The organism is Streptomyces sp. NPDC019890, assembly GCF_044903445.1.
Taxonomy (GTDB): domain Bacteria; phylum Actinomycetota; class Actinomycetes; order Streptomycetales; family Streptomycetaceae; genus Streptomyces.
This window is the reverse complement of the sequence record NZ_JBJDQK010000003.1, coordinates 217865-258810: the sequence shown is the minus strand read 5'-3', so window position 1 is coordinate 258810 and position 40946 is coordinate 217865. Positions and strand designations below refer to the sequence as shown.

Below are 40946 nucleotides of genomic sequence, written 5' to 3'. Positions count from 1 at the left end.
GGGGGTGTGGTCGCGCTGCGGGGGGGGGCGCGGGGGGTGGGGGGGGTTGTAGTGTGGCGCTGATGGGGGGCGGGGGGCGCTTATCGGTGGTGCGGCCGGCCCAACCCCCGTCCGCACCACGTTTTTTCACAGTGTGAAGTCAGAGTCTTGACGTGCCCATGGGATGGCCTTAGTTTCCTGAGCCACCGCAGAGTTCACTCTCACGCCCAACGTTCATGTGGATGAACGCGGTTGGTCACCCCCCCCACCCGGAAGGCAACCCCCCATGCGTACCGGATCGCGCGCCCTGCGCAGACCGAAGGTGCTGCTGTCGGCCCTCGCCGCCGTCCTGGCAGGAGCGCTGGCCGCCGTTCTGGCGGCCCCGGCCTCGGCCGTGAAAGACCCCGCTCAACAGGCCGCGAAGGCGCAACAGGCCGCCGCACCCGGGAACTTCACCCACCCGGGGGTGCTCGTCAGCCGCCCCCAGCTCGACTTCGTCAAGGCCAAGGTCAAGGCCGCTGCCCAGCCCTGGAAGTCCGCCTACGACCAGATGCTCGGCAGCGAGTACGCCTCGCTCTCGCGCACTGCCAAGCCTCGCGCCGTCGTCGAGTGCGGCTCGTACTCCAACCCCAACCACGGCTGCACGGACGAGCGCGAGGACGCGATAGCCGCGTACACCCTTGCCCTCGCCTGGTACATCGGCGGCGACAGCCGCTACGCCAAGAAGGCGATCGAGATCATGGACGCCTGGTCCGCCGTGATCAAGGACCACACCAACAGCAATGCCCCGCTGCAGACCGGCTGGGCGGGCTCCTCCTGGCCGCGGGCCGCCGAGATCGTCAAGTACACCTACAGCTCCTGGCCCAATTCGGGCCGCTTCGGCACCATGCTGCGCAATGTCTACCTGCCCGAGGTCGTGGGCGGCTCGCAGTCCAACGGCAACTGGGAGCTGAGCATGACGGAGGCGGCGATCGGCATCGCCGTCTTCCTGGAGGACCGCGGCGCGTACGACAAGGCCGTCGCCAAGTTCCGCGGGCGCGTCCCCGCGTACATCTATCTGACCTCCGACGGCTCCCTGCCCAAGACGGCGCCCGGCTCCGGCCTGGACACCCGTGAGAAGATCATCAAGTACTGGCAGGGCCAGTCGACCTTCATGAACGGGCTCAGCCAGGAGACCTGCCGCGATCTCACCCACACCGGATACGGCTTCTCGGCCATCTCGCACATCGCCGAGACCAGCCGCATCCAGGGACAGGACCTCTACCCGGAGATCGCCGACCGGCTCCGGTACGCACTGGGTTTGCACGCCAAGTACCAGCTCGGCGAGCCGGTGCCGGGCAACCTCTGCAACGGCAGCCTCAAGGACAGGCTCGGCCCGGTCACCGAGGTCGGCTTCAACGCCCTGCACACCCGGCTGGGCATCGCCATGAGCAACACCCAGCGCCTCACCGAGCAGCAGCGGCCCGCGGGCTCCAACAACCTGTTCGTCGCCTGGGAGACGCTGACCCACGCGAACAACCCGAGCTAGGCCCTGGCCTGTGGGACACCCCCGGTTTCGGGAAGGGGCGGGGTGGGGGACAGTGCCGTCCTCGCCCCGGACGCCCGCAGGAGCGTCAACGACACAAGACCCGCAACGGACATCAAAACCCCCGCCCCCACCGCCGCCACACCCATCCCGTGGGTGAACGCCTCCCGCGCCGCCGCCTGCAGCGCCTCTCCCCGACCCGCTGCCAGCGCTCCGCCCAGCGTCTCCCGCACGGCCTCCGGTGCGCCCTTCCAGGACGCCATGTCGTGGCCGTACACCGCCGCGCCGACAGAGCCCAGGATCGCCATTCCCAGCGCCCCGCCCAGCTCCTGCCCGGACTCCATGACGGCCGCCGCCGCGCCCGCGTGCTCCGGCGGGGCCGCCCCCAGTGCCAGTTCGTTCGCCAGCGTCATCGCGGTGACCAGCCCCGCCGCATAGACCGCGCTCGCGGCCAGGACGGTCCAGAACGCCGAGTCCACCCGCACCTGAGTCAGCCAAGCGAAGCCCGCCGCCGAGACGAAGAAGCCACCGCCCATCACATACGCCCGGTCGATCCGCCGCGCCAGCACGGCTCCCGTCGGCGCGGCGAGCAGCACTCCCGCCGACGGCACCAGGCTCCAGAGCGCCGCCTCGAAGGGGGACTTGCCGAGCACCGACTGCAGATACTGCGTGATGAAGACGGCGAAGCCCACCGTCGCCGCCATGGCGAGGAGGTTCACCAGCACCGAACCGCCGTACGCCCGCCGGCGGACCAGAGCCAGATCCATCATCGGGTGTTCCAGTCGCGCCTGGCGGCGGACGAACACCGCACCGATGACGAGGCCCGCGGTGATGCCGAGCGCGGGCACCGGTGCGTAGCCGTGCTTGGCGAGCTCCTTGATTCCGTGAATCACGGGGAGCAGCGCCGCCAGCGAGAGGACCGCGCTGAGCACGTCGAACTTCCCGCGCGCCGCCGTCCTGAACTCCGGCAGCAGCAGCGGCGCGAGGACCAGGAGCAGCCCCATCGCCGGGAGGTTGATCAAAAAGACGGCGCCCCACCAGAAGTGTTCGAGGAGGGCCCCGCTGACGATCGGGCCGAAGGAGATGCCGGTGGCCATCACGGTCGTCCAGAGGGTGACCGCCGTGGCCCGCTGCCTGTCGTCGCGGAAGAGATTGCGGATCAGCGCGAGCGTGGACGGCATCAGGCACGCGCCCCCGACGCCGAGCAGCGCACGGGCGGCGATCAGGGTGCCGGGGCTGTGTGCGTACGCCGCGCACACGGAGGCGGCCCCGAAGAGCACCGCGCCCGCGAGAAGAACCCTGCGCCGGCCGATCCGGTCGCCCAACGCGCCCATGGTGATGAGGAGTCCGGCGAGCACGAAGCCGTACATGTCGAGGATCCACAGCTGTTCGGTGGAGCCGGGACGCAGGTCCTCGCTGATGGCGGGGATCGCGAAGTAGAGGATGGACACGTCCATCGAGACGAGCAGAAGGGGCAGCATCAGGACGCCGAGTGCGGTCCATTCCCGGCGGCCCGCGGTGTGTATGTCGGGTGTCATGCGGGGAGCGAAGCAGCCGTCTGCGTACACCGCAAACAACAGGGCAGTGCACTCTAGTGCACCGCCGCTGGAGGGCGTCAAAATCCGCAGCTCACAAGGGCGTACGACGTCCTGTCCGCACTAGTACACTCACCTGCCGTGCCGAACCAGCCGCCCTACCTCCGCATCGCCGCCGAACTGCGCCACCGCATCGCCTCGGGCGCACTGCGCCCCGGCGACCGCGTCCCCTCGACCCGCGCCATCACCAAGGAGTGGGGTGTGGCCATGGCGACCGCGACCAAGGCTCTGGCCGCCCTGCGTCAGGACGGGCTCGTACAGGCTGTGCCCGGCGTCGGTACCGTCGTCACACCATCCGTCGCCCACGCGTCGAGCCCGGCCGCACCCGTCGAGCCCGGGCTGACCCGTGCCCGGATCGTGCGCACCGCTGTCGCGCTGGCCGATGCCGAGGGTCTGCCCGCACTCTCCATGCGGCGGATCGCCACCTCGCTGGGTACCTCCACGATGGCCCTGTACCGCCATGTCCCGGGCAAGGGCGAGCTGCTTCGGCTCATGACGGACGAGGTCTGCGGCGAGACGCCCATGGGGCCGGTTCCGGCCGACTGGCGCCAGGGCCTGGAACGGGCCGCGCGCTGGCTGTACGCCGCCTACACCCGCCACCGCTGGATGGCCCAGGCGATGGCCTCGTTCACCCGGCCGGTCGCCTCACCGAACGCGATGAGGTACACCGAGTGGGTGCTGCGCGCCCTGCACGGAACCGGGCTGACGCCGCTTCAGATGATCCACGTCCATCTCGCGCTCTTCGCGTATGTCCAAGGCGTCGCCATGGCCGCCGAGTTGGAGGCCCGGGCGGAGCAGGACACGGGCATCTCCGACGACGAGTGGATGGCACGGAACGAGCCACAGTTCGAAATGATCGCCGCGACCGGCAACTACCCTCTGCTCAACACCCTGTTCACACAGGATGAGTTCGATCTGGACCTCGAAACACTCTTCGAGTTCGGGCTCCGTCGAACCCTTGACGGCATCGCGATGATGATCGGCGAAACGTCCGCTTAACGAACATGACCATTCGTGCACCGGACGATTTCCGGCCAACTTGTTGACGCGCTCCTGACAGATGGCAGTGATTGCTGTCACTCTTCCCCCGATCCACGCTCCACATGCTCCGCATGCTCTGCCCGGCCGACCTACCCAGTCGCCCGGTACCCCCCTCGCAGAAGGAGTTCGCGTGAGACCCACGCCTCGCCGCCGCGCCACCGCGACCGGAGCTCTCATAGCCACCGCCGCCCTCCTGGCGGTCGGATTCCAGACCGGCACCTCCGCTGCCGAACCGGCGTCAACCGCCGCACCGGCAGCGGCGAAAGCAGGCAAGGCCAACCCCGGCGCCCTGCCGTTGAACCTCAGCCCGGCCCAGCGGGCCGAGCTGATCCGCAAGGCGAGCGCCACCACGGCGGCCACCGCCAAGGAACTGGGCCTCACCGCCCAGGAGAAGCTCGTCGTACGGGACGTCACCCAGGACCGCGACGGCACCACCCACACCCGCTACGAGCGCACCTACGCCGGCCTCCCCGTGCTCGGTGGCGACCTGGTGGTCGCGGAGACGAAGGCCGGTGCGACCGAGTCGGTCACCAAGGCGTCGGCCGCGGTCCTCAAGAACGTCGACACCAGCGCCGATGTCGCCCCGGCCACCGCCGAGAAGCAGGCGCTGGGCGCGGCCAGGGCGGAGGGCTCGGCGAAGGCCAAGGCCGACCGCGCGCCCCGCAAGGTGGTCTGGATGGCGCAGGGCAAGCCGACACTCGCGTACGAGACCGTCGTCGGCGGCCTCCAGCACGACGGCACCCCGAACGAGCTGCACGTCGTCACCGACGCGACCACCGGCAAGAAGCTCTTCGAGTGGCAGGGCGTCGAGAACGGCACCGGCAACACGCAGTACAGCGGCTCGGTGACGGTCGGCAGCGTGCAGTCCGGCTCCACGTACAACCTCACCGACACCGGGCGCGGCAGCCACAAGACGTACAACCTGAACCACGGCAGCAGCGGAACCGGCACCCTGTTCTCGGGTTCCGACGACGTCTGGGGCAACGGCCAGGCCTCCGAGCCCGAGACCGCGGGCGCGGATGCGGCCTACGGCGCCGGGCTCACCTGGGACTACTACAAGAACGTGTACGGCCGTTCCGGCATCCGCGGTGACGGCGTCGGCGCGTACTCCCGGGTGCATTACGGCAACGCCTACGTCAACGCGTTCTGGCAGGACAGCTGCTTCTGCATGACGTACGGCGACGGCTCGGGCAACGCCAAGCCGCTCACGTCGATCGACGTCGCGGGGCACGAGATGACCCACGGTGTCACCGCCGCCACCGCCAAGCTCGTGTACAGCGGCGAGTCCGGCGGCCTCAACGAGGCGACCAGCGACATCTTCGCCTCGGCTGTCGAGTTCTACGCCAACAACGCCACGGACAAGGGCGACTACCTCATCGGCGAGAAGATCGACATCAACGGCGACGGCACCCCGCTGCGCTACCAGGACAAGCCGAGCAAGGACGGCGCGTCCAAGGACGCCTGGTACTCGGGCATCGGCAACATCGACGTCCACTACTCCTCGGGCCCGGCGAACCACTGGTTCTACCTGGCATCCGAGGGCAGCGGCCCCAAGACCATCAACGGCGTCAACTACGACTCGCCGACCTCCGACGGACTGCCGGTGACCGGCATCGGCCGGGACAAGGCCGCGCTGATCTGGTACAAGGCGCTCACCACGAAGTTCAACTCCACGACCAACTACGCGGCGGCGCGCACCGGCACCATCGCGGTCGCGACGGAGCTGTACGGAGCCACCAGCGCCGAGGTCAAGTCCGTGACCGACGCATGGGCCGGCATCAACGTCGGCTCCCGTCCCGGCGGCGGCGACCCCGACCCCGGCACGGTCTTCGAGAACACCGCCGACGTCTCCATCCCGGACAACGGCGCCGCGGTCACCTCGTCGGTCACCGTCACCGGCCGCACGGGCAACGCCCCGAGCACGCTCAAGGTCGGCGTGGACATCATCCACACCTGGCGCGGTGACCTGGTCGTGGACCTGGTCGCCCCGGACGGCACGGTGTACAACCTGAAGCCGTTCAGCTCCTCCGACTCGGCGGACAACGTCCAGGAGACCTACACGGTCAACGCCTCCTCCGAGGTCGCCAACGGCACCTGGAAGCTGCGGGTCCAGGACAAGGCGGCATGGGACACCGGCTACATCAACAGCTTCAAGCTCACCTTCTGAGGCTGCTGAGCCTGTCGTACGAGGCTGCCCGGGGGCATCTGCCCCCGGGCAGCCTCCGCCGTTGGCGCGCGACGTGCCCGACGTGGCTCACCCCACCAGACTGTCGCGCCACGCCCGGTGCAGACCCGCGAACCGGCCGTTCCCGCCGATCAGTTGGTCCGGTGCGCCGTCCTCCACGATCCGCCCGTTCTCCATCACAAGCACCCGGTCCGCGATCTCGACCGTCGACAGCCGGTGGGCGATCACGACGGCCGTCCGCCCGTGCAGCACCGTGTCCATCGCGCGCTGCACCGCTCGTTCGCCCGGGATGTCCAGCGAACTCGTCGCCTCGTCGAGAATCAGTACGGCCGGGTCGGCGAGCAACGCGCGGGCGAAGCTCACCAGTTGTCGCTGACCGGCGGAGATCCGGCCGCCCCGTTTGCGTACGTCGGTGTCGTACCCGTCCGGCAGTCCGCTGATGAAGTCGTGCGCGCCGATCGCCTTCGCGGCCCGCTCGATCTCCTCGCGGGAGGCGTCCGGCCGCCCGATCGCGATGTTCTCGGCGACCGTCCCGGAGAACAGGAAGGCCTCCTGGGTCACCATCACCACGCCGCGCCGCAGTTCGGGAGTGGACAGCGCACGCAGGTCGACGCCGTCGATCAGTACCCGCCCCTCGCTCGGGTCGTAGAAACGGGCCAGCAGCTTGGCGAGGGTGGACTTGCCGGCGCCGGTCGAGCCGACCACAGCGACGGTCTGGCCGGCCGGGATCGTCAGATCGAAGCGGGGCAGCACCTCGCCGCCGGTGCGGTAGGCGAAGCGGACGCCCTCGAAGACGACCTCGCGACCGGGGTGTTCGCCGTCGAGCGCGGGCAGCTCACTCGGTTCCCGCGCCTCGGGCACGGACGGGGTCTGGGCCAGCAGCCCGGCGATCTTCTCCAGCGAAGCCGCCGCTGACTGGTAGGAGTTCAGGAACATCCCGAGCCGGTCGATCGGGTCGTACAGACGCCGCAGATAGAGCACGGCGGCGGCCAGCACACCCAGCGCGAGCGTCCCGCCGGCGACTCGGTACGCGCCCCAGAGCACGATCCCCGCGACCGCGGTGTTGGCGACGACCCGGGAGCCGACGACATAGCGCGCCATCTCCAGCAGGCTGTCGCCGTTGCTGCGCTCATGGCGGTGGTTGAGTACCCGGAAGTCCGCGTCGTTGGCGCGCTCGCGCCGGAAGGCCCGCACGGGCCGGATGCCGTTCATCGTCTCCGCGAACTTCACGATGACCGCGGCGATCGCGGTGGAGCGGACGCTGAAGACGATGCCGACACGGCGCTGGTAGCGGCGTACGAGCAGATACAGCGGTACGAAGGAGAGCACCGCGAGCGCGCCGAGGCCGAGGTCGAGCCAGAGCAGCATCGACGAGATGTAGACGAAGGCGAGGACGACCGTGATCAGCTCCTGGAGCCCTTCGCCGAGCAGCTCACGCAGGGACTCCACGTCTGCGGTCGAACGGGAGATCAGCCGTCCCGAGGTGTAGCGCTCGTGGAAGTCGACGCTCAGGGCCTGGGCATGGCGGAAGATCCGGCCGCGCAGGTCGAGAAGGACGTCCTGGTTGACACGGGCGGCGGCGGTGATGAAGGCGTACTGGAGCAGCCCGGCGCCGAGCGCGCACACGGCGTACCCGACGGCGACGGCGATCAGCGGTCCGTAGTCGTGTGCCCGGAAGGCGGGCACGCCGCGGTCGATGGCGTACGCGACGAGAAGGGGCCCGGCCTGGACGGTGGCCTGCTGGAGCAGCAGGAGCAGCCCGGCGAGTGCGACGCGCGCGCGGCGGCGCGCGAGGAGGGACCGAAGCAGGGCGCCGGTCGCGCCCCTGGGCGTGGGCAGGGCGTCCCGGTCGAAGGGATCGTCCCCAACGGGCGCGGGCGTCCGCTGCTGTGGCTGCCCCGGCTCCTCAGGCTGCTCGACGGGCGGCGCGGCGGTCGTCGACGACGTCATCGGACACCTTCCTCGGCGCCTGCTTCCACGCCGGACATGAGCCAGGCGTACTCGGCATTCGTACGCAGCAGTTCCTGATGTGTGCCCACCGCCGCGATGCGGCCCTGCGACAGCAGCGCCACGCGGTCCGCCAGCATCACTGTCGACGGGCGGTGCGCCACCACCAGAGCCGTCGTGTCCTCGAGCACCCTGCGCAGGGCCGCTTCCACCAGTGCCTCCGTATGCACGTCGAGTGCCGAAAGGGGGTCGTCGAGCACCAGGAAGCGCGGTCGGCCCACCACCGCCCGGGCCAGCGCGAGGCGTTGGCGCTGGCCGCCGGAGAGGCTGAGGCCCTGTTCGCCGACCTGGGTGTCGAAGCCCTGCGGCAACGAGCCGACGAAGCCGGCCTGGGCGATGTCGAGCGCCCGCTCCAACTCCGGCTCGCCCGCGGCCTCCCCGGCGCCCATCAGGACGTTCTCACCGACGCTCGCCGAGAACAGCGTCGGCTCCTCGAAGGCGACGGACACCAGCTCGCGCAGTCGCTCCCGCGGCATCGCGGCGATGTCCTCGCCGTCGAGCGTGATCCGGCCCTCGGTCACCTCGTGCAGCCGCGGTACGAGCGCGGTGAGGGTGGTCTTTCCGGAGCCGGTGCCGCCGACGAGGGCCAAGGTCTCGCCCGGCCGCACGCGCAGGTCGATGCGGGCGAGCACGGGCGCGGAGTCCGCGGGAGCGTCGGGATAGCGGAAGATGACGCCTTCGAACGCCAGGCCCGCTTCCGCCGACGGCCCCACCTCGGCGGGCGCCAGGGGCGCTTCCTCGGACAGCAGGGCTTCCGCGAACGCGTCCGACTCCTCCTTCGCGTCCATCACCTCGAAGTACCGCTCCGTCGCCGTCGCCGCCTCCTGGCTCAGCGCCAGCAGAAAGCCGATCGAGTCCACCGGCCACCGCAGCGCCAGCGCCGTCGACAGAAAGGCCACCAGCGTGCCCGCGGACAGTTCGCCGTCCGCGACCTGGACCGTGCCCAGCACCAGCGCCGCGCCGATGGCCAGCTCGGGGATCGCCGTGATCAGCGCCCAGATGCCGGCCAGCAGCCTGGCCTTGCCCAGCTCGGTGCCGCGCAGCCGCTGCGAGAGCTCGCGGAAGGCGCGGGCCTGGCTGCGGTGGCGGCCGAAGCCCTTGATGATGCGGATGCCGAGCACGCTCTCCTCGACGACCGTCGTCAGATCGCCGACCTGGTCCTGTGCCCGTCGTGCGACGATCGAGTACCGCGACTCGAAGAGCCAGCAGAGAAACACCATCGGCACGATCGGCGTGAGCAGCACCAGCCCGAGCGACCACTGCTGGGCCAGCAGAATGACGATCCCGACGAGGATCGTCGTCGCATTGACCAGCAGGAAGGTCAGCGGGAACGCCAGGAACATGCGCAGCAGCATCAGGTCGCTCGTGGCGCGCGAGAGCAGCTGGCCCGAGGGCCACCGGTCGTGGAAGGCCACCGGCAGCCGCTGCAGATGCCGGTAGAGGTCGGCCCGCATCGCCGCCTCTACCCCCGCGAGCGGCCGTGCCACCAGCCATCGCCTGAACCCGAAGAGCACCGCCTCGGCGATCCCCAGTAACAGCAGCGCCAGCGCCCCGAGCCAGACCCCGCCGGGGTCACGGCCCGCGACCGGTCCGTCCACCATCCACTTCAGTACGAGCGGAATGACCAGGCCCAGACAGGAGGCCACGACGGCGACGAATGCCGCGCTGAACAGGCGAGTTCGGATGGGGCGTACATACGGCCACAGCCGCAGCAGCGTACGCACGGTGGACCGTTCCTTGGCAGTTGCGTGTGTTCTGGGCATCAGTTGCGAGCCTACGGTTCACCACTGACAGCGCTCATGTGGTTTTTTCGGGGGCATGCAGGGCCGGCGCCGAACACCTCCTACGTTCTGACCTTCAGCAGCAGCACCGACCGGGCCGGCACCGTCACCGTCTCCCCGCCCCCGTGCACCGTCCCCGGCGGCGCCTGCTGGTCCTCCTGGGAGGTGTCGACCACCACCTCGTACGCCTGCGCCCAGGGCGGCCCGGGGAGCTGGAAGCTCGTCGGGCGGTCCGCTGCGTGCAGGATCGTCAGGAAGCTGTCGTCCGTCACCTCCGCTCCACGCGCGTCACGTCCCGGGATGTCGCGGCCCGACAGATAGAGCGCCAGGGTCGACGCCGGTGCGTACCAGTCCTGTTCCGTCATCTCTCTGCCGTGCGGCGTGAACCAGGCAAGGTCCCGCAGGCCGTCCGCCGCATGGGCGCGGCCCGAGAAGAAGGCGCGCCGGCGCAGCACCGGGTGAGTGTGGCGCACGGCCAGCAGCCGGGTGGTCAGCTCCAGCACGCCGCGCGGTCCGGGGCGCTCCAGCAGGGACCAGTCCAGCCAGCTCACCTCGTTGTCCTGGCAGTAAGCGTTGTTGCTGCCGCCCTGCGTACGGCCCATCTCGTCGCCCGCGACCAGCATCGGCACGCCCGTCGACACGAGCAGAGTGGTCAGCAGGTTGCGCACCTGGCGCCGCCGCAGCGCGTTGATGTGCGGATCGTCGGTCTCGCCCTCCGCGCCGCAGTTCCAGGACCGGTTGTCGTTCGTGCCGTCGCGGTTGCCCTCTCCGTTGGCCTCATTGTGCTTCTGCTCGTAACTGACCAGGTCGCGCAGGGTGAACCCGTCGTGCGCGGTGACGAAGTTGATGGAGGCGTACGGCCGCCGCCCGCCCCAGGCGTACAGATCGCTGGACCCCGAGAGCCGGTATCCCAGGTCGCGTACGTCGGGCAGCGCGCCGCGCCAGAAGTCCCGTACGGCGTCCCGGTACCGGTCGTTCCACTCGGTCCACAGCGGGGGGAACGCACCCACCTGGTAGCCGCCGTTGCCCACGTCCCACGGCTCGGCGATCAGCTTGACGCGCCGCAGCACCGGGTCCTGGGCGATGACCGCAAGAAAGGGGGAGAGCATGTCGACGTCGTGCATGGAGCGGGCCAGCGCCGCAGCCAGGTCGAAGCGGAAGCCGTCCACACCCATCTCGGTCACCCAGTAGCGCAGCGAATCGGTGATCAGCCGCAGCACATGTGGCTTCACCACATGCAGGGTGTTGCCGCAGCCGGTGTAGTCCGCGTACGCCCGGGCGTCCGACTGAAGCCGGTAGTAGCCGCGGTTGTCGATGCCGCGCAGGGACAGCGTCGGCCCCAGCTGACCCGCCTCCGCAGTGTGGTTGTAGACCACATCGAGGATCACCTCGATCCCGGCGGCGTGCAGCGCGCGCACCATCCGTTTGAACTCGCCGACCTGCTCACCGCGGGTCCCGCTCGCCGAGTACGCGGCATGGGGCGCGAAGTAGCCGATGGAGTTGTAGCCCCAGTAGTTGCGCAGCCCGCGCTTGAGCAGATGGTCCTCGTGGGCGTACTGGTGCACGGGGAGCAGTTCGACCGCGGTGACTCCGAGCCGTACGAGATGACCGATCGCCGCCGGATGCGCCAGGCCGGCGTAGGTGCCCCGCAGCTCCTGTGGAATCCCGGGATGGAGCTTGGTGAAGCCGCGCACATGCAGTTCGTAGATGACCGAGTCCGCCCACGGGGTCTTGGGCCTGCGGTCGTCCGACCAGTCGTCGTCATCGTGTACGACGACGCCCTTGGGCACGAAGGGGGCCGAGTCCCGGTCGTCGCGCACGGTGTCGGCGACATGCTGCTGCGGCCAGTCGCGCACATGCCCGTACACCTCGGCGGGCAGCTCGCAGTAGTCGTTCCCCCGGCCCGCGTCCACCGCGCGTGCATAGGGATCGAGCAGCAGCTTCGCCGGATTCCAGCGGGCGCCCGTCCACGGGTCCCAGCGCCCGTGCACCCGGTAGCCGTACCGCTGTCCCGGCCGGATCCCGGGCACGAAGCCGTGCCAGATCTCATGCGTCAGCTCGGTCAGCGGCAGCCGCGTCTCCACCCCCGTGTCGTCGAAGAGGCACAGCTCGGCCGCCTCCGCCCCGCCCGCCCAGAGCGCGAAGTTGGTCCCCGCGACCCCGTCGGGGCCGACCCGGAAACGGGCCCCGAGCGGCGTCGGTGCGCCCGGCCACACCGACGGCCTGCGGGTGTCCGGCTCCCGATGGCGGCCGTTGACGACGGCCGTGGTCCCGGCCGGGTCCCCGGCCGTCAGGAGTGGGCCGGGAAGGTCGCCCGGCACCTCCTCCTGCACTGTCTCCTGCTCCGCTGCGCTCGACACCTGCCGGCCTCCCGCGGCTCGTCGGGCCCCGCTGACGTGAAGGGGCTCACGGCGTCCCGGCCGCAGCGTCCCACGCGTGGTCCTCCCACCTGTTCTGCCCGCGCTGCTCTTGTCCCAACATGGCCCTGCGCTCACGTTTCCCCTGGAGGGGCGTGGTCGTTGGGCGGTATGTGAAACACGTACTGAAGCGGGCAGGGCAGGGCATGACCTTCGCCCTGGCATGGGCAGGACTGATGGCCGGGCTCACCGGCTGCACCGGCGGGGACCTGGACATCGGCAACAAGCCGCGGTCGGCCGAGGAGGTCATCCGAGTGACCCCCGAGGACGGCGCGAAGGGAGTCGGCCCCCAGGGCCCTCTCGAGGTGCGACTGCCCAGCGGGCGTCTCGAGCGGGTCAAGGTGGTGCAGATCGAGGACGCTCAGCCCACCGAGATCCACGGCCTGATCTCCGAGGACGGTCTGCGCTGGACGCTGGACAGGGGCACCCGGCTGGACCTCGCCGCCAAGTACAGCGTCGACGTGGTCGCCCTGGACGCGCACGGCCGTCGCTCGGCCCGCCACACCACGTTCACCACCCGGGTCCCCGAGCGCCGGTTCATCGGCTACTTCAAGCCGGAGAACCGCGCGACCGTGGGCACCGGAATGATCGTCTCCTTCGACTTCAACCGGGAGATCGAGGACCGTGCGGCCGTCCAGCGCGCCATCCGCGTCAGCTCGGAGCCGCCGGTCGAGATCGTCGGCCACTGGTTCGGCAAGGAGCGCCTGGACTTCCGCCCGCGCGAGTACTGGAAGCCGGGCACCAGGGTCACGGTCGACCTGCGGCTGCGCGACGTCGAGGCGGCGCCCGGGGTCTACGGCATCCAGCAGCGGACCGTCGCCTTCACCGTGGGCCGCTCGCAGGTCTCACGGGTCGATGCGGCGGCGCACACCATGGAGGTCCGGCGCGACGGGGGGATCCTGGCGAAGGTGCCGATCACGGCCGGGGCGCCCAAGTCGACCACGTACAACGGAAAGATGGTGGTCACGGAGATGTTCGACGTGACCCGGATGAACGGTGCGACGGTCGGCTTCAAGAAGCGGAACGGAAAGGGCGAGTACGACATCAAGGACGTCCCGCATGCCATGCGGCTGACCGACTCGGGCACCTTCATCCACGGCAACTACTGGGCGGCCTCCGACACCTTCGGCTCGGTGAACGTCTCGCACGGCTGTGTCGGCCTGCGCGATGTGAAGGGTGGCAGTGAGGACACCCCGGCCGGCTGGTTCTTCGACCGGACCCTGATCGGCGATGTGGTCGAGGTCGTCAACTCGAAGGACAAAAAGGTCGATCCCGGCAACGGCCTCAGCGGCTGGAACCTGGGCTGGCCGGAGTGGAAGGCCGGTTCCGCGCTGAACTGACCCTCGCCATGACCTCGCTGACCTGCTGGACCCGCACCGCTTCAGATGAGCTCCCCGGACAAGTTGGGACTGAACGGTGACATTCGTGGGGACGATCCACTACCCACGGTGTGATTATCTATCGCCGTGCGTGCGTGAGGCGCGCGGGGGTGCGGGCCGTGGCGGGGCCAGGCCGTGCGAGGGGAGAGACCATTTTGAACGGGCAGCCGATATCGGGGGCGTCGGCCAGGGGCTTCGGCGGACGCAGGCGTGGGGGCGCCGCTGTGCCGGCTCTGGTGCTGGGGGCGCTGCTGGTGCTTGTCACGGCGTGCGGGGGCGGCGACGACAAGGGCAGCGACGGCAAGGGCGGTAAGGACGGCGGGCAGGTCGGGAACGCGGCCTCCCAGGCGGTGGTGACCATCGCGCCCAAGGACGGCGCCTCCTCGGTCGCCACCAGCGGTGTACTCAAGGTCACCGCGGCCAAGGGCAAGCTGATCACGGTCACGGTCCAGGACGACAAGGGCGCCGCGGTCGAGGGCAAGGTCGCCGCGGACGGTGCCAGTTGGCAGCCGCTGCAGCATCTGGCGGGCTCCACCAAGTACAAGGTGCACGCGGTCGCCAAGGACGCGGACGGCCGGGAGTCGGCGAAGGACACCACCTTCACCACGCTCGTTCCGAAGAACACCTTCATCGGGCAGTACACGCCCGAGGACGGTGCGACGGTCGGCGTCGGCATGCCGGTCTCGATCAACTTCACCCGCGGCATCACCAACCCGGAGGCCGTCGAGAAGGCCATCAAGGTGACCGCGGTGCCGGCGGTGCCGGTCGAGGGCCACTGGTTCGGCAACGACCGCCTCGACTTCCGCCCGGAGAAGTACTGGGCCGCGGGCACCAAGGTGACCGTGAAGCTCAACCTGGACGGCGTCGAGGGCCGCCCCGGCGTGTACGGCAAGCAGTCCAAGACGGTGAAGTTCACCATCGGCCGCAGCCAGGTCTCCACCGTGGACGCGAAGGAGCACCGGATGAAGGTCGTCCGGGACGGCAAGGAGATCAAGGACATCCCGATCACCGCGGGCGCGCCGTCGACCACCACGTACAACGGCGAGATGGTCATCAGCGAGAAGTACAAGGTGACCCGGATGAACGGCGCCACCGTCGGCTTCGGCGGTGAGTACGACATCAAGGACGTGCCGCACGCGATGCGTCTGTCCAACTCGGGCACGTTCGTGCACGGCAACTACTGGGCCTCGTCCGGGACCTTCGGATCGGCGAATGTCAGCCACGGCTGTGTGGGCCTGCGGGACGCACGGGGCGCGGGGGACAGCAGCACCCCGGCGGCCTGGTTCTTCGACAGCTCGATCATCGGCGACGTGGTGATCGTGAAGAACTCCAAGGACAAGCAGATCTCCCCGGAGAACGGCCTGAACGGCTGGAACATGTCCTGGGCCGAGTGGACCAAGTAGGACACCCGAAAAGGACGCTTTCCCTGCGGGCCCGGTGCTGTGACCGACAGCACCGGGCCCGCAGGCGTTGCGCTGTGACCGACAGCACCGGGCCCGAAGGCGTTAACGCGGACTAACCTGCTGGGCATGACTGTTTCTCTCGAGGTCTCCGAAGGCGTCGGCACCATCCGTCTCGACCGCCCGCCGATGAACGCGCTGGACATCGCCGTCCAGGACCGGCTGCGCGAGCTGGCCCAGGAGGCTACGCGCCGTGACGACGTACGGGCCGTGATCCTGTACGGCGGCGAGAAGGTGTTCGCGGCCGGCGCGGACATCAAGGAGATGCAGGCCATGGACCACGCGGCGATGGTCGTACGGTCCCGGGCCCTGCAGGACTCCTTCACCGCCGTCGCCCGTATCCCCAAGCCCGTCGTCGCGGCCGTCACCGGCTATGCGCTGGGCGGCGGTTGCGAGCTGGCGCTCTGTGCCGACTTCCGGATCGCCGCGGACAACGCCAAGCTCGGCCAGCCGGAGATCCTGCTGGGGCTGATTCCGGGCGCCGGTGGCACCCAGCGGCTGTCGCGGCTGATCGGTCCCTCCAAGGCCAAGGACCTGATTTTCACCGGTCGCATGGTGAAGGCGGACGAGGCGCTGGGACTGGGTCTGGTGGACCGTGTGGTCCCCTCCGCCGAGGTGTACGAGCAGGCGCTCGCCTGGGCCGCGAAGCTGGCGCAGGGGCCGGCGCTGGCGCTGCGTGCCGCCAAGGAGTCCATCGACGCGGGTCTTGGGACGGACATCGAGACGGGCCTGGCCATCGAACGGAACTGGTTCGCGGGCCTGTTCGCGACGGAGGACCGCGAGCGCGGGATGCGCAGCTTTGTGGAGGAGGGTCCGGGTAAGGCCAAGTTCCTCTGAATTAAGTCCTGTTGGGCGCTTGCGCATCCGGCGTCAACCCTGTGTGTGGCTTAGCTGAGTCCTAAGGCAGCCTTAAGTCCCCACCGCCCGCTGCTCTTTGCGATCATTCGTAAGCAAGGCGTCAGGGCAGCTCAGGGTGGGTATCGGGGTTGGTATGCGGCCACAGTCATATGCCAACGGGTCCCCCCGGAACGGCTGGTTCCGGGGGCCCTATTCCGCTGGAACGGCCCCGGCGGTCACTCTTTGCGGCCATGATGGGGGCATGGCGGGCCTCGAAGGTGTGGAACAGCCGCGGCAGCGCGGCAGCTCTGCCGCGGCGCGGTGGACGCCCGTGGTCGAGGACGAACAGGCCCTCAAGGCGCTGGAGTTGTTCGGCAACCCCACGGACGAGGAAGTGCGACTCCCCTCCCGCCCCGAGTCCGCCGCCACCGCCCGGCGACTGACCCAGTGCGTTGTGCTGCGTCAGTGGGCGCTTCCCGCGCAGACCGCCGAGCACGCGGTGTTACTGGTGTCGGAGCTGGTGGGCAACGCGGTACGGCACACCGGCGCGCGGGTCTTCGGGCTGCGGATGCTGCGCCGCCGTGGCTGGATCAGGATCGAGGTCCGCGATCCCTCGCGCGGTCTGCCGTGTCTGATGCCGGTCCAGGAGATGGACACCAGCGGCCGCGGGCTCTTCCTCGTCGACAAGCTCTCCGACCGGTGGGGCGTGGATCTGCTGCCGCGCGGCAAGACCACCTGGTTCGAGATACGGGTCACCGACCGCTGACACACAGAAGCCCCCTGAACGGGGGCTTCTGCGGAGCGCCGTGGATGGGGGGGAGTATCCACGGCGGCTTTCGACGACCTTGCCCGGGTCAATGGGGGTCGTGTCACCGACTATGGCAGACGGGGGCTCTCTCGCCAAAAGTCCTTACACGGACATAAGTCGGCAAACAGTACTATGTTCGATATGAATCGCAGGTGAGATGGGCCACCTGCCTCGTAAATAGTGAATGAATATGGGATCAGGCGGGTGATTCATCGATTTCCTTGCCTGTCGTGCGATGTCGGCAGTCGTGACCGGCAAACGTCCCAAATTGTGTCAATCGTTATATTTGGCCCACTTCGCCCCTACTGTGCTTTCCCGTGACCCCGATCGACCGCCGCGGCGCACTGCGCGCCGGAGCGGGAGCCGTCGCCGCGGGCGCCCTCGCCTCGGGCTGCACCGGCAGCGGTCCCGCCCCGCCGTCCCGTTCCGCCGCGCCCCCGCCGTCCCGGCCCGCCCGTACAGCCCGCCCGGCACCCGCCCCCCGCCGCTTTCCCGGACAGCCCGCCCAGATCACCCACGGCCCGCGAGAGCGCGACCGGGTGGCCCTGACCTTCCACGGCCAGGGTGACCCGGCCATCGCCCAGGCCCTGCTCGCCGAGGCCGAACGGGCCGATGCCCGCATCACCGTGCTCGCCGTCGGCAGCTGGCTCGACCAGTACCCCGGGATCGCCCGCCGGATCCTCGACGGCGGCCATGACCTCGGCAATCACACCCAGCGCCATCTGGCCGTTTCGACGATGCCGGAGACCGAGGCATACGCCGAGATCATCGACTGTGCCGAAAGACTGCGCCGGCTCACCGGCTCCGTCGGCACCTGGTTCCGCCCCTCCCGTGCGAAGGACGCGACCTGGCTCGTCACCAGACTCGCCGCCCGGGCGGGCTACCCGCACGTCCTCTCGTACGACGTCGACTCCCTCGACTTCACCTCACCCGGCGCCGCAGCCGTCATCGGCAATGTCACCGGGCAGATCCAGCGCGGATCGGTCGTGAGCCTGCACTTCGGCCATGCGGACACGGTCGCCGCGCTGCCCGCCATCCTCGACGACCTCCACCGCCGCGGGCTGCGCGCGGTCACCACCACGGAGCTGCTGAGCTGATGCACCCGACGAATCCCCTTGCCAAGAGGACAACCCGGCGGACCGCCAGGAGAATCGCCATGAGGAGAACAACGCGGGCCGCCGCGCTGTTCGCCGGCGCACTGCTCGCTCTCCTCGCGGGCTGCAGCTCACCTCCGGCCAGGACGGAGGCGCTCGACACCAAGGCCGCGGTGCCGCCCGACAGGCCCAGGAAGGCCGCCCCGGCCGGACTGCCCGGCATGCCTCCGGTGCTCGACCCGAAGGACATCTACGCCGCGGACCGGGCGGGTCAACTCTCGCCGGTGGTCCGGGACTTCCCGTCGCGGGTGTACGTCCCCAACACCAACTCCAACTCCGTCTCGGTCATCGACCCCACGACGTACAAGGTCATCGAGACGATCCCGGTCGGTGTCCAGCCGCAGCACGTCGTCCCGTCCTGGGACATGAAGACGCTCTGGGTCAACAACAACCGCGGCCATACGCTCACTCCGATCGACCCGGCCACCGGGATCGCGGGCAAGCCGGTCGAGGTGCACGACCCGTACAACCTCTACTTCACGCCCAACGGCAAGTACGCCATCGTCATGGCATCGCTGGACCGTGAACTCGTCTTCCGCGACCCGCACACCATGAGCCCTCTCAAGGTCACCCCGGTCTCCTGCTACGGCGTCAACCACACGGACTTCTCCGCCGACGGCAAGTACTTCGTCGTCTCCTGCGAGTTCTCCGGCGAACTGCTCAAGGTCGACACGGAGACGATGGAGGTCATCGGCCAGCAGAAACTGCCCTTCCACGGCGCGATGCCGCAGGACGTCAAGATCTCCCCGGACGGCAAGACCTTCTACATCGCCGACATGATGGCGCACGGTGTGTGGGTGCTCGACGGCGAGAAGTTCACCACGCCCATGCTGCTGCCCACCGGCAAGGGGTGCCACGGGCTCTACATCAGCCGGGACTCCAGGGTGATGTACATCTCCAACCGTGGCGAGGGATCCATCTCGATCTTCGACTTCGCGCAGGACAGGCTGACCGACAAGTGGTGGCTGCCGGACGGCGGCAGCCCCGACATGGGCGGTGTGTCGGCGGACGGCAAGGTGCTGTGGCTGTCGGGGCGTTACGACGCGGAGGTGTACGCGATCGACACGACGACCGGCAGGCAGCTGGCGCGCATCCCGGTGGGCAGCGGCCCGCACGGCCTCGCGGTCTATCCACAGCCGGGGCGGTACTCGCTGGGCCACACGGGCGTCTTCCGCTAGCGCGCCGGGGTCCCGCCCTGGCCCCCGCGCCTCAAGCGCCGGACGGGCTTGAATTTCCCGCCGGTCAGCCTGAACGCGCAGGCCGACCGGCGGAAATCAAGCCCGTCCGGCGCTTGAGGACACTCCCCCTACGCCCTGCGGGCCGCGCCGCGAAGCCGGTGCGCGGGGGCTGGGGGCTTGCCCCCAGTTACGGGACCCCGTTCACCACAGCACCGGCAGCCTCTCCGGCAGTCGTTTGATGAACCCCGTACGCCACACCAGCTGATCGTCCGGCACCGCGAGCCGCAACCGCGGCAGCCGGTCGACCAGCGCGGCCAGCGCCGTCTCGGCATACAGCCGTCCCAGCGCCGAGGCCGGACAGAAATGGCGGCCGCCCCCGAAGGACAGATGCGGATTGCGCTCCCGCCCCAGGTCCAGACGGTCGGGGTCCTCGAAGACCTCCGGGTCGAAGTTCGCCCCCTCCACCAGGACAAGCACCAACTCGCCCTTGCGGACCAGGACATCGCCGAGCTGCACGTCGGCGAGGGCGAGCCGGGGCAGTCCGTCGCCGATCGACAGGTTCCAGCGCAGCAGTTCGTCGACGGCGGGCCCCATCCGCTCCGGGTGCTCGCGCAGATAGCCGATCAGCTCGGGGCGCTGGAGCAGCGCGAGCACGGCAAGCACCAGGAAGGCGGACGTGGAGACCGCGCCCGCGCCGAACAGCGACACGGCGACGGTGGCGAGCATCTCGTCGGTCAGATGCGCCGACTCCTCGTGCTCGCGCAGGGCCGCCAACCGGCCCAGCAGACCCGAGCGTTCGGCCTCGGGCGCGTTCAGCCGCTCGACCATGTAGTCGAGGTCCTTGTACCAGTTCAGGCCCGCGCCGTCGAAGGGTCGGGCGCTGGTCATGAAGGCGATGTCCAGGCCCGACATCAGCCGCCGCCAGTCCCGGAACGGGACCCCGATCACCTTGCAGTGCAGCGCGGCCGAGAACGGGTCGGCGAAACCGGCGCGCAGATCGACCGGCGGGCCCTCGGTGAGCAGCCTGTCGATGAGCGCGTCCGCCTGGCCGCGCAGCCAGTCGTGCAGCCCGTCGTCGGCCCGGGGACTCAGTGCCCTCATCACCGCGCCGCGCAGCCCGACGCTGTTGATGTTCCCCATGTTGTTGACGACCTCGGGCGGGATCGTCAGCGCATACTGGCGTGGCACTCCGGGGGTGGCGGTGTCCTTGAGGCTGAACCGCTCGTCCTCAAGGACCTGTTTGGCCAGTCGGTAACTGCTCACCAGCCAGGCGCTGTCGCCGGTGATGGTGCGCACCTTGGCCACCGGCTCCTTCTCGCGCAGCAGGGCGCACTCCGCGGGGAGCACGTCGCCCCGCCGGGAGAACGGGAAGTCAAGCTGCTCGTGCTCGGCTGTCATCGGCTGCGCTCCTTTCGGGTGCTTCGGGTGCTTCGGGTGCTCCGGGTGCGTTCGAGGTTTGAGGTGCTTCAGGCGCTTCGGACACCTCGGGCCGCACGACCGCGTAGGCCTGATTGCGGGCCGCCCGCAGTCCGCCACCCTTTCCGAAGAGAAGTTCCGTCAGCGGCATCAGCGCGTGGTAGCAGGAGACGGAGGAAGGGACGCCGAGAATCCCCGGGGTGTCGAGGAAGAAGGGGAGTTCGGCCGCGATGTAGTCGAGGCAGGCGGACCGCTGTTCCGGCGTGACGGATTCCCCGGCGGCCAGTTTGGGCGCCAGAAACTGCTGGACCATCCGGTCGCAGCTCTTGCGGAAATCCTCGTCCGTGTCCGTGGCGAGGAAATGCTGTACGCGCCGGTGCAGCAGCGCATAAACGGGATCGTCCGAGAATTCCGACAGCGCCCGCACCCCGATCTGCCGGCCCGGCGGCCCGGCCGCCTCAACTCCGGCCAGGATCCGCCTCCTTACGGCCTTGAGCTCCTTGGTCGCACGCCGGGCCGCCTGCTCGGGAGCGTGCCCGAGCGCCGTGAAGAGGGCCGCCACATGCAGATCGGCATACACGAAATCCACCGCGGTGAAGCGCGGGGACGCCCAGCGCGCGAGTTCTGTTATGCGCGCTGCGGAGAAATAGCTGTTCCCCGGGGAAACCCCGATCAGGACATGGTCGCCTTCGTCCCAAATGAAGTGACAGGTACGGGTGAAGGGCCGGACCGTGAATGAGTCGGTTGTGATCGTCACTGTTGACATCACCCTTGCGCCGCTTGTCCCTGGGAGCCCTGTGCTCCTGGTGTGGCGGCGACGCCAAGAAGTTAACGCCGTGCGGCGGAGAGTGACGAAGGTCCACCGGGGATTTGGCGAGAAGCGATTCCAGCGGGACCGAAAATCAACTTCCGCTCTGCGGAAGGATAGTTGAAGCCCTCTCAGTCGGCATCTGTCAGCCGGCCGTGATCAGCCGGCCATGAACAGTGCCTCCGAGCCCACCGGCCGGAAGCCCGCCGCCTGGAAGGTCCGCACGCTGCGGGCGTTGCCGGGCGACTGCTGGGCCCACAGCACCGAGTCCGGCACCAGATGACGGGCAGCCGTCGCCAGCGCCAGGCCGAGACCTCGGCCGCGCGCCTGTTCGTCCACCTCGATCGCGGTCTCCCACCGGCCGGCCACGCCCCGGCCGAGGATCACCACACCGCCGTCGGCGGCCCACACCCGTACGCCGTCGCGGTACTTCATGGCACGCGCCACCCGCGGGTGATCCGGGTCCTCGATCTCACGCAGTTCGAGCTCGGGCCGGCCGGGCAGCGCCGGGGCGACCGTCACCAGGTCGATGGTGTTCATGGAGCGGCCGGTGCGGGCCAGCATGGCGGCCAGGAACGACGGGTTCATCGCGGCGGCCAGCCGGTCGGAGTCGGTCGCGGCGAGCTCGGCCCGTACCCACTCCGGATCCTCGTCCGTGAAGATCACTGAGTGTGCGGTGAGGGCCAGTACACCGGCGTCGCGGGCGTTCGGCTGCTCGATCACCGTCGTACAGCCGTCCGCGGGCGGGAACTCCCCGGCGGCCGCGGCTGCCAGGATCCGCGCCAGTGCCTCGCTCATTTCCGTGTCCCTTTCTCCTCATGAGTCTCCACCCGCGGAGGCCCAGGTCTCTCCCCTGAGGACGTAAGGCGGGTGCATGCGGGTGAGCGGAGCGTGGGCCGATAATCTGACCCAGTCAGTAATGCACGAAGAAGGGGCGGAAGCAGTGGCGGACATCGAAGAGGCGCGCAGGGCGTTCGAGCGCTACGACCTGAACGGCGACGGCCTGATCACGGCGGCGGAGTACAAGAGCGTGATGGCGCAGCTGGGCGACTTCCATGTCACCGAGACGGTCGCCGAGGCAGTGATCAAGACGAAGGACGCGAACGGCGACGGTCAGCTGACGTTCGAGGAGTTCTGGGACTCGCTGAACAAGGCCTGATCCACCTGGGGACCCCTCCCGGGCCCGAAGGCTCTGGGGGAGGCCCCCCGGCCCGCCGGGGAACGACGGCGCTGCGGCCGCTCAGTCAGCCGCAAGCGCCGCCTCCAGTGTCGGCAGCGTGCCGAACGCCTCCAGCACCCCGCCTGCGCGGAACACCCGCAGGACCGCCGGCCCGCCGCACACCACCCACATCCGCCCGCCGTTCTCGCGGGTGCGCCGCCGCGCCCGGCACAGCAGCGCAAGGCCGGAGCAGTCGAAGAACGCCACATGCGTCAGATCGACCACCACTTCGTGCTCGCTGGCGGTGACGACGTCCAGATACGCGCCGATCAGCGTGGCCGCGGCGATGTCGATCTCACCGTGCAGCTCGACGACGGTACGGGTACTGCTGCGGTAGACGCGGCCGTACGGCCCCGGAAGGCGCGCGCGTAAGTCGTACGAGCTCGAAGTCAGCCCCTCGGTCATGGCTGTGCCTCCTTGATGCGGCGGGCTTGGGTCTGTCGGCCGGGAGCCTGGGTGAACAGGCCCCGACATTAGTGCGAGGCGCCGGGGGCGCGGAGGAGAAAAAACGTTCGGAGCTCCTGAGGCTCCCCCGTGCGGGTGAATTCCAGTGAACTGGCTTGACCGGCCGAGGGCTTGGCCGGCGGTGACGATCACCGCCGACCTGCTCCGAACCCAGGGGCTGCCCCGCCGAGCCCGGCCGCCGGGGTCTCAGCACTCGATGATGTTCACCGCGAGACCGCCGCGCGCGGTCTCCTTGTACTTCACGGACATGTCCGCGCCCGTGTCCTTCATCGTCTTGATGACCTTGTCCAGCGAGACCTTGTGGCTGCCGTCCCCGCGCATCGCCATCCTCGCCGCCGTCACGGCCTTCACCGCCGCCATGCCGTTGCGCTCGATGCACGGGATCTGGACCAGGCCGCCGACCGGGTCACAGGTCAGCCCGAGGTTGTGCTCCATGCCGATCTCGGCGGCGTTCTCGACCTGCTCGGGGGTGCCGCCGAGCACCTCCGCGAGTGCGCCCGCGGCCATTGAACAGGCGGAGCCGACCTCGCCCTGGCAGCCGACCTCGGCGCCGGAGATCGAGGCGTTCTCCTTGAAGAGCATGCCGATCGCGCCCGCCGCGAGCAGGAAGCGGACCACGCCCTCCTCGTCGGCGCCGGGCACGAAGTTCATGTAGTAGTGCAGCACCGCCGGGATGATGCCCGCGGCGCCGTTGGTGGGGGCGGTCACGACGCGCCCGCCCGCGGCGTTCTCCTCGTTCACGGCCATCGCATACAGAGTGATCCACTCCATGGCGCGGGCCAGCGGGTCGCCCTCGGCGCGCAGCTGGCGCGCGGAGTTCGCGGCACGGCGGCGGACCTTGAGGCCGCCGGGCAGGATGCCCTCGCGGGACATGCCGCGCGAGACACAGGCCTGCATGACCCGCCAGATCTCCAGGAGCCCTTCGCGGATCTCGTCCTCGGAGCGCCAGGCCTTCTCGTTCTCCAGCATCAGGGCGGAGATGGACAGGCCGGTGTCCTTGGCCATCCGCAGCAGCTCGTCGCCGGTGCGGAAGGGGTACTTCAGCACGGTGTCGTCGAGCACGATCCGGTCCTCGCCGACGGCGTCCTCGTCGACGACGAAGCCGCCGCCCACCGAGTAGTACGTCTTCTCCAGGACCGTCTCGCCCTTGGCGTCGAACGCGAAGACCGTCATCCCGTTGGCGTGGTACGGCAGCGCCTTGCGGCGGTGCAGGATCAGGTTCTTGTCGAAGTCGAAGTCGATCTCGTGCATGCCGAGGACGTTGATGCGTCCTCGCTGCTTGATCCGCTCCACCTGCTCGTCGGCGCTCTCGACGTCGACCGTACGCGGGGAATTGCCCTCGAGCCCGAGCAGGACGGCCTTCGGGGTGCCGTGGCCGTGGCCCGTCGCGCCCAGGGAGCCGAAGAGCTCGGCGCGTATCGCGGTGGTGTGGGCCAGCAGGCCCTCGTTCTTGAGTCGCCGCGCAAACATACGGGCGGCGCGCATCGGCCCCACCGTATGGGAGCTGGACGGGCCGATGCCGATCGAGAACAGGTCGAAGACCGAGATGGCCACGGAGAACTCCTAGCGGGGTTGGTAGACGTCGTTGTCTGCCGGGTGGTGCAGAGGGCAGTGCGCGGTGCGGGGCACCGCGCGCACTGTCCAGTGTGCGCGGTGCCCCGTTTGTTTTGCTTCGGGCGGTTACAGCCCAGGGTAAAGCGGGTGCTTCGCGGCCAGGGCGGTGACCCGGGCGCGCAGCGCCTCCGCGTCGGCCCCCCCGAAGGGAGAGGGCGCCTTCAGCGCCTCGGCGATGATGTCCGCGACCTCGCGGAAGTCCTCGTCCTGGAAGCCGCGGGTGGCCAGCGCCGGGGTGCCGATCCGCAGACCCGAGGTGACCATCGGCGGCCGCGGGTCGTTCGGGATGGCGTTGCGGTTGACCGTGATGCCCACCTCGTGGAGCCGGTCCTCGGCCTGCTGGCCGTCCAGCTCGGAGTTGCGCAGGTCGACCAGGACCAGGTGCACGTCCGTGCCGCCCGACAGGACCGAGACGCCGTGCTCGGTCACATCGGCCTGGACCAGACGCTCGGCGAGGATCCGCGCGCCGTCCAGCGTGCGCTGCTGGCGCTCCTTGAAGTCGTCGGAGGCCGCGACCTTGAAGGAGACCGCCTTCGCCGCGATCACATGCTCCAGCGGACCGCCCTGCTGACCCGGGAAGACCGCAGAGTTGATCTTCTTGGCGAGCTCCTGCGTCGACAGGATGACACCGCCGCGCGGACCGCCGAGGGTCTTGTGGGTGGTCGTGGTCACGACATGGGCGTGCGGTACGGGGTTGGGGTGCAGACCCGCGGCGACCAGACCCGCGAAGTGGGCCATGTCGACCATCAGATACGCGCCGACCTCGTCCGCGATCCGGCGGAAGGCCGCGAAGTCCAGCTGACGCGGGTACGCGGACCAGCCGGCCACGATCAGCTTCGGACGGGACTCCTTGGCGAGCCGCTCGACCTCGGCCATGTCGACCTGGCCGGTCTCGCTGTCCACGTGGTACGCGACCACGTTGTACAGCTTGCCGGAGAAGTTGATCTTCATGCCGTGGGTCAGATGACCACCGTGGGCGAGGTTCAGGCCCATGATCGTGTCGCCCGGCTTGAGCAGCGCGAACATCGCGGCCGCGTTCGCCTGGGCGCCCGAGTGCGGCTGGACGTTGGCGTGCTCGGCGCCGAAGAGGGCCTTGATGCGGTCGATGGCGATCTGCTCGACGACATCGACGTGCTCGCAGCCGCCGTAGTAGCGACGGCCCGGGTAGCCCTCTGCGTACTTGTTGGTGAGGACGGAGCCCTGGGCCTCCATGACCGCGACCGGAGCGAAGTTCTCCGAGGCGATCATCTCGAGGGTGGACTGCTGGCGGTGGAGCTCGGCGTCGACAGCGGCGGCGACGTCCGGGTCCAGCTCATGGAGAGGGGTGTTGAGAAGCGACATCAGGCGATCCCTAGGGTCGTGGTCAGCCGGTGAAACGTGGTCAGCCGGCGAACTCGGTGTACTCGTCCGCGGAGAGCAGGTCCTTCGGCTCCTGTGCGACACGCACCTTGAAGAGCCAGCCGCCCTCGAACGGTGCGGAGTTCACCAGCGACGGGTCGTCCACGACGTCCTGGTTCGCCTCGACGACCTCGCCGCTGACCGGCGAGTACAGGTCGCTGACGGACTTGGTCGACTCCAGCTCGCCGCAGGTCTCGCCCGCGGTCACGGTGTCACCGACCTCCGGGAGCTGTACGTACACCACATCGCCGAGCGCGTTTGCCGCGTGCTCCGTGATGCCGACCGTCGACACGCCGTCATCGGCGGCCGACAGCCACTCGTGCTCCTTGCTGTAGCGCAGCTGCTGGGGGTTGCTCATGACCTGAATTCTCCTGTATGCGGGGGAGTGCTGATGAACGATGGCTCGGTGCGCAGTGTCACTTCTGGCGCTTGTAGAACGGCAGCGCCACGACCTCGTACGGCTCGTGCGTGCCGCGGATGTCGATGCCGACGCCGGGGGTGCCCGGGGCGGCGTGCGCCGCGTCCACATACGCGATGGCGATCGGCTTGCCGAGCGTGGGGGACGGAGCGCCGGAGGTGACCTCGCCGATCACCTGGCCGTCGGCGACCACGTTCATGCCGGCGCGGGGAACCCGGCGGCCTTCGGCGATCAGGCCGACGAGCTTGCGCGGCGGGTTGGTCTCCGCGCGCTCGGCCGCGGCGCTGAGCGCGTCCCGTCCGACGAAGTCCCCCGCCTTCTCGAACTTCACGACCCGGCCGAGGCCTGCGTCGAAGGGGGTCAGCGCGGTGGTCAGCTCATGCCCGTACAGCGGCATGCCCGCCTCCAGGCGCAGCGTGTCGCGGCAGGAGAGCCCGCAGGGGATGAGGCCCACCGGGGCGCCCGCCTCGGTCAGTGCCTGCCAGAGCTTCTCGGCGTGCTGCGGCTCGACGAAGAGCTCGAAGCCGTCCTCGCCGGTGTAGCCGGTGCGGGCGATCAGCGCCGGGACGCCGGCGACCGTGCCGGGCAGTCCCGCGTAGTACTTGAGACCGTCCAGGTCGGCGTCGGTGAGCGACTTCAGGATGCCGGGGGACTGAGGGCCCTGGACGGCGATCAGCGCGTACGCGTCACGGTCGTCGCGCACTTCGGCGTCGAAGCCGACGGCGCGCTCGGTCAGCGAGTCCAGGACGATCTGCGCGTTGCCCGCGTTGGCGACGACCATGTACTCGGTCTCGCCGAGGCGGTAGACGATCAGGTCGTCGACGATCCCGCCGTCCTGCTGACAGATCATGGTGTAGCGCGCGCGGCCGACGGCGACGGAGCCGATGTTGCCCACCAGCGCGTAGTCGAGGAGGCCCGCGGCCTGCGGTCCGGTGACGGTGATCTCGCCCATGTGCGAGAGATCGAAGAGACCGGCCTTGGTGCGTACGGCGTTGTGCTCGTCGCGCTCACTGCCGTACCGCAGCGGCATGTCCCAGCCCGCGAAGTCGGTCATGGTCGCACCCAGCGAACGGTGCAGGGCATCGAGGGCGGTGAGACGGGGGGCGTGGCTCATAGATATGGCTCCCAGGGCAGGCCGGCGAGGACAATCCTCCCCATCTGTCATCGGAACCTGAGAGGTTCGTCTCGACCGCACGTAGTGGTGGTCGTGACTTGCACCTTGGGTGGAGCCACTCGACAGCGGCTCGCTTTTCAGATCTGCCTCATCACACGCGGTACGGGGCCTGAGAGATTCAAGGGAGGAACTTGCTCCTTCGGCGCCCGGCACACAGTGGCCAGGACTCTCCCGCGCGGATTCAAGCGGCCTGTATGCAGTTTGCGGGCACATCATTGCACGCATCGTCGCCATGTGGGGTGTCCGGCCCCGATCCGGGCAGCCGCACTTCACAGGCAGTCCTCAGCTCCAAAACGGTTGTGCCACATTACCGATTCTTTACACTTCATGGGCAAGGGTTGAGGGTGACCCGAGACAGGGGAGGGCGATGACGTTGCAGCGGTCCGGTGCATACGTGACGACCGCGGGGGTGTCCGTCCAGCAGGACGCGCCCGTGCGGGAGCTTTCCAGGACGCCCGTGCCCGTGCTGCGCGACCTGAGGGACCGCTCGGGGCGCAGTCCGCGCACCCTGCGCTTCGCCGCCGGTGATGTCGTGGTCGTCTCCGGCCTGCCGGGCAGCGGAAAGTCCACGCTGATCAGGCACGCGGCGAGCGGCAGGGGGATCGACTCGCAGGACACCCGGGACCGCTGGGACGGGTGGATGCCGCGGCTGCTGCCGTACGCCGCCTACCGCCCACTGGTGCGGATCGCCCACTACGCGGGACTGCGGCGCGCGCTCCGTTCGGGTCTGGGCGTGGTCGTGCACGACTGCGGCACCCAGGCCTGGGTGCGGCGCTGGCTGGCCCGGGAGGCGCGCCGCCGCGGCAGCGGCCTCCATCTGGTGCTGCTCGACGTCACGCCCGCCGTGGCCAGGGATGGCCAGCGCGAGCGCGGCCGCGGGGTCTCCGGCTATGCCTTCGCCCGGCACAGGCGGGCGGTGGGCCGGCTGATCCGCGACGCGGAGGCCGGGCGGCTGCCCGCGGGCTGCGCTTCGGCCGTCCTGCTGGACCGGGACGCGGCGGCGGCGCTGACGCGGGTGGGCTTCGAGGAGTCGTAGTGCGGTGCGCGGCTTCTCGTGGCCACCATTCGGGCCCGACTGCGTGCCGCGCGGTCGCGGCGCTAGGGTCGGTGGCGCAAGACCGGAGAAAGCCGGGGGAGAAGGACGCACATGCACACACCGGAGCAGGCCCATCCGCATCCGTACGGCGGCTGGCCGGCGAACGAGCTCGAAGAGGTGCTCGGCGCATCCCTCGGCAACGCCTCGGCCGGCGGCCGTCTCGTCGAGGTGCTCGGCCGCAGCCACGTCTGGGTGCCGCTGCCCAACGGGGGCAGCCCCGACAGCCCCGACCTCGACCTGCCCACGATGGACATCGAGGGCGCCGCGTACGTCCCTGTCTACAGCTCCGAGCAGCAGTTCATGGCATGCGTCGGCAGCCATATGCCCTTCACCGTCGCCCCCGCCCGCGAATTCGCCCGGGGGCTGCCCCCGCAGCTCGGCATCGCGGTGAACCCGGGCGGCGCCGTCGGCGCCCCGCTGCCGCCGCCCGCCGTCGCCGAGTTGTGCCGGGTGGGACGCACTGTGCTGGACGGGCCCGCGACAGGCGGCCGGGTGCGGCTCTTCGAGCCGGACTGGCAGGAGGAGCCGGTCGACTTCCTCGCCGCCGCGGCCGGTGAGTTCGAGGCCTCCGGTGTCGTCCTCACCGCCCGCCGTGCCCTCGCCTCCGTCGAGGGCGATCCGCCCACCCTGTTCATCGGCGTCCAGCTGTCCTCATGGGAGGGCGCGGACCGCAACGCCCCCATGGACGCGCTCGGCCGGGCGCTGGGCCGGGCACAGGTGTGCTGGCCCGTCAATCTCGTACTTCTGGATGTGGCGCAGGACCCTGTCGGAGAGTGGATGCTTGAGCGGCTGCGGCCCTTCTACCAACGACAGCACGTGTAGTCGTCAAGTCGGTGTCAGGACTGCCGTTTAAGCTGGAATGGTCGATCGAAGAGGGGCGGAACCCAGGGTGAGTGCGTCAGGCACCGCGGCGGCGGGGCAGGTCGAGCACATGCTGCGCCAGGTGACACCCGGACGCTATGACGCGTACGAGGCGCTGCTGCACGCGCTCGCCGACCCGGCGAGCGGCAGGCTCTGGATGCTGCTCTGGCACGGCCGGGCCGGCTCGCCCGACGCCCAGTACGGGAACATGGAGGTCGACGGCGTGGGTTACGCGCCATGCGTCACCTCCGCGCAGGAACTCGCCGTCTCCGGCTGGAACCGCGCCCACGAAGTGATCAGCGGCCCCGACGTCGCCCGCGCCCTGTACCCCGAGCGCTGGGGGATCTGGCTGAACCCGCACGCCCCCGGCGGCGGTGTGGGCATCCCCTGGCTGGATCTGCGCCGGATCGCGACCGGCCTCGACCGGATGCCCGCCGGACCCCTGCGGCTGTCCGAACCGGCCATCGACATCCCGCATTTCTATGCCCTGCTCTCGCAGAACGCCCACCGCACCCCCGCGGTCCGCTCGTTGCGCCGCGCCTGGGTGCAGCCCGCACTCGGCGCTCCGTACCTCGCCATCGGTCTCGATCTCTACGACACGAGCAGACAGTCCGTGGACGCGGTGCGGGCGATGATGCAGCAGTCGATCGGCTCGGTCCCGGACGGGCTGCCGGTCTCCACGGTCGCGATGTCCGACGAGTACGACCCGGTCACGATGTGGCTGCGGGCCAACACCCGTCCCTTCTACGACCGTGAGGCGCACGCCGGTGCACCGGCCCCCGGCCCGGTCGGTGGGACCCCGCTGCACGGCCGCTGACGGAACCTCTCTGCACGGCCGTTGAGCCGGAGACACTTCCATGCTGTGCGTGAAGGAACGGGTGGGATTGTGTGCGCCCAAGACCTCGAACGCCTTGCAATCGAATGAGCCGCTGTTGTCCGCATAGCGGTATCTCACTCAACTTTCGCCCGATATGTGGCGGATGACGTTCCGCTCAGCCGCTGTCTCCGTCCGTATAACGGAAACCCTCACTGTGCATCACGTTTGAGCAAACATTCCCCGGGGGGGCTGGTGCGTGATCGCGCGACCATTGAAGACTCCCGCAGCAGGGGGATATTCGCCCCTGTGTACGGCGCGCTTCACGCGTACTTCTCGTGCCAGAGCTCCACGTGCACCACATGTTGTGAACAAAGCCGCTACAGCGGCGGGTACGGGCCGGTCACCTCCGGCCGAGAGGGGTCCCCACCACGATGACGGCACCATTGCACGACACGAGCGCGGACGCGGACAAGACCGCTGCCGTCGATGTCGCGGCGGCTGAAGTCAAGAAGTCGGTAGAAGGGCGGTCGCTCCGGCAGATTGCCTGGACCCGTCTGAAGCGGGACAAGTTGGCACTGGCGGGCGGCATCGTTGTCATCTTCCTGGTGCTGGTGGCGCTCTTCGCGCCCTGGATCGTGAGCCTGCTCGGCCACCCGCCCAACGAGTTCCACCAGGACCAGATCGACCCGCTGTTCGGCACCCCCAAGGGCTCCTTCGGCGGCATCAGTTCGGACTTCCTGCTGGGCCTCGAGCCGCAGAACGGCCGTGATGTGTTCAGTCGCATCGTCTACGGCGCGCGCATCTCGCTCCTGGTGGCCTTCCTCGCGGCACTGGTCGCCGTACTGCTCGGGACCATCTTCGGCATCGTCGCCGGCTACTTCGGCGGCTGGGTCGACGCGATCATCAGCCGGGTGATGGACATGCTGCTGGCCTTCCCGCAGCTGCTCTTCATCATCTCGCTGGTCTCCGTGCTCCCCAGCGATCTGTTCGGCCTCACCGGCAGCAATGTCCGTATCGCCGTCCTGGTCATGGTGATCGGCTTCTTCGGCTGGCCGTACGTGGGACGCATCGTGCGCGGTCAGACCCTCTCACTGCGCGAGAAGGAGTACGTCGAGGCAGCCCGGAGCCTGGGAGCCGGCCAGCGGTACGTGCTCTTCAAGGAGTTGCTGCCCAACCTGGTCGCCCCGATCACCGTCTACACCACACTGATGATCCCCACGAACATCCTCACCGAGGCGGCGCTCAGCTTCCTTGGGGCAGGTGTGCGGCCGCCCACGGCCTCCTGGGGGCAGATGCTCTCCAAGGCTGTGGAGTACTACCAGGAAGACCCGACGTTCATGGTCGTCCCGGGTCTGGCGATCTTCGTCACGGTACTGGCCTTCAACCTCTTCGGCGACGGCGTGCGCGATGCGCTCGACCCCAAGGGCACCCGTTGACGGCCACTCACCCCGCGGCGCCGTCCGGCCGCAGACAACTGAACGTGCCCCTGCCACAGACGTCAGGCGGCTCCCAGATGGTTCCTCGGCGTCCAGCCAAGAACCGCGCTATCCCGGAGGTTGCAGGAACAATGACAGCCCTACGTTCGTCGAGAACCAGGCGGATCGCCGGAGCGGCGCTCGTCGTGGTCGCGCTCACGGCCACAGCGGCATGTGGTGGCGGCGACAAGGACGACAACGGCGGCAAGGCCGCCGGGTACAACGCCGGCACGAAGGGTGTTGCCAACGCGTCCGCCAAGAAGGGCGGCACGCTGAAGTTCATCGGCAAGCAGGACTTCGACTCCACCGACCCGCAGCGCCAGTACTACGGCATGGCCTGGGACTTCTCCCGGTTCTACGCGCGCCAGCTGGTCTCCTACGCGCCCAAGCCGGGGGCCGGCGGCGCCGAGCTGGTGCCCGACCTCGCCAAGGCCAAGGGTGCGGTCTCCAACGGCGGCAAGACGTACACGTACGAGCTGCGCGACGGGATCACCTGGGAGGACGGCACGCCGATCACCTCCAAGGACATCAAGTACGGCATCGAGCGCATCTGGGCCACGGACGTCATCACCGGAGGTCCCGCCTACCTGCGTCAGGTCCTCGACCCCAAGACCGAGTACAAGGGTCCCTACAAGGACACGACGCCGGACAAGCTCGGTCTGAAGGCGATCCAGACGCCGAACGACAAGACCATCGTCTTCAACCTGGCGACGCCCAACGGTGACTTCGAGCAGATGCTCGCGATGCCGGCCGGCTCCCCGGTGAAGAAGGAGAAGGACACGGCGGGCAAGTACCAGCTCAAGCCGTTCTCCTCGGGCCCGTACAAGTTCGAGTCGTACACGCCCAAGAAGGGCGCTGTCCTCGTCCGCAACGACAAGTGGCAGAAGGCCTCCGACCCGATCCGCCCGGCGCTGCCGGACAAGATCACGGTCACGATCAACTCCAACATCGAGGCGATCGACCAGCTGCTCATCAAGGGCGAGTACGACCTCGACCTGAACGCCACCGGCATGTCCCAGTCGGGCCGTACCTCGGCGCTCAAGCAGCACAAGGACAACGTCGACAACATCTCGACCAGCTTCATCCGCTACGTCGACATCGCCACCAAGGTCGCGCCGTTCGACAACGTCGAGTGCCGCAAGGCCGTGCTCTACGCGGCCGACTACAAGTCGATGCAGACGGTCCGCGGTGGCCCGGACGCCGGTGGCGACATCGCCACCAACATGCTGCCCAAGTCCATCGCGGGCTCGGACGACTACGACCCGTACGGCATCCTGGCGCGCGGCGGCAAGCCCGACGTCGCCAAGGCCAAGGCGGCCCTCGCCAAGTGCGGCAAGCCGGCCGGCTTCTCCACCGTCATCAGCGCCCGCAGCAACAACCCGGGTGAGGTCCAGGTCGCCGAGGCCCTGCAGCAGTCCCTGCAGGCGGTCGGCATCAAGGCCGAGGTCGAGCCGATCGACGGCGCCGAGTCCTCCAGCATCACCGGTTCGCCGGCCGTCGTGAAGAAGCGCGGTCTCGGACTGATCATGACCGGCTGGGGCCCGGACTTCCCGACCGGTCAGGGCTTCTCGCAGCCGCTGATCGACGGCCGCTTCATCGTGCCGAACGGTAACTACAACGGTTCCGAGACGAACGACCCGAAGATCAACAAGTTCTTCGACGACGCTCTCAAGGAGACCGACCCCGCGAAGGCCGCCGAGATCTACAAGCAGATGAACCACGCTGTCGCGGACCTCGCCGTCCAGATGCCGTTCATCTACGAGAAGAACTTCACCTGGCGCGGCTCGAACCTGACGAACGCCTACTCCACCGCGGCGTACAACGGCCGTTACGACTACGTCTCCCTGGGCGTCGTCAAGTAACCGTCACTCGTGACGAGTCACACCCCACCATCGCCCAACCCGCCAGTCCCGAAGGGCAGGTGATGGCCTCGGGCGGCGGTCCGGGGAACCCGTAATCCGGGTTCTCCGGGCCGTCGCCGGGCCGCGCACAGTGCTTGCTTATGTCATCCGGCGTTTGTTCGCCGTCGCCATGATGCTGTTGGTCGTGACCCTGACGACCTTCGTCATCTTCTTCGTGCTCCCGAAGTGGGCCGGTTCCGACCCGGCGTATCTCTTCGCCGGCAAGCAGACCGACCCCGCCTCCATCGAGGGAATCCGGCAGAAGCTGGGCCTCTCCGACCCGGTGCTGGTGCAGTTCTGGCACTTCGTCCAGGGCCTGTTCGCCGGTCGGGACTACACCAACGGCGCGGATGTCACCCACTGCCCTGCTCCCTGCTTCGGCTACTCCTTCCGCACCGAGCAGGAGGTCTGGCCGCAGCTGACCGAGGCGATCCCGGTCACCCTGTCGCTCGCCGCGGGCGCCTGCCTGCTGTGGGTCGTCGGCGGTGTCGCCGCCGGCGTCGTCTCGGCACTGCGCCGGGGCACCCTGTGGGACCGGACCGCGATGACCGTCGCGCTGGCCGGCGTCTCGCTTCCCATCTACTTCACCGGTCTGCTCTCGCTGGCGATCTTCAGCTACCAGCTGGACTGGGTCAGCGGTGAGTTCAAGGCCTTCGGCGAGGACCCGGCACAGTGGTTCCAGACGCTGATCCTGCCGTGGATCACACTCGCCTTCCTCTACGCGGCGATGTACGCCCGGCTCACCCGGGCGACCATGCTGGAGATCATGGGCGAGGACTACATCCGTACGGCCCGCGCCAAGGGCCTCACGGAGCGGGTCGTCATCGGACGGCACGCGATGCGCTCCACCTGGACGCCCGTGCTGACTCTGCTCGGCCTCGACCTCGGCGCGCTGCTCGGCGGCGCGGTCCTGACCGAGTCCACGTACAACCTGCCCGGTCTGGGCCGGCTCGCGATCGACTCGATCAACACCAAGGATCTTCCGCTGATCCTCGGAGTCACGCTGTTCGCGGCCCTGTTCATCTGTGTGGCGAACCTCCTCGTGGACCTTCTGTACGCCGTGATCGACCCGCGAGTGAGGATCGGATGAGCAACCTCGACAAGCCCAGTGGTGAGCTTCCGGTGACCGGCACCGCGCTCGGCGAGCCCGCCGCGGTGGGCTCGCCCGCCCCCACGGCCTTCCTCGAAGTACGCGACCTCAAGGTCCACTTCCCCACCGACGACGGCCTGGTCAAGTCCGTCGACGGCCTCAGCTTCCAGCTGGAGAAGGGCAAGACCCTCGGTATCGTCGGCGAGTCCGGCTCCGGCAAGTCCGTCACCTCGCTCGGCATCATGGGCCTGCACACCGCGGGTCAGTACGGCCGCCGCAAGGCGCAGATCTCCGGCGAGGTCTGGCTCGACGGCCAGGAACTCCTCGGCGCCGACCCGGACGAGGTGCGCAAGCTGCGCGGCCGCCAGATGGCGATGATCTTCCAGGATCCGCTCTCCGCGCTGCACCCGTACTACACGATCGGCCGCCAGATCGTGGAGGCGTACCGCGTCCACAACGACGTCGACAAGAAGGCCGCTCGCAAGCGGGCGATCGAACTGCTCGACCGGGTGGGCATCCCGCAGCCCGACAAGCGTGTCGACAACTACCCGCACGAGTTCTCCGGCGGTATGCGCCAGCGCGCGATGATCGCCATGTCGCTCGTGAACAACCCCGAACTGCTGATCGCCGACGAGCCGACGACGGCGCTGGACGTGACCGTCCAGGCGCAGATCCTCGACCTCATCCGGGATCTGCAGAAGGAGTTCGGCTCGGCGGTCATCATCATCACCCACGACCTGGGCGTCGTCGCCGAGCTGGCCGACGACATCCTGGTGATGTACGGCGGCCGGTGCATCGAGCGCGGTCCGGCCGACAAGGTCTTCTACGAGCCGCAGCACCCCTACACCTGGGGCCTGTTGGGCTCGATGCCGCGGATCGACCGGGACCAGACCGAGCGCCTCATCCCGGTCAAGGGCTCCCCGCCCAGCCTGATCAACATCCCCGACGGCTGTGCCTTCAACCCGCGGTGCCCGTACGCGGATGTCCCCAAGGACAACCTGACGCGCACCGTCCGCCCCGAACTCCGCGAGGTCGGCAGCCGGCACTTCTCCGCCTGCCACATGTCGCAGGACGAGCGGACGCGGATCTGGACCGAAGAGATTGCGCCCAAGCTGTGAGCGAGAACGAAGTGAAGATCCCCGAGCAGTCGACCGGCGAGCCCGATGCGCTGCTGAAGGTCGAGGGCCTGGTCAAGCACTTCCCCATCAGGAAGGGGCTGCTGCAGCGGCAGGCCGGGGCCGTCCAGGCGGTCGACGGGCTGACCTTCGACGTCCGCCCGGGCGAGACGCTGGGCGTGGTGGGCGAGTCCGGCTGCGGCAAGTCGACGATGGGCCGGCTGATCACGCGGCTGCTCGAACCGACCGGCGGGAAGATCGAGTTCGAGGGCCATGACATCACGCACCTGGGCGTCGGCAGGATGCGCCCGTTGCGCCGTGACGTCCAGATGATCTTCCAGGACCCTTACTCCTCGCTGAACCCGCGGCACACGATCGGCACGATCGTCTCCGCGCCCTTCAAGCTGCAGGGGGTGCGGCCCGAGGGCGGTATCAAGAAGGAGGTCCAGCGCCTCCTCGAGCTGGTGGGCCTCAACCCCGAGCACTACAACCGCTATCCGCACGAGTTCTCCGGCGGCCAGCGCCAGCGCATCGGCATCGCGCGTGCGCTCGCGCTCAAGCCGAAGCTGGTCGTCGCGGACGAGCCGGTCTCCGCGCTGGACGTGTCGATCCAGGCGCAGGTGGTGAACCTGCTGGACGACCTCCAGGACGAGCTGGGCCTGACGTATGTGATCATCGCGCACGACCTGTCGGTGATCCGGCATGTGTCGGACCGGATCGCGGTGATGTACCTCGGCAAGATCGTGGAGCTTGCGGACCGCAAGTCGTTGTACGAGTCGCCGATGCACCCGTACACCAAGGCGCTGCTGTCGGCGGTACCGGTGCCGGACCCGCGCAGGCGGGGCGGCAAGAGCGACCGGATCCTGCTGAAGGGCGATGTGCCGTCGCCGATCTCGCCGCCGTCGGGGTGCCGGTTCCATACGCGGTGCTGGAAGGCGACAGAGATCTGCAAGAAGCAGGAACCGCCACTGATCGCGCTGCGCCCGGGCCAGCAGGTGGCCTGTCACCACCCGGAGAACGCGGAGGACCGGGCGCCGGAGGATGTGGCGCTGCCGTCGGCGCGTGAGGCGATCGACATCGTCGCGTCGACACCGAAGTCCGAGGAGTCGGCGGACGCCGCGTCCGAGGTGGCCGAGGGTGCAGCCACGGCGGACCTTGCGAAGGTCGACGCTGACGCGGACGGTGACGACAAGGCCTGAGGGCCTGTTGAGGGCCGGGTCAGTGAGCGTCGTCGGGCACACCAGCCTCCTGGGGAGAGGCGCCGTGCCGGGCACGCCCTGACCCGGTGCTGTTCGGGCGGCCGGGCCGCCGGCGGAGGCACTCGGCGGCAAGCCCGCTCCGTAGAACCGGCACAATCGTCCGGTGCTCCTTGAACTGTTCACGCCCTCCGTCCAGCACGCGCTCGACCTCGCCGGGATCTTCGTATTCGCGATCTCCGGCGCACTGCTCGCCGTACGCAAGAACTTCGACGTCTTCGGAATCGCCGTCCTCGCCGAGTCCACGGCGCTGGGCGGAGGGCTGCTGCGTGACCTGATCATCGGGGCCGTCCCTCCGGCCGCCTTCGCCGATCTCGGGTACTTCCTCATGCCCCTCGTGGCGACCGTCCTCGTCTTTTTCCTGCACCCGCAGGTCGAGCGCATCCAGAACGGCGTCAATGTCTTCGACGCCGCCGGTCTCGGGCTGTTCTGCGTCACCGGCACCACCAAGGCGTACGAGTACGGGCTCAGCCTCACCTCGTCCGCCGTCCTCGGCCTCGCCACCGCCGTCGGTGGCGGTGTGCTGCGGGACGTGCTCGCCAACGAGGTGCCCTCGCTGCTGCGCTGGGACCGCGACCTTTACGCCGTCCCCGCCATGGTCGGCGCCACGATGGTCGTCCTCAGCATCCGCTTCGACGTGCTGAACGCGGCCACCAGCGGACTCGCCGTGGTGACCGCCTTCGTCCTGCGACTGCTCGCCATGCACTTCCACTGGCGCGCGCCCCGCGCCTGGAACCGCCGTTCCTCCGCCGCCGAGGAGGCATAGGAATCCGGACCGCCGCCCGAAGCCGCAGCCGCCGCCTGCCGGTCCGCTCTCACACCCCAAAAAGCTACCGCTCAGTAATTTTCTGTTGTACCGTGCCGCCATGGCACAGGCAGTACAGGCATCCATCGGGGACAGTGAGTTCGACCGCGACACCGCTGTCACCCTGCGCGCACCGGGCGTCTACGACGCGGAGCTCTCGGCGGGCTGGACGATCATCCACGCCGTCAACGGCGGCTATCTGCTGGCCCTGCTCGGCCGCGCGCTGGGCGACGCGCTGCCGCACGCCGACCCGTTCACGGTCTCGGCGCACTATCTGACGGCGTCCCAGCCGGGCCCCGCGGTGATCCGCACCGAGGTCGTACGCACCGGCCGCACCCTCTCCACCGGACAGGCCTCGCTCTTCCAGTACGCGGAAGACGGCACCGAGGTCGAGCGCATCCGCGTCCTCGCGACGTACGGAAACCTGGACGCGCTCCCCGGCGACGTACGCACGACGGCCAAGCCGCCCGCGATGCCGGCGTTCCAGGACTGCCTCGGGCCGAGCGACGGGCCCGCGCCGAAGATCCCCGGCAGCTCGGCGATCACGGAACGCCTGAACATCAAGCTCGACCCGGCGACGGTCGGCTGGGCGGTCGGCGCGCCCTCCGGCAAGGGCGAGATGCGCGGCTGGTTCTCCCTGGCGGACGGCCGGGACGCGGACCCCTTCTCGCTGCTGCTCACGGTCGACGCGCTGCCGCCGACCTCGTTCGAGCTGGGCCTGAAGGGCTGGACGCCGACGGTCGAACTCACCACCCACATCCGCTGCCGCCCGGCGCCGGGCCCGCTGCGCGTCTCGATCACGACGCGCAATCTGGCGGGCGGGTTTCTGGAGGAGGACGCGGAGGTCTGGGACAGCGAGGACCGGCTGGTCGCGCAGTCGCGTCAGCTGGCGAAGGCGCCGCGCGACTAAGGCTACGTACCCTTGTGGCTATATAACCGCTTGGGTATGTTCAAGGGTGTGCCCATACCGTTCGACGTGCTGGCGGAGCCGAGTCGGCGCAAGATCCTCGATCTGCTGCTGGAGCGCCCGCATCTGGTCGGTGAGCTCACCGACCGGCTCGGCCTGAGCCAGCCCGGCACCTCGAAGCATCTGCGGGTGTTGCGGGAGTCCGGTCTTGTGCGGGTCCGCCGGGACGCGCAGCGGCGCTGGTACGAGCTGACGCCCGAGCCGCTCGCGGAACTCGACGCCTGGCTGGCGCACTACCGTCATCTGTGGGCCGGTCGCCTCGACGCTCTCGAACGGCATCTCGACGCGATGGAGGACGAGTCCTCATGACCTCGCACTCCGAGTACTCCGGGCATCCCGAGCACTCCGACACCATCACCACGGCGGACGGCCGGACCGCGCTGCGGATGGAGCGCCGGCTCGCGCATCCGCCGCAGCGGGTCTGGGACGCGATCACCCAACCCGTGCATCTCGCCCAGTGGTTCCCCTCCGAGGTGACCGTGGGACTCGGGCCCGGCGGGGCGATGGGCTTTCTGTTCCCCGGCGACAGCGAACCGGCGATGACGGGCACTGTGACCGAGGCGGACGAGCCACGGGTCTTCGCCTTCACCTGGGGCGAGGACCATCTGCGCTGGGAGATCACCCCGGACGGCGAGGGCTCGCTGCTGACCCTGGTCCACACCTTCGGCGACCGGTACGGCGCGGCGAGCTTCGCGTCCGGCTGGCATCTGTGCATGGCCGCGCTGGCGCAACACCTGGACGGCGAGCAGGTCGACGTCCGCCGCGACACCGGGGGTGAGCTGCACGAGGCGTACGTCGAGCGGTTCGACCTGGGCCGTGGCGTCGCGGAACGCATGGCTGATGGCAGCCGTATCGGCTTCGAACGCCAGCTGGTACGCCCCGTGGAGACGGTCTGGTCCGAACTGACCGCGGGCACGGAGCCGTTGGCGGGCGCGCCGGCCCCGGAGGGCTTCACCACGCCGGAGACCCCACCGGGCCCGGTGACCGAGCTCCATGCCCCGGACCTGCTGGCCTACGCGTCCCCCGCCGACGGCGAGGTCCGCTGGCAACTCACGAGGGGCACGGGCCACGGCCCACGCCTGATCCTGACCCAGACGCTTCCTCCGCCGTCGGACGCGGAGGCCACGCTGTCTGCGTGGCAGACGCGCATCGACGAACTGGCGGCGACGCTGCGGAAGGGATAGGGGAGCGGCCTCGGGCCTGGCGTACGGGAAGCCGCCGTCCGAGCCCGAGTCCGAGCCCGAGTCCGAGCCCGAGTCCGAGCCCGAGTCCGAGCCCGAGTCCGAGCCCGAGCCCGAGCCCGAGTCCGAGCCCGAGGCAGAGGCAGAGCACGGGCGCCCGGGTCTCGCGTGGGGTGGGCACCCTGTGCCTCCCCGCGGCGCGAAGCCACCGCAACGGCGGGGCTGGGGGCGCGAGGGTACCGCCCGTGCCTCCTCGCGGCGCGAAGCTGCCGCAACGGCGGGGCTGGGGGCGCGAGGGTACCGCCCGTGCCTCCTCGCGGCGCGAAGCCACCGCAACGGCGGGGCTGAGGTGCGGGGGTACCCCCCGGTGCCTCCCCGCGGCGCGAAGCTGCCGCCCGCGGCGGGGCTGGGAGCTTCGCACGCCCCGCGGCGCGAAGCTGCCGCAACCCGGGGGTGGGGGTGCCCCGCACCCCCACATTCAAGGGCGGGCGGGTGGGGGGAAGAACCCCCATTCCCGGGCCCCC

At 69.3% G+C, this 40946-nt stretch carries 34 protein-coding genes and 1 riboswitch; of the genes, 22 read left to right on the top strand and 12 right to left on the bottom strand.

All coding sequences use genetic code 11. The features are described from left to right. The first annotated feature begins 265 nt into the window (after positions 1–265). Entirely contained in the window at positions 266–1507 is a 1242-nt protein-coding gene (locus ACI2LP_RS09565) for an alginate lyase family protein (protein ID WP_404723956.1), read from the top strand. Here the strand turns inward: ACI2LP_RS09565 and ACI2LP_RS09560 are convergent. Beyond that, positions 1504–3042 (bottom strand): MFS transporter, encoded by a 1539-nt coding sequence (locus tag ACI2LP_RS09560; RefSeq protein ID WP_404723955.1) that lies wholly within the window; start codon positions 3040–3042, stop codon positions 1504–1506. The genes ACI2LP_RS09565 and ACI2LP_RS09560 overlap by 4 nt on opposite strands. A gap of 138 nt (positions 3043–3180) precedes the next feature. On the opposite strand from ACI2LP_RS09560, the gene ACI2LP_RS09555 reads away from it, so the two are divergent. Both ACI2LP_RS09555 and ACI2LP_RS09550 read left to right on the top strand, forming a co-directional pair. Next, entirely contained in the window at positions 3181–4098 is a 918-nt protein-coding gene (locus tag ACI2LP_RS09555; protein ID WP_404723954.1) for a TetR/AcrR family transcriptional regulator C-terminal domain-containing protein, read from the top strand. Positions 4099–4270: 172 nt separating this feature from the next. Next, on the top strand, positions 4271–6307 hold the full coding sequence (locus ACI2LP_RS09550; RefSeq protein ID WP_404723953.1) for a M4 family metallopeptidase: 2037 nt from the start codon (positions 4271–4273) through the stop codon (positions 6305–6307). 87 nt (positions 6308–6394) lie between these two features. On the opposite strand, the gene ACI2LP_RS09545 is transcribed toward ACI2LP_RS09550, so the two are convergent. The 3 genes from ACI2LP_RS09545 to glgX form a co-directional block, all read right to left on the bottom strand. Beyond that, positions 6395–8275: an ABC transporter ATP-binding protein gene (locus ACI2LP_RS09545; RefSeq protein ID WP_404723952.1), complete on the bottom strand. Its 1881-nt coding sequence runs from the start codon at positions 8273–8275 to the stop codon at positions 6395–6397. Then, entirely contained in the window at positions 8272–10095 is a 1824-nt protein-coding gene (locus ACI2LP_RS09540; protein WP_404723951.1) for an ABC transporter ATP-binding protein, read from the bottom strand. Before ACI2LP_RS09540 ends, ACI2LP_RS09545 begins: the two co-directional genes overlap by 4 nt. An 80-nt stretch (positions 10096–10175) precedes the next feature. Then, positions 10176–12473, bottom strand: coding sequence for a glycogen debranching protein GlgX (gene glgX / locus ACI2LP_RS09535; protein ID WP_404723950.1), 2298 nt, complete (start codon positions 12471–12473; stop codon positions 10176–10178). Between the two features lie 170 nt (positions 12474–12643). Here glgX and ACI2LP_RS09530 point away from each other — a divergent pair, with 170 nt between their 5' ends. The 6 genes from ACI2LP_RS09530 to ACI2LP_RS09505 all read left to right on the top strand — a co-directional run bounded on the left by ACI2LP_RS09530 (position 12644) and on the right by ACI2LP_RS09505 (position 19346). Continuing rightward, positions 12644–13870, top strand: a complete 1227-nt coding sequence (locus tag ACI2LP_RS09530; protein ID WP_404723949.1) for an Ig-like domain-containing protein — start codon at positions 12644–12646, stop codon at positions 13868–13870. Positions 13871–14064: 194 nt separating this feature from the next. Then, a complete protein-coding gene (locus ACI2LP_RS09525) occupies positions 14065–15312 on the top strand; it encodes an Ig-like domain-containing protein (protein WP_404723948.1) in 1248 nt (415 codons plus the stop codon). Between the two features lie 126 nt (positions 15313–15438). Then, positions 15439–16206 carry an enoyl-CoA hydratase/isomerase family protein gene (locus tag ACI2LP_RS09520; protein ID WP_404723947.1) on the top strand — a complete coding sequence of 256 codons (768 nt, stop codon included), beginning with the start codon at positions 15439–15441 and terminating at the stop codon, positions 16204–16206. Between the two features lie 262 nt (positions 16207–16468). After that, the gene (locus ACI2LP_RS09515) at positions 16469–16972 is read left to right on the top strand and encodes an ATP-binding protein (protein ID WP_404723946.1); all 504 of its coding nucleotides are present in this window, start codon (positions 16469–16471) and stop codon (positions 16970–16972) included. A 359-nt stretch (positions 16973–17331) separates the two neighbouring features. After that, complete coding sequence (locus ACI2LP_RS09510; RefSeq protein ID WP_404723945.1) at positions 17332–18111, top strand: polysaccharide deacetylase family protein; 780 nt, start codon at positions 17332–17334, stop codon at positions 18109–18111. Positions 18112–18170: 59 nt separating this feature from the next. After that, positions 18171–19346: a YncE family protein gene (locus ACI2LP_RS09505; protein ID WP_404723944.1), complete on the top strand. Its 1176-nt coding sequence runs from the start codon at positions 18171–18173 to the stop codon at positions 19344–19346. A 201-nt stretch (positions 19347–19547) separates the two neighbouring features. On the opposite strand, the gene ACI2LP_RS09500 is transcribed toward ACI2LP_RS09505, so the two are convergent. The 3 genes from ACI2LP_RS09500 to ACI2LP_RS09490 all read right to left on the bottom strand — a co-directional run bounded on the left by ACI2LP_RS09500 (position 19548) and on the right by ACI2LP_RS09490 (position 22368). Further along, a complete protein-coding gene (locus ACI2LP_RS09500) occupies positions 19548–20744 on the bottom strand; it encodes a cytochrome P450 (RefSeq protein WP_404723943.1) in 1197 nt (398 codons plus the stop codon). Beyond that, positions 20719–21519 (bottom strand): tRNA-dependent cyclodipeptide synthase, encoded by an 801-nt coding sequence (locus ACI2LP_RS09495; RefSeq protein WP_404723942.1) that lies wholly within the window; start codon positions 21517–21519, stop codon positions 20719–20721. Before ACI2LP_RS09495 ends, ACI2LP_RS09500 begins: the two co-directional genes overlap by 26 nt. 210 nt (positions 21520–21729) lie before the next feature. After that, positions 21730–22368: a GNAT family N-acetyltransferase gene (locus ACI2LP_RS09490; RefSeq protein ID WP_404723941.1), complete on the bottom strand. Its 639-nt coding sequence runs from the start codon at positions 22366–22368 to the stop codon at positions 21730–21732. A gap of 145 nt (positions 22369–22513) precedes the next feature. Here ACI2LP_RS09490 and ACI2LP_RS09485 point away from each other — a divergent pair, with 145 nt between their 5' ends. After that, on the top strand, positions 22514–22729 hold the full coding sequence (locus tag ACI2LP_RS09485) for an EF-hand domain-containing protein (RefSeq protein ID WP_360881247.1): 216 nt from the start codon (positions 22514–22516) through the stop codon (positions 22727–22729). A gap of 81 nt (positions 22730–22810) precedes the next feature. On the opposite strand, the gene ACI2LP_RS09480 is transcribed toward ACI2LP_RS09485, so the two are convergent. From ACI2LP_RS09480 to gcvT, 5 genes are all read right to left on the bottom strand, one after another. Next, the gene (locus ACI2LP_RS09480; RefSeq protein WP_404723940.1) at positions 22811–23194 is read right to left on the bottom strand and encodes an STAS domain-containing protein; all 384 of its coding nucleotides are present in this window, start codon (positions 23192–23194) and stop codon (positions 22811–22813) included. Positions 23195–23440: 246 nt separating this feature from the next. After that, positions 23441–24808, bottom strand: coding sequence for an L-serine ammonia-lyase (locus ACI2LP_RS09475; RefSeq protein ID WP_404723939.1), 1368 nt, complete (start codon positions 24806–24808; stop codon positions 23441–23443). 126 nt (positions 24809–24934) lie between these two features. Continuing rightward, positions 24935–26209, bottom strand: coding sequence for a serine hydroxymethyltransferase (gene glyA, locus ACI2LP_RS09470; RefSeq protein WP_404723938.1), 1275 nt, complete (start codon positions 26207–26209; stop codon positions 24935–24937). A 40-nt stretch (positions 26210–26249) separates the two neighbouring features. Then, on the bottom strand, positions 26250–26624 hold the full coding sequence (gcvH, locus tag ACI2LP_RS09465; RefSeq protein ID WP_404723937.1) for a glycine cleavage system protein GcvH: 375 nt from the start codon (positions 26622–26624) through the stop codon (positions 26250–26252). Between the two features lie 58 nt (positions 26625–26682). After that, positions 26683–27798 (bottom strand): glycine cleavage system aminomethyltransferase GcvT, encoded by a 1116-nt coding sequence (gene gcvT / locus ACI2LP_RS09460; protein ID WP_404723936.1) that lies wholly within the window; start codon positions 27796–27798, stop codon positions 26683–26685. A 148-nt stretch (positions 27799–27946) separates the two neighbouring features. Beyond that, positions 27947–28042, bottom strand: a riboswitch (glycine riboswitch). Between the two features lie 183 nt (positions 28043–28225). On the opposite strand from gcvT, the gene ACI2LP_RS09455 reads away from it, so the two are divergent. The 12 genes from ACI2LP_RS09455 (at position 28226) to ACI2LP_RS09400 (ending at position 40425) form a co-directional block, all read left to right on the top strand. Continuing rightward, positions 28226–28894 (top strand): AAA family ATPase, encoded by a 669-nt coding sequence (locus tag ACI2LP_RS09455; protein WP_404723935.1) that lies wholly within the window; start codon positions 28226–28228, stop codon positions 28892–28894. Between the two features lie 111 nt (positions 28895–29005). Then, a complete protein-coding gene (locus tag ACI2LP_RS09450; RefSeq protein WP_404723934.1) occupies positions 29006–29776 on the top strand; it encodes an enhanced serine sensitivity protein SseB in 771 nt (256 codons plus the stop codon). Between the two features lie 67 nt (positions 29777–29843). After that, complete coding sequence (locus tag ACI2LP_RS09445) at positions 29844–30632, top strand: enhanced serine sensitivity protein SseB C-terminal domain-containing protein (protein ID WP_404723933.1); 789 nt, start codon at positions 29844–29846, stop codon at positions 30630–30632. Positions 30633–31063: 431 nt separating this feature from the next. Further along, the gene (locus ACI2LP_RS09440) at positions 31064–32068 is read left to right on the top strand and encodes an ABC transporter permease (protein WP_404723932.1); all 1005 of its coding nucleotides are present in this window, start codon (positions 31064–31066) and stop codon (positions 32066–32068) included. A 131-nt stretch (positions 32069–32199) separates the two neighbouring features. Then, a complete protein-coding gene (locus ACI2LP_RS09435) occupies positions 32200–33969 on the top strand; it encodes an ABC transporter substrate-binding protein (RefSeq protein ID WP_404723931.1) in 1770 nt (589 codons plus the stop codon). A 130-nt stretch (positions 33970–34099) separates the two neighbouring features. Further along, on the top strand, positions 34100–35098 hold the full coding sequence (locus ACI2LP_RS09430; RefSeq protein ID WP_404723930.1) for an ABC transporter permease: 999 nt from the start codon (positions 34100–34102) through the stop codon (positions 35096–35098). Next, positions 35095–36216 (top strand): ABC transporter ATP-binding protein, encoded by a 1122-nt coding sequence (locus tag ACI2LP_RS09425; RefSeq protein WP_404723929.1) that lies wholly within the window; start codon positions 35095–35097, stop codon positions 36214–36216. The genes ACI2LP_RS09430 and ACI2LP_RS09425 overlap by 4 nt, the downstream gene beginning before the upstream one ends. Then, entirely contained in the window at positions 36213–37412 is a 1200-nt protein-coding gene (locus ACI2LP_RS09420) for an ABC transporter ATP-binding protein (RefSeq protein WP_404723928.1), read from the top strand. The genes ACI2LP_RS09425 and ACI2LP_RS09420 overlap by 4 nt, the downstream gene beginning before the upstream one ends. A 163-nt stretch (positions 37413–37575) precedes the next feature. Then, complete coding sequence (locus tag ACI2LP_RS09415; RefSeq protein WP_404723927.1) at positions 37576–38235, top strand: trimeric intracellular cation channel family protein; 660 nt, start codon at positions 37576–37578, stop codon at positions 38233–38235. A 100-nt stretch (positions 38236–38335) separates the two neighbouring features. Next, positions 38336–39184, top strand: coding sequence for a thioesterase family protein (locus ACI2LP_RS09410; RefSeq protein WP_404723926.1), 849 nt, complete (start codon positions 38336–38338; stop codon positions 39182–39184). A gap of 48 nt (positions 39185–39232) precedes the next feature. Then, positions 39233–39550 (top strand): ArsR/SmtB family transcription factor, encoded by a 318-nt coding sequence (locus ACI2LP_RS09405; protein ID WP_404723925.1) that lies wholly within the window; start codon positions 39233–39235, stop codon positions 39548–39550. Continuing rightward, positions 39547–40425 carry an SRPBCC family protein gene (locus ACI2LP_RS09400; protein ID WP_404723924.1) on the top strand — a complete coding sequence of 293 codons (879 nt, stop codon included), beginning with the start codon at positions 39547–39549 and terminating at the stop codon, positions 40423–40425. Before ACI2LP_RS09405 ends, ACI2LP_RS09400 begins: the two co-directional genes overlap by 4 nt. The last annotated feature ends 521 nt before the right edge of the window (positions 40426–40946 follow it).

Coding starts and splice junctions, on each gene's coding strand:
- ACI2LP_RS09410 (WP_404723926.1), top strand. CDS start 38,336: ATGGCACAGGCAGTACAGGCATCCATCGGGGACAGTGAGTTCGACCGC.
- ACI2LP_RS09425 (WP_404723929.1), top strand. CDS start 35,095: ATGAGCAACCTCGACAAGCCCAGTGGTGAGCTTCCGGTGACCGGCACC.
- ACI2LP_RS09490 (WP_404723941.1), bottom strand. CDS start 22,368: ATGAGCGAGGCACTGGCGCGGATCCTGGCAGCCGCGGCCGCCGGGGAG.
- ACI2LP_RS09450 (WP_404723934.1), top strand. CDS start 29,006: ATGCACACACCGGAGCAGGCCCATCCGCATCCGTACGGCGGCTGGCCG.
- ACI2LP_RS09560 (WP_404723955.1), bottom strand. CDS start 3,042: ATGACACCCGACATACACACCGCGGGCCGCCGGGAATGGACCGCACTC.
- ACI2LP_RS09440 (WP_404723932.1), top strand. CDS start 31,064: ATGACGGCACCATTGCACGACACGAGCGCGGACGCGGACAAGACCGCT.
- ACI2LP_RS09540 (WP_404723951.1), bottom strand. CDS start 10,095: ATGCCCAGAACACACGCAACTGCCAAGGAACGGTCCACCGTGCGTACG.
- ACI2LP_RS09435 (WP_404723931.1), top strand. CDS start 32,200: ATGACAGCCCTACGTTCGTCGAGAACCAGGCGGATCGCCGGAGCGGCG.
- ACI2LP_RS09565 (WP_404723956.1), top strand. CDS start 266: ATGCGTACCGGATCGCGCGCCCTGCGCAGACCGAAGGTGCTGCTGTCG.
- gcvH (WP_404723937.1), bottom strand. CDS start 26,624: ATGAGCAACCCCCAGCAGCTGCGCTACAGCAAGGAGCACGAGTGGCTG.
- ACI2LP_RS09455 (WP_404723935.1), top strand. CDS start 28,226: ATGACGTTGCAGCGGTCCGGTGCATACGTGACGACCGCGGGGGTGTCC.
- ACI2LP_RS09545 (WP_404723952.1), bottom strand. CDS start 8,275: ATGACGTCGTCGACGACCGCCGCGCCGCCCGTCGAGCAGCCTGAGGAG.
- ACI2LP_RS09520 (WP_404723947.1), top strand. CDS start 15,439: ATGACTGTTTCTCTCGAGGTCTCCGAAGGCGTCGGCACCATCCGTCTC.
- ACI2LP_RS09400 (WP_404723924.1), top strand. CDS start 39,547: ATGACCTCGCACTCCGAGTACTCCGGGCATCCCGAGCACTCCGACACC.
- ACI2LP_RS09500 (WP_404723943.1), bottom strand. CDS start 20,744: ATGACAGCCGAGCACGAGCAGCTTGACTTCCCGTTCTCCCGGCGGGGC.
- glyA (WP_404723938.1), bottom strand. CDS start 26,209: ATGTCGCTTCTCAACACCCCTCTCCATGAGCTGGACCCGGACGTCGCC.
- ACI2LP_RS09480 (WP_404723940.1), bottom strand. CDS start 23,194: ATGACCGAGGGGCTGACTTCGAGCTCGTACGACTTACGCGCGCGCCTT.
- ACI2LP_RS09505 (WP_404723944.1), top strand. CDS start 18,171: ATGAGGAGAACAACGCGGGCCGCCGCGCTGTTCGCCGGCGCACTGCTC.
- ACI2LP_RS09515 (WP_404723946.1), top strand. CDS start 16,469: ATGGCGGGCCTCGAAGGTGTGGAACAGCCGCGGCAGCGCGGCAGCTCT.
- gcvT (WP_404723936.1), bottom strand. CDS start 27,798: ATGAGCCACGCCCCCCGTCTCACCGCCCTCGATGCCCTGCACCGTTCG.